This is a genomic window from Monashia sp. HAY1-2A (genome assembly GCF_056755315.1).
On record NZ_JBNDHY010000018.1, the window covers coordinates 1 to 43717 of the forward strand.

Here is a 43717-nt window from a genome sequence, read left to right on the forward strand (position 1 = left end):
GACTACGACGGCACGGACACCTTCCCGCTCGGGCTCGAGGACGTCAGCGGCTACCCGACGCTCGTCGCCGAGCTGCTGCAGCGGCGGTGGTCCGAGGACGAGGTGGCCCGGCTGGTGCGTGGCAACGCGCTGCGGGTGCTCCGGGACGCCGAGGCGGTCGCCCGCGACCTGCAGGCGGCTCGCCCGCCCGCCATCACCACCATCGAGGAGCTCGACGGGCCGCCGGCATCCTGACCCGGCGCGCCGGGTCAGGACGGGCGAGCGTCAGCGGCGGAAGCGGGCGATGGTGAGCCCGACCAGGCGGGCGACGACGAGCGCGACGTAGAGCATCCCGGTGATCTGCTGGAGCAGGACGAACGCGCGCGCGTGCGGCTCCACGGCGTAGATGTCCGACAGGCCCGTCGAGGTCATCGTCGTGATGGACAGGTAGAGCAGCTCGAACCACGTGCGGGTCCCGGGCACGCCGGTCTCGCCGTAGATCGTGAAGGAGTGCGGCCAGACGATCTGGATCGCCAGGTAGAGGTACGCGAAGCCCCACGCGACGACGGTGAAGGTCGCCCCGGTGGCGTAGAGCTCGTCGCGGGTCACCCAGTTGTCGGCGAACATGTACCGCAGCAGGCCGTAGCCGGTGTACATGTAGAAGAGCGCATGCAGCATGCTGCTCCAGAGGGCGACGGCCTGGTTGTCGGGCCAGATCGCCTCGCCGACCGTCAGGAAGACGACCGGGCCACCGAGGAGCAGGGCCACCCACGTCAGCGCCGGCGTCGCCCGCACCGCGCGCACGGCGAGGAAGAGCACGACGAGGCCGATGAGACCGAAGACCGCGCGCGCCGCCTCCTGGACGTCGCCCGACCGCGTCTCGATGAAGGGATAGGCGAGCAGCGCGGCCAGCTGCGCGAAGAGCAGGAGAGCGCACGGCAGGTCGGACAGCTTGCGGCGGAAGCGGTCCCACCGGTTCGGTGGACCGACGCGACGCGGGGTCGACGGCCAGAGCTCGAGCGAGGCACTCACCTCCCGGAGCCTAGTCGCGACGACGTCCCGACGGCGGCAGGCGGCAGTGGACAGGCGGCAGGCGCGGTCGGCGGGCTCCAGACGCGTCTCGACGCGTTCCGACGCACCCCGACGCGCCCCGACGTGCCCCGCCGCGTCGGCGGTCAGTAGCGCTCGCGGCCGCCGCGGTCGGTCAGCTGCCAGGCGTCCTCCGACTCCTCGTCGTCCTCGTCGACGGTCGGCGTCAGGTCACCGGGCGTCCATGCCGCCGTCGGCACGGCCGTCGTCTCCTCCTCCGCCTGACGCCGCTCGCCGCGCTCGGCGACGATCGCGGCCGTGCGCTGTGGGGCGACGTCGTCCGGAAGGCCGGCCGTCAGGTCCGACGTGTCGAGCTCGACCGGCGGCGGGGCGTAGGGCTGGTCGTCCTCCGGGACGAGGTCCTCGTCGTCGACCGCGACGGCAGCGGGCACGTCCTCGCCGCGCAGCAGCGCGAGCGTCTGCGGCAGGTCGTCGGGACGCACGAGCACGTCGCGCGCCTTGGACCCCTCGCTCGGGCCGACGATGCCGCGGGACTCGAGCAGGTCCATGAGCCGGCCGGCCTTGGCGAAGCCAACGCGCAGCTTGCGCTGCAGCATCGAGGTGGACCCGAACTGCGTCGTGATGACGAGCTCGGCAGCCTGGAGCAGGACGTCGAGGTCGTCGCCGATGTCGTCGTCGATCTGCTTCTTGGGCGCCGCGACGGTGACGTCCTCGACGTAGTTCGGCTTGAGCTGGGTCGTGACGAACTTGACGACCTCGTGGATCTCCGACTCGTTGACCCACGCACCCTGCACCCGCATCGGCTTGCTGGCGCCCATCGGCAGGAAGAGGGCGTCGCCCTGGCCGATGAGCTTCTCGGCGCCCGGCTGGTCGAGCACGACGCGCGAGTCCGCGAGCGAGGACGTGGCGAAGGCCATGCGGCTCGGCACGTTGGCCTTGATGAGGCCGGTGACGACGTCGACCGACGGGCGCTGCGTGGCGAGGACGAGGTGGATGCCGGCGGCCCGCGCCAGCTGCGTGATGCGCACGACCGACTCCTCGACGTCGCGCGGGGCGACCATCATGAGGTCGGCGAGCTCGTCGACGACGACGAGCAGGTACGGGTAGGTGGTGATCTGCCGCTCGGAGCCGGGCAGCGGCTTGACCTTGCCGGCCCGGACCGCCTTGTTGAAGTCGTCGACGTGCTTGAACCCGAACGCCGCGAGGTCGTCGTAGCGCTGGTCCATCTCCTTGACGACCCACTGGAGGGCCTCCGCGGCCTTCTTCGGGTTGGTGATGATCGGCGTGATGAGGTGCGGGATGCCTTCGTACGCGGTCAGCTCCACGCGCTTGGGGTCGACGAGGATGAGGCGGACCTCCTCCGGCGTCGAGCGCATGAGGATCGAGGTGATCATCGAGTTGACGAAGCTCGACTTGCCCGAGCCGGTGGCGCCGGCCACGAGCAGGTGGGGCATCTTGGCCAGGTTGGCGATGACGTAGGCGCCCTCGACGTCCTTGCCGACGCCCATGACCATGGGGTGCTCGTTGCTGCGCGCGGTCTGGCTGCGCAGGACGTCGCCGAGCGCGACGTTCTCGCGGTCGGTGTTGGGGATCTCGATGCCGATGGCCGACTTGCCGGGGATCGGGCTGAGGATCCGCACGTCGGCCGAGGCGACGGCGTACGCGATGTTCTTGCTCAGCGCGGTGACGCGCTCGACCTTGGTGCCCGAGCCGAGCTCGACCTCGTAGCGGGTCACCGTCGGACCGCGGGTGAAGCCGGTGACCGCGGCGTCGATGTCGAACTGCTCGAAGACGTTCGTCAGGGACTCGACGACGGCGTCGTTCGTCTCGCTGCGCGTCTTGTGCGGCGACCCCGGCTTGAGCATCGCCTGGTCGGGCAGGCGGTAGGTGATGTCCCCACCGAGGCTCAGCTGCTCGACGCGCGACGGCATCTCGGACATCGGCGGCGGCACGAGCTCGGCCTTGGGTCCGACCTTGCTCGTGTCGGGGGCCCCGTGGGTCTTCGGGTCCGTGGCGTCGATCACCTTCTCGCCGCTCGGTCGCGGTGCGAGGACGCCGGGCGCGGTCGGACGTTTCTCGCCCGGGCGCAGCCGCTTGGTGGGGGCGTCGTCGGCCTCCTTCTGCGCCGCCTGGCGGAAGGCCTCGTCGCCGTCGCGCTCGGACAGGTCGACGGGCTTGCGGCGGGCCCGCTTGAGCGCGGCCGCCGGGGCGTCGGCCTCCGCCCCGTCCCCGGCGTCGGCCCCGTGGGGATGCGTGCCGCGGTCGATGACGAGCGCCTTGAGCTGGCGCAGGCGGGTCGGGACCATGTTGACCGGCGTCGCCGTGATGACGAGCAGGCCGAAGACGCCGAGGAGCACGAGCAGGACCGTCGCCCCGTAGGTGGAGACGGCCGCGGCGAGCGGGCTCGAGGCGAGGAAGCCGATGATGCCCCCGGCGGCGCGCATGCCGTCGGCCCCGTCGGGCGGGTTGGGGATGCCGTCGGCGAGGTGCGACAGGCCGCACGCGGCGAACGTCAGGGTGATCGTGCCGACGACGATGCGGTTGGTCGCGGCCTCGTCCTGGGGGGCGCGCAGCATCCGCAGGCCGAGGGCCAGCAGCACGAGCGGGACGGCGTACGCGACCCGGCCGAAGGTGCCGGCGAAGACGGCGTGGACGACCTGGCCGAACGTGCCCGAGACGCCCCACCACTCGCGTGCCGCGACGACGACGGCGAGGGCGATGAGGGCGAAGCCGATGCCGTCGCGCTTGTGCTCGGGCTCGAGGTCGGCCGCGCTGTGCCCGACCCGGCGCACCGCGCCACCGGCCAGGTGCGAGACGCCCATCCACGTGTTGCGCACCGCGTTGAGGGGGAACGGCAGGCCGCCGCCCCGCGTCTTCGTCGGCCCCTTGGACTGGCCCCTGCGGGCAGCGGCCGGCTTGCGCTGTGCGGGACGGGTCGAGCGGGCCGCCGGCGGGCGCGACGACGAGCCCTTCGCGCGCGCGGCCGCGGCAGGGCTCGTTCGCTGGCTGGTGGACGGACGTGTCGCCATGGTCGCACCGTACGCCAGCGTCCCTCTCAACTCACGCGTCACACGCGCACCACGACCGATTCGCCGGACCGTTGCCGTGGGCGCGAGTCGGTGCAGTCTCAGATTCCGACACCGTGGGCCCGCTGGGTGGACACCCGGACAGGCCGGCGCCTATGGTCTTCGCCAGGTCAAGAGTGTCAGCGACAAGCCCCGGCTCGCTGGCCAGCAACCCTCCTCCGCGGTGGGGTGCTCCGGGTGACGACCAGGCCGTCCTCGGCTGGTTTCTCCTCGAGGTCGGCAAGCGCGGACCTGCACCGGGTGGGTCCCTGGACTCGCGAGGAGCACTGCCATGTCGGCCCTTCCCACCACGACGACCCTCTGCGGCGGCGGCCCCGCCCCGGTCGTCCGCACCCGAGCCCTCCGCGTCGTCGCCGAGGGCGAGGCCCTGCCGCGTGTCGTCGGCGCGGACCTGCGCGTGCCCACGACCCGGGGCGAGGTGGCCTACGCCAACCTCGACCACGCGGCGTCGACCCCCGCCCTCCAGACCGTGAAGGACGCCGTCGACCGTGCCCTCGAGACGTACTCGTCGGTGCACCGCGGTGCCGGGTTCGCCTCGCGGCTGACGAGCGCCTGGTACGAGCAGGCGCGTGAGGAGGTGGCCCGGTTCGTCGGCGCCCGCGAGGACGACCAGGTCGTCTTCACCCGCACGACCACCGACTCGTGGTCGGTGCTCGCCCACGCCCTGCCGAGCCGCGCCGTGGTCTTCGTCTTCGGCAGCGAGCACCACTCGACGCTGTTGCCCTGGGGCCGTTCGCGCACGGTGCGCCTGCCGATCCCCCAGAGCACCGACGACGCGCTCGACCTGCTCGACGAGGCCCTCGCCGAGCACCCGGGCCGGCACCGCCTCGTGGTGCTGACGGCGGCGTCCAACGTCACCGGCGAGGTGTGGCCGGTGGAGCGCTTCGCCCGTCTCGCCCACGAGCACGGCGCCCGGATCGCCGTCGACGCCGCGCAGCTGTCCGCGCACCGCCGCATCGACCTCGCGGCGTGGGACGCCGACTGGGTGGCCTTCTCCGGCCACAAGACCTACGCCCCCTTCGGTGCCGGCGTGCTCGCCGGGCGTCGTGACTGGCTCGACGCCGGCGCACCCTACCTGCCCGGCGGCGGCGCGACCCGGACGGTCACCGAGACGGCCACGGAGTGGGCCACGGGCCCGGCGCGCCACGAGGGCGGCAGCCCCAACGTCATCGGGGCCATCGCCCTCGCGGCGGCCTGTTCGACGATCGAACGCCACCGCGCCGCCATCGAGGCCCACGAAGAGGCGCTGCTCGAGCGGCTGCGCACCGGCCTCGAGGCGGTCCCGGGCGTCGAGGTGCTCTCGATCTTCGGCGACGACCACGACCGGGTCGGTGTCGTCGCCTTCACGGTGTCCGGCTTCGACCCCTCGCTCGTGTCGCAGGTGCTCTCGGTCGAGCACGGCATCGGTGTGCGCGACGGCAAGTTCTGTGCGCACCTGCTCGTCGACGAGCTGCTCGAGGACCCGTGGGGCGAGCGTCCCCAGACCGCGGTGCGCGCCAGCGTCGGGCTCGGCAGCACGGCCGAGGGCGTGGAGCGTCTCGTCTCGGCCGTGGCCGCGCTCGTGGGCGAAGGGCCGTCGCGGACGTGGACCCGGACGGCCGCCGGGTGGACGGTCGAGGGCACGGACCCCCGCGACGTCGAGGTCGAGCGCCCCTGGTGAACCGGGCCGGGTCTCTCGCCCCCTGACCCCCGTCACCCCGTAACACACCGAACAGCTGCCAGGTGGGTCCGGGAATACCAGGGACCACCTGGCAGCTGCTCGGTGTGTTTGCGATCCCGCGGCGAGACGGGCGGTCGGGCGGGGTCGGGCGGTCGGTCGGGCGGTCCGTCGGGGGGTCAGCGCTCGGTGCGCAGGGCGTAGGACGCCCAGACGGCGGCGTGGTCGGTCCGGTTGACCGCGACCTGACCCGCGTCCACGACGGCCAGTCCGCGGCTCAGCTGATGGTCCAGGTCGACGTACGGCGGGATGCGCCGCCCCTCGAACGGCCAGGTGCGCACCCAGCCTCGGCCCGCAGCCGCCTGGGCGTCGGTCAGCCCGGTCGCGAGCCGCCGGAACACCGGGTGGCCCGACGAGGCGTTGAAGTCGCCGGCGAGGACGAGCGGTCGGTCGGTCGGCTGCGCGTGCACCCACGTCGCGAGCGAGACCAGGGCCGCGTGCCAGTCGTCGGTGCGGTCGGGCAACGGCGGCGGCGGGTGCACGGCCCGAAGCCGCACGGTGCCGGCCGGCGTCGTGACGTCGACGTCCGGCTGGAGGCTGTCACCGGCCGGGCTGACGCCGTCGGCACGCTCGCTCAGGGGGTACCTCGAGAGCACGAGCGTCCCGACGACACCATCGCGCGCCCGACCGACGCGTTGCGGGAAGAATGCGCGCGCACCGGCGTCGTCGAGGTCGGTCTCGGACTCCGGCGTCGCCTCGACCAGGACGAGCACGTCGACCGAGTGCAGCCGCACGGCGTCCATCAGCTGACGCGAGTTGGCTTGTCCCTCATGGAGGTTCGCCGACATGACGGTCAGGTCGGTGTCGACCGTGGCGTGCACGCTCGAGGACCACGCCGGGGCCGCGACGACGAGCCCCACGACCGCGACCGCGACGATCGGCACCGACACGGACCAGCGACGCAGGAGGAGCGCGGCCGCCGCGAGCAGCAGGAGAGCGACGACGGCGAGGGGACCCGCCGTCTGGAGCACGACGACCGGGTAGAGCGTCGAGTCCAGCCCGCGCAGGGCCACGACGGCGAGCAGGAGCACCAGGACCGCCAGCAGCGCCCGGTCCGCGACACGCTCCCACCGCCGGCGGGACCCAGCGTCCTGCGGCGGGTCGGCGCTCTCCTCCGAGGGATCGGAGGCGGCCGTCACCGGGTCGGCGGCGACCTCCGCCGGGTCGGCGGCGACCTCCGCCGGGTCGCGGGCGACCTCCGCCGGGTCCTCGACGTGTTCGGTCACGCGGCGTCAGGCCTGCAGGACGACGGGGATGATCATCGGGCGACGGCGGATCTTGCCGCCGACCCACGAACCCACCGCACGCCGGACGATCTGCTGCAGCTGCTGGTCGTCGCGCACCCCGTTGGCGACGGCCTCCTCGATCGCGCGCTCGACCTTCGGGATGACCTGCTGGAAGATCTCGTCGTCCTCGACGAAGCCGCGCGCCGTGATCTGGGGGCCGCTCGCGATCTTGCCGGTGGCCGAGTCGATGACGACGATGCAGGAGATGAAGCCCTCGTCGCGCAGGATCCGGCGGTCCTTGAGCAGCGCCTCGTCGGCCCCACCGACGCTGCTGCCGTCGACGTAGACGTACCCGCAGTCGACGACGCCGACGACGGACGCCTTGCCCTCCACGAGGTCGACGACGACGCCGTCCTCGGCGAGGACGACGTGGTCCTCGGGGACTCCGGTCTGCATCGCGAGCCGCGAGTTGGCCCACATGTGTCGCCACTCGCCGTGGACCGGCATGACGTTGCGCGGCTTGACGATGTTGTAGCAGTAGAGGAGCTCGCCGGCGCTGGCGTGGCCCGAGACGTGCACCTTGGCGTTGCCCTTGTGCACGACGTGGGCGCCGAGACGCATGAGGCCGTTGATGATGCGGTAGACGGCGTTCTCGTTGCCGGGGATGAGGCTGCTGGCGAGCAGCACGGTGTCGCCAGGGCCCACGTCGATGCGGTGCTCGCGGTTGGCCATCCGGGACAGGGCCGCCATCGGCTCGCCCTGCGAGCCGGTGCAGATGAGGACGACCTCGTCGTCGGGCAGGTTGTCGAGCTTCTTGAGGTCGACGAGGATGCCGTCGGGCACCTTGAGGTAGCCGAGCTCGGCCGCGATGCCCATGTTGCGGATCATCGACCGCCCCACCATGGCGACCTTGCGGCCGGCCTTCTCCGCGGCGTCGAGCACCTGCTGGACGCGGTGCACGTGGCTGCTGAAGCAGGCGACGATGATGCGCCGCTCGGCGTGACGGAACACCTTGTCGATGGCGGGGGCGATCTCCAGCTCGGGCGTGGTGAACCCCGGCACGTCGGCGTTGGTCGAGTCGGTGAGGAAGAGGTCGACGCCCTCCTCGCCGAGCCGGGCGAAGGCGCGCAGGTCCGTGAGCCGGCCGTCCAGCGGCAGCTGGTCCATCTTGAAGTCACCGGTGTGCAGGAGCGTGCCAGCCTCGGTCCGCACGAAGACGGCGAGCGCGTCGGGGATCGAGTGGTTGACGGCGACGAACTCGAGGTCGAAGACGCCGATCTGCTCGCGCTGCCCCTCCCGGACCGCCATCGTGAACGGCTTGATGCGGTGCTCCCTCAGCTTGGCCTCGACGAGCGCGAGGGTGAGCGTGGAGCCGATGAGCGGGATGTCGCCCTTGAGCTTCAGAAGGTAGGGGACGGCGCCGATGTGGTCCTCGTGGCCGTGCGTGAGGACGATGGCCTCGATGTCGTCGAGCCGGTCCTCGATGTAGGTGAAGTCCGGGAGGATGAGGTCGACGCCCGGGTGGTGGTCCTCGGGGAAGAGGACGCCGCAGTCGATGACGAGCAGGCGGCCCTTCGTCTCCAGGACGGCCATGTTGCGGCCGACCTCGCCGAGACCACCGAGCGCGACGACCCGCAGGCCGTTGTCGGGGAGGGCGGGGGGTGCGGTCAGCTCGGGGTGAGGGTGGCTCACAGGTGTCCTGTCGGGTCGTGGGTGCTGCCGAGGCAGCCGGTACCCCGCCGCAGCCGGCGTGACCGGTGCAGCGGGCAGGGGCTTCAGGGGGTCGTCATCGGGCGACCGCCGCGAGCGCCTCGCGCAGCAGCGTGGTCTGCTCCTCGTCGGCCGCGACGAGCGGCAGGCGGACGGTGGGTGTCTCGATGACGCCCTGCAGGGCCAGGGCGGCCTTGGCCATGATGGCGCCCTGCGTGACGTTCATGACGGCGTCGACGAGGGGGGTCAGGCGCCGGTGAACGCGGCGGGCGTCGTCCCAGCGCCCGTCCACGACGGCGTCGGCCAGCTCCCGGTAGGCCGCGGGCGCCACCTGCGAGGTGACGCCGACGAAGCCGACGGCACCGTTGAGGAAGTGGAACAGGTCCATCCCGTCGTCGCCGGAGTACCAGGCCAGCCCGGTGCGCTCGATGAGGTCGCCGGCGAACCACAGGTCGGCGCGGGCGTCCTTGACCGCGACGATGCGCTCGTGCTCGGCGATGCGCAGGTAGGTGTCGCGGGCGATCGAGACGATGGACCGGCCCGGGATGTCGTAGAGCATGACCGGCAGGTCGCTCGCGTCGGCGAGGGCCGTGAAGTGTGCGACGAGCCCGGCCTGCGGCGGCTTGTTGTAGTACGGGGTCACGGCGAGCACTGCGTCGGCGCCCGCCTTCGCCGCCGCCTGCACCGACTCGATGCTCTTGGCCGTGTCGTTGCTGCCCGCCCCGGCGATGACGACGGCGCGGTCACCGACCGCGTCGATGACCGCGCGCAGGAGCTCGTCCTTCTCGGCGGCGGAGGTGGTGGGCGACTCGCCGGTGGTGCCCGAGATGACGAGGCCGTCGTGTCCGGCGTCGACCAGGTGGGTGGCGAGACGCTGCGCCGCGTCGAGGTCGACGGAACCGTCGGCCCGCATGGGCGTGACCATCGCCGAGAGAACACGTCCGAGTGGGGGTGCGGCAGCCATGGGCCAAGGTTAGCGCCCGCTCCCGCGGGCGACCGACCGGCGCCCACCCGGGAGCCCCGGGCACGAGGCGAGGCGCTACTCGCTCGGGGGTCCGAGTAGCGCCTCGCACCCGGTACATCGCAGCCGCTCCCCCGCCGTTACAGCGGGCCGGCCGGGATCCGGGCGGAACACCGTGGCGGTGAGGAGCGCCTGGTGTCAGGACGTGGCAGCGGCGCCGCGCCCGGAGCCGCGACGCTCGTAGGTCACCCACGCGAACCCGTCGTGGGGCTCGCGCGTGGTCTCGGCCCAGTCGGTGCGGTCGACATCGGGGAAGGTGACCGCTCCCTCGGGCGCCTGGTCGACCTCGGTGACGAGCAGCCGCTGCGCGAACGGCATCGCGAGCCGGTAGACCTCTCCCCCGCCGACGACGAACACCTCGTCGGCCGGCCCGGCGAGCGCGAGCGCCTCCTCGAGCGAGTGCGCCACCTCGACGCCGGGATGGCTCCAGTCCTCCTGCCGGGTGACGACGATGCTGCGACGGCCCGGTAGGACGCCCATGGACTCGAAGGTGCGCCGTCCCATGACCATGGGGTGGCCCATCGTCATGCGCTTGAAGTACTTGAGGTCCTCGCCGATGTGCCAGGGCATCGTGCGGCCGTCACCGATGACCCCGTTGCGCCCCACGGCGACGATCATCGTCACGTTCGTCATGGCTCCAGCGTCGCAGACGCCGCCCCACGGAGGCTGCTGCGGCACGCACGCCGTTCAGACGGCGATGGGGGCCCTGATGCCCGGCTCGGCCACGTAGTCGACGAGCTCGAAGTCGTCGAGGTCGAACTCGTCGATCGAGGTCTTGCCGGGCGTGATGCGCATCGTCGGCAGCGCGTGCGGTGTGCGGGTCAGCTGCAGCCGCGCCTGCTCGAGGTGGTTGAGGTAGAGGTGGGCATCGCCGAGCGTGTGGACGAACTCGCCGGGCTCGAGGTCGGTCAGCTGCGCGACCATCTGGGTCAGGAGGGCGTAGGACGCGATGTTGAACGGCACGCCGAGGAAGATGTCGGCGCTGCGCTGGTAGAGCTGGCAGGAGAGGCGGCGCCGGCCGTCCGGGCCGGGAGGCGCGACGTAGAACTGGAACATCGTGTGGCACGGCGGCAGGGCCATGTCGTCGACGTCGGCGACGTTCCACGCGGACACGAGGAGGCGGCGGCTGTCGGGGTTGGTGCGGATCTGCTCGATGACCTTGGCGACCTGGTCGACGCGTCGGCCGTCGGGCGTGGGCCACGAGCGCCACTGGTAGCCGTAGATCGGGCCGAGGTCGCCGTTCTGGTCGGCCCACTCGTCCCAGATGCTGATGCCTCGCTCCTGCAGCCAGCGCACGTTGGTGTCGCCGCGCAGGAACCAGAGCAGCTCACCGATGATGGAGCGCAGGTGCAGCCTCTTGGTCGTCATCGCCGGGAAGCCATCGGCGAGGTCGAACCGCATCTGGTACCCGAACGTGCTGAGGGTGCCCGTCCCGGTCCGGTCGGCCTTCTCCTGGCCGTGGGTGAGGACGTGGTCGAGGAGGTCGAGGTACTGCCGCACGCCCGCAGCCTAACCCCGGCGTGCGACAGGGCCGCGTGGACACGCAGCGGCCTGGCGCGGGGCCGGACCGACCCGTGCATCTCGTCCGCTGGTCCGTGCGGACGAGTCCGGTCCGGCGGCCCTAGTCTCGGTCGCATGTCGACCGTGCCCGACGAGGCTGGCAGCGAGGCTGCCGGCGCGGCAGGCGATGCCGGCGCGGCAGGCGATGCCGGCGCGGCAGGCGATGCCGGCGCCGCAGGGGCTGCAGGGACTGCGGGGGCTCCGGGGACCTCCGGGGCGGAGCACCTGCGTGAGGTCCTTCGCGCCCCGGTCTACGAAGCCGCCGTGGTGACGCCGCTGGAGGTCATGGAGTCGCTGTCGAGGCGTCTGGACAACACGGTCGAGGTCAAGCGCGAGGACCGCCAGCCGGTCCACTCGTTCAAGGTGCGCGGCGCCTACACCTTCATGCGGCAGCTGGACGAGGCGCAGCGCGCCCGTGGCGTCGTGGCCGCCTCGGCCGGCAACCACGCCCAGGGCGTCGCGCTCTCGGCCGCGATCCTCCACATCGAGGCCGACGTGGTCATGCCGAAGACGACCGCTCCGATCAAGGTCGACGCGGTCCGTGCCCACGGGGCCCGGGTGGTCCTCCACGGCGACACGTTCGACGACGCCAAGGCCGAGGCGATGCGGCTCGCCGCCGAGCGCGGACGCGTCTACGTCGCCCCCTTCGACGACCCGCTCGTCATCGCCGGCCAGGGCACGCTCGGGCTCGAGCTGCTCCAGCAGGACGCCCACCTCGACCGCATCTTCGTCCCCGTGGGCGGCGGCGGCCTCGCCGCGGGCGTGGCCACGCTCGTCAAGTACCTCATGCCGGCCGTGCAGGTCATCGGGGTCGAGCCCGACGACGCCGCCTGCCTCACGGCGGCCCTCGCCGCCGGGCGACCGGTCGAGCTGCCGGAGGTGAGCAGGTTCGCGGAGGGCGTCGCGGTCAAGCGCATCGGCGACCGCACGTTCGAGCTGTGCCGCGAGCACCTCGACGACGTCGTCACGGTCAGCTCGGACGAGATCTGCGCGGCGATCAAGGACATCTTCGAGGACGTCCGAGCCGTCGCCGAACCCGCCGGAGCCGTCGCCCTCGCCGGGCTCAAGAAGTACGTCGAGGAGCACCGCCTTCGGGGCGAGCGCCTCGCGCACGTGCTCTCCGGCGCGAACGTCAACTTCCACACGCTGCGCTACATCTCCGAACGCGCCGAGGTCGGTGAGCACCGTGAGGCCCTGCTCGGGGTGACGATCCCCGAGCGGCAGGGGTCCTTCCTCACCTTCGTCGAGGCCCTGGCGGGGCGGGCCGTGACGGAGTTCAACTACCGTCTCGACGACACCTTCGAGGCACGGATCTTCGTCGGCGTGCGGCTGGCCCGTGGGCTGGCCGAGCGCGCGGAGATCATCGCCGCGATCGCCCTGGCCGGCTACGAGGTCGTCGACCTGTCCGACGACGACACGGCCAAGACCCACGTGCGCTACATGATCGGCGGGCACCCGCCGCAGTGCCGCGAGCGCGTCTACTCGTTCGAGTTCCCCGAGCACCCGGGCGCCCTCCTGCGCTTCCTCACCGAGCTCGGCACCCGCTGGAACATCACGATGTTCCACTACCGCAGCCACGGCGCCGACTCGGGCCGCGTGCTCTGCGCCTTCGAGGGGGTGGACGACCCCGCCGACGCGGAGGACTTCCAGCGGCACGTCGAGGACCTCGGCTACCCGTGCAAGGACGTCACCGCGAGCCCGGCGCTCTCCTACTTCCTGCTGTCGCGCCCGCGCCGGCCGTCGGCCTAGGCGACGGACTCCCGGTTCCGCGTCAGCTGCTGCCGCACGGCACGCGCGGCGGCACGTCCGGCCCGGTTGGCGCCGATGGTCGATGCCGACGGTCCGTACCCGACGAAGTGCACGCGCGGGTCGGCGGTCGACGTCGTGAACGTGTGCTCGTCGAACGGGGCGACGAGGCGGATGCCGCCGTGCTCGCTCCGGAGCCGGAGGGGTCCCAGGTGCCGCACCGTCGGCCGGAAACCGGTGGCCCACAGGATGACGTCGGCAGGCTCGAACGACCCGTCCGCCCACCGCACGCCGTCCGGCTCGATGCCCTCGAACATCGGCCGGCGTGCGTACGCGCCGAGCTCGGCAGCCCGCTGCTCCTGCGGACGCAGCAGCAGGCCGGTGACGCTGACGACGCTGCTTGGGGGCAGGCCCCGAGCCACCCGCTCCTCGACGAGAGACACGGCCCGACGCCCTGCGTCCTCGGTGAACGGCCCGGTGCGCCAGACCGGTTCACGTCGGGTCACCCAGATGGTGTGTGCGAGGGGGGCGAGCTCCCCGAGCAGCTGCACCGCCGATGCGCCCCCACCCACGACGACGACGCGCTGACCCGCGAGCTCGTCGGGGCCTCGGTAGTCGACGGTGTGCAGCTGCCGTCCGCGGAAGGTCTCGATGCCCGGGTAGTGCGGCAGGAACGGGGTCTGCCAGGTGCCGGTCGCGTTGACGACCGAGCGCGTGAGCCAGCGCCCCCGCGTCGTCTCGACCCGCAGGAGGCCGTCCGGGTCGCCGTCGAGGGGTGCGACGGACGTGACGCGCACGGGCCGCAGGACGGGACGCTCGAGGTGCTCCTCGTACTCGCCGAAGTACCGGGGGACGACGACGTTGGCCGGGTCGGCCGCATCGTGCTCGGGCACGGGCATGCCGGGCAGCTCGGCGATGCCGTGGACGTCCGACATGGTGAGGCTGTCCCAACGATGCTGCCACGCGCCGCCCGGGCGGTCGTTGGCGTCGAGCACGACGAACGGCCCGACACCGAGGCGTCCGAGGTGGTGGGCCGCCGACAGGCCGGCCTGACCGGCCCCGATGACGACGACCTCCACGCGTTCCACGTCGGTTGAACGCGCCAAGGGCCGGTGCTCTTCCCCCCGCCACGCACCGGGCCGGCGCCGCCGGGCCGGAGGTCAGGCGTCGTAGTCGAGCGACACCTCGTCGGTGACGGGGTGGCTCTGACAGGCGAGGACGATGCCAGCCTCGACCTCCTCCGGCTCGAGCGCGTAGTTGCGGTCCATCCGCACCTGCCCTGAGACGAGGCGCGCCCGGCAGGTGCCGCACACACCGTTGGTGCACGAGAAGGGCGCGTCCGGCCGTGCCCGCAGGGTCGCGTCGAGGATGGACTCCTCCCTGCTCGGCATGGGGATGACGGTGGTGCGGCCGTCGAGGTTGACGGTCACCGTGGCCTCGGGCGGCGCGCCCTCCTCGACGACGACCCTGCGCCTCGGCTCGGTGCCGTCGTCGACGTGGAAGATCTCGTGGTGCACGTGGTGGACGTCGACGCCGCGCTCGCGCAGCAGCGCCTCCGCACCGGTGACCATGCCGAACGGCCCGCACAGGTACCACTCGTCGACGGTCTCGACGGGCACGAGCCGCTCGAAGATCGCCGCGAGGCGCTCGGCGTCGAGCCGACCGTGGAACAGCTCGACGTCCTGGGCCTCGCGCGACAGGACGTTGACGAGGTGGAACCGGCCGGGGAAGCGGTTCTTGAGGTCCTCGAGCTCCTCGAGGAACATGATCGAGCTGGTGCGGCGGTTGCCGAACAGGAGCGTCGCCCGCGACAGCGGCTCCTCCTCGAGCGCCGTCGTCAGGAGCGACAGAACCGGGGTGATGCCCGACCCCGCCGCGATGGCGACGTGGTGGCGGGCGAGGTCGGGACGCGTCGGGCACGTGAACGAGCCCAGCGGCGTCATGACGTCGAGGACGTCCCCGGGAGCGACGACCTCGTTCATCCACGTCGACATCCGGCCCTCGGGCACGCGCGCGACCGCGACGCGGCGCAGGTGCTCCATGCCGGCAGCCCCGCGCGACTGGCAGATCGAGTACGACTGGCGCACCTCCTCGCCGTTGATGGTCGCGCGCACGGTGAGGTGCTGGCCGGCCTCGAACGCGAACTCGTCCGCAAGGTGCGGGGGCACCTCGAAAGCGACCGCGACGGCGTCGTCGGTGAGCCGCTCGACCGACGCGACACGCAGCGGGTGGAAGCGGGCCCGGTGGCGGCTGCCGGCGGGCACGGTCGAGGGCGAGGTGGTCAGGTCGGTCATTCAGAGGGCCTTGAACTCGTCGAACGGCTCGAGGCACGCGTTGCAGCGGCGCAGGGCCTTGCACGCGGTCGAGCCGAAGTGGGCGATCTCGGTCGTGTCGTCGGAGCCGCACCGCGGGCAGGCCACGACGTGTCGGCCGAGGCTCACGGGGACCGGGCCCGAGACGGCGGTACCGGAGGCCGGGCCCGGCGGCGCGATGCCGAAGCGGTGCAGGGCCTCGCGTCCCTCCTCGGTGATCCAGTCGGTGGTCCACGGGGGCGACAGTTGCGTCCGCACCGTCGCGGCGTACCCGTGTGCGTGCGCGGCGAAGACGATGCGGTCGGCGATCGCCTCCATGGCCGGGCACCCGCTGTAGGTCGGGGTCACGGTGACGACGACTGCACGGGCCGACTCGTCGACCTGCACCCCGCGCAGGATGCCGAGGTCGAAGATCGTGACGACCGGCACCTCGGGGTCCGGGATCCGTGAGATCGCCTGCGCCACAGCGCTTTCCGGGAGCGGCGCGGCGCCTCCGCCAGCCGCGCAGTCCGTCGCCCGGTCGGTGGCCACGGCCGTCACCACGTGGCCCCGGGATGGGACCGGGCGATGTGCTGGAGCTCGGCGAGCAGGTAGCCCATCGGCCGCGAGTGGACGCCGCTGCGCCCACCGCGCGCGCGCCAGCCCGGAGCGGCCGGCACCGTCAGCGTCGCCGCGGCGAGGACCTCGTGCACGCGACGCGTCACCGGCTCCTCCAGGCCCGACGGCAGCACGCCGAAACCGGACTCCGCGACGAGGACGGCGGCGTCGTCGTCGGCGAACAGCTCAGGTACGTACGGGGCACTGCGCTCGAGGGCGGCCTGCATCCGTTCGTGCGACTCGTCCGTGCCGTCGCCGAGGCGGCAGACCCACAGCGTGGCGTGGTCGAGGTGGTAGCGGACCTCCTTGACCGCCTTGGCCGCGACGCCGGCGACGACGTCGTCCGTGGATCCGGCCAGCCGCGTGTGCAGCTCGACCTGGCGGGCGGAGAACCACAGGAGGCGGGCCATCTCGTCGGCGAAGTCGCCGCGCTCCTGCTCGACGAGGTGGACGTTGCGCCACTGCCGCTCGTCGCGGGACATCGCGAAGTCGTCCTCGAGGCGACCGGTGCCGTCGAGGGAGCCCGCGTAGGGGTAGAGCGCGCGGGCCTGGCCGAGGAGGTCGAGCGAGATGTTGCCGAGCGCCATGTCCTCCTCGATCTGCGGCGCGTTGGTCATCCACTCGGCGAGGCGCTGGGCGTAGACGAGGGCGTCGTCGGCGAGGCCGACGAGGTAGGTGGCCCGCGGGTCGTCGGACCCGAGGGCGCGCGGGGCCGCCATGGCGTCGGTGCGGGTCACGTCGCTCACAGGTACTCGACGTCCTCGGGCACGTCGTAGAACGTCGGGTGCCGATAGATCTTGTCGGCGGCGGGGTCGAAGAACGAGTCCTTCTCCGTCGGGCTGCTCGCCGTGATGTCCTCGGCACGCACGACCCAGATCGACACGCCCTCCTGGCGGCGCGTGTAGAGGTCGCGTCCGTTGCGCAGAGCCAGCTCGGCGTCCGGCGCGTGCAGCGACCCGACGTGCACGTGGGACAGGCCACGCTTGCCCCGCACGAAGACCTCCCAGAGCGGCCAGCTCCTCTCCGTCGAGGGTGCGACGGCGTCCGACCCTCCGCTCACGCGGCACTCTCCTTCGTCCTCGCGGCCTGCTTGGCGGCGTACGCGTTGGCGGCCTCACGGACCCAGGCGCCGTCCTCGTGCGCGCGACGGCGGTGCGCGATGCGCTCGGCGTTGCACGGGCCGTCGCCGCGCAGCACCTGCCAGAACTCGTCCCAGTCGACCTGGCCGAAGTCCCAGTGACCGCGCTCCTCGTTCCAGCGCAGCTCGGGGTCGGGCAGCGTCAGGCCGAGCTTCTGGGCCTGGGGCACCGTCATGTCGACGAACTTCTGGCGCAGGTCGTCGTTGCTGAAGCGCTTGATGCCCCACGCCATCGACTGCTCGGTGTGGCCACCCTTGACGCTCTCACCGGTGTCGGGCGGTCCGAACATCGCCAGCGCCGGCCACCACCAGCGGTTCGCGGCGTCCTGGGCCATCTCGCGCTGCGCGTCGGTGCCACGCATGAGGGTCCACAGGATCTCGAAACCCTGCCGCTGGTGGAAGCTCTCCTCCTTGCAGACCCGGATCATGGCCCGCGCGTACGGCCCGTACGAGCAGCGGCACAGCGGCACCTGGTTCATGATCGCCGCGCCGTCCACGAGCCAGCCGATGGCGCCGCAGTCGGCCCACGTCAGCGTCGGGTAGTTGAAGATCGAGGAGTACTTCTGGGTGCCGTTGTGGAGCCGGTCGAGCAGCTCCTGGCGGTCGACGCCGAGGGTCTCGGCGGCGCTGTAGAGGTAGAGCCCGTGGCCGGCCTCGTCCTGGACCTTGGCGATGAGGATCGCCTTGCGCCGGAGGCTCGGCGCGCGGGTGATCCAGTTGCCTTCCGGCTGCATGCCGATGATCTCCGAGTGGGCGTGCTGGGCGATCTGGCGGATGAGCGTCTGGCGGTACTTGTCCGGCATCGCGTCCCGCGGCTCGATGCGCTGGTCCGCCGCGATGAGGGCCTCGAAGTCGCCGCCGTCCCCCGGACGCTGCTCGGCCTGCCGGCCCTGCTCGACCGTCGCATCGTAGTCGGCGGTCTCGGCCGCGTTGAGCGGCTCGTTCGGGTCGATGACGTCGTTGCCATACATGTGTCCAGTATGCGAGAAGGGCGCCACCGGCGACAAAGTGGCCCCTCCGGGCGTTGCCGGCCGGCTGAGAGGATGCCGGGGTGACGCACCCGCACGACGCCGACCTTCCCGAGACGACGCCGGACCCGACGCGGCACGGGCACGGACACGGACACGGGCACGGGCACGACCACGACGCCGCGCGTGGCCCGGTGGCGGACGCGAGCGTCCGCGTGGCGCGCAGCTCGGACGCGCCCGCCGTCGGGTTCGTGCAGGCCGTCGTCTTCCGCGAGGCGTACGCCGCTGTCCTGGCGCCCGAGGTGCTCGAGCAGCTCGAGCCGAAGGTCTTCGCCGGCGCCTGGCGCGACAGCCTCGAGGGCGAGGCCGCCGGCGACGGCGTCCTGCTCGTGGCCTGCGCCGGCGACCAGGTCGTCGGCTTCGCGGCGGTCGGCGCCTCGAGCGACCCCGACGCGGGCGAGGCGACCGCCGAGCTGCTCGTGCTCGCGGTCCACCCGGACGCCCGTCGGCAGGGCCACGGGTCCCGGCTGCTCCACGCGGTCGTCGACACCGCCCGGGCCCGAGGCCGCGACCGCCTCACCGCGTGGTTGCTCGCCTCGGACGACACCGTGCGGACCTTCCTCACGGCGTCGGGGCTCGAGCCCGACGGGGCGCACCGCGAGCGCGTCGTCGACGCCGACGGGCGCACCGTCCGCGAGCTGCGTCTCGCCGCGTCCGTCGCGCCGGAGCCGTCGTGACCGGTCCCGCCGCGGGGGACCGTCGGCGTCCCGCCGCGAACAGCGCCGACGCCTCTGCGGCGGAGCGGGCCGCACCGGGGGCCCTCGGCGCGCCGTCGGCCGGTCCACTGCCACGCGCGGAGCGACGGGTCGTCGTCCGTGAGGCGCTGTCGGTCGGGCTCGCGACCGGCGCGTACGGCATCAGCTTCGGCGCGCTCGCCGTCGCCGCGGGGCTCGACGTCTGGCAGGCGATGGCGCTGTCGCTGCTCATGTTCACCGGCGGGTCGCAGTTCGCGTTCGTCGGCATCGTCGCCAACGGACTGCACGCGGCACCGGCCGCCATCGCGGCGTCGTCGCTGCTCGGCGTCCGCAACGGGCTCTACGCCCTCGAGCTGACCCAGCTGCTCACGCCCCGCGGGGTGCGACGCCTCGCGGCCGCCCACCTGACCATCGACGAGTCGACCGCCGTGGCGGTGTCCCAGGAGGACGTCCGCGCGTCGCGCGTCGGCTTCTGGCTGACCGGCGCGGCCGTCTTCTCGCTGTGGAACCTCACGACGCTCGTCGGCGCGCTCCTCGGCGACGCCCTCGGCGACCCGCGCCGGTACGGGCTCGATGCCGCGGCCTGTGCCGCGTTCACGGCGCTGCTGTGGCCGCGCCTGCGCAACCGGGACGCCGTCGCGACAGCGGGTGTGGCGGCGGTCGGGGCCGTCGTCCTCGCTCCGAGCCTGCCGGCCGGGGTGCCGGTGCTCGTGGCCGCGCTGGCCGCCCTGCTCGCCTGGCGGGCGCCCCGCAGCGGCGCGGGGTCCGACCCGGGGCCGGAGGACGCAGCGGCGGACGTGGGCCGGAGCACCGACCTGCGCGAGGGCCGCGTCGCGCGGGACGGGGGCCGGCGATGAGCCTGTGGGTGGCGATCCTCGTGGCAGCCGGGTTGGCGTTCGGGCTGAAGCTCGCCGGCTACCTCGTGCCCTCGAGCGTCCTCGCCGAACCGCGCGTCAAGCGTGTGACGGGCGCGCTGCCCATCGCCCTGCTCGCCGCGCTCATCGCGACGCAGACGTTCACCCTGGCCGGCGGCGCCCTGACGGTCGACGCCCGGCTCGCGGCGGTCGGCGTCGCGGTCGTGGCGCTCCTGCTGCGGGCGCCGTTCATCGTCGTCGTCGTGCTGGGGGCCTGCACGGCAGCCCTGCTGCGCGCCCTCGGCTGGGGCTGACGGCCCGGCGCCCGGGACCGCAACCGGGACCGCGACCCCGACGACGACGCCATCGGCGGCACGGTTCGGGCCCGGCGGCCGTGGGTCGGTCTGCTCAGTCCAGGCCGAGGTAGTGCTCGAGGCCGACGGTGAGGCCGGGGTGGTCGGCGACGGCGCGCACGGCCGCGACGACGCCCGGCATGAAGGAGGCGCGGTCGAACGAGTCGTGGCGGAGCGTCAGCTGCTCCCCCGCGTTGCCGAGCAGCACCTCCTGGTGCGCGGTGAGCCCCCGCAGGCGGACCGAGTGCACGGGGACGCCGTCGACGCGGGCGCCGCGGGCTCCGTCGGGGTCGTGGGTCGTCGCGTCGGGACCGGGCGCCACACCCGCCCCCGCACGTGCTGCGGCGATCATCGCCGCCGTCCGGGCGGCCGTGCCGGAGGGCGCGTCGACCTTGGCGGGGTGGTGCAGCTCGATGACCTCGACCGACTCGAAGAACGGGGCCGCCTTGGCGGCGAACGCCATCATGAGCAGGGCACCGATGGCGAAGTTCGGCGCGACGAGGACGCCGACGCCGGCACCGGTCCGCGAGGGTGGCGCCTGCGCGAGCCGGCCTCGCAGCGTCTCGAGCCGGTCGTCGTCCCACCCCGTCGTGCCGACCACGACGTGGACGCCGCGCTCGACGCAGTGGGCCACGTTGCCGGGGGACGCCGCCGGCACCGTCAGCTCGACGGCGACGTCCGCGCCACCGAGGTCACCGAGATCGTCGGAGCTGCCGTACGCGCCGACGAGCCGCAGCCCCTCGGCCGCCTCGACCGCCCGGACCGCCTCGGACCCCATCCGCCCGTTCGCACCGATGACCGCCACCGCGATGGCACCGGTGGCCGCGGTGGGATCGTCACGCATCGGGCCCTCGTCGTTCGTCGTCACCACGCCTCGAGGGTAGTGGCGCCGCCGCCTGCGAGGACGGCCGGTCCCACCGCGCTCCCCGGCCCGTGCCCCGAGCAAGGACCGCGGGACCGCTGGGGATGGTGGCGCGGCGGCCGGCGGAGCACACTGTCACCAGGAAGTGATCGCCATGCCGAACCGCGCCCGCCCCGCCTCCTCCACCACCCTCCGACGCACCTCCGTGCTCGTCCGGACGCGCACTCCCGGCACCGCTCTCCACCGGGTCGCTGCCATGGTGGCGGCGCTCGCCCTGGCCTTCTCCTTCGGGGTGGTCACCGCGCCGACGGTCCACGCCACCGTGCTGTTCGGCAACGACATCTCCTGGCCGCAGTGCCCGACCACCCAGGGTGGTTACGGGCAGCCGATGCCGCCCGCCTCGACCCAGTTCGTCGTCGTCGGGCTCACCCACGGCCTGCCGTTCACCGAGAACCCCTGCGTGGCCTCGCAGCTGCAGTGGGTCAGGGACCACGCCACCCCCGCGCACGCCTACACGATGGCGGGCTTCCCGACCGCGGCGCAGCTGTCGACGTACGCCACGCGAGGCCCGTGGTCGAGCACGACCCGGGCCGGACGCCTGTCGAACGTCGGCTACGCCGAGGCGAGCTATGCCGCAGCGACCCTGGACCGCATCGGCTGGCGGCCGCCGGTGGTGTGGATCGACGTCGAGCCCCGGCCCGCCCAGCCGTGGCCGTCGACGACGCGGTCCCAGCGCATCGAGAACCGGTACGTGGTGGAGGGGCTCATGCGCGGCCTGCGTGACCAGGGCTACGCCTACGGCCTCTACTCCAACGCGTCCGGCTGGCAGGCGATCACCGGGTCGTGGCTGTTGCCGGGCGTGCCGGTGTGGGCGACGGCCGGCACCCTCGACTACCCGAACGAGGCGCTCGACCGGTGTACGCAGCCGAGCTTCTCGGGCGGCAGGGTCTACCTGTCGCAGTGGTGGAACACGACCACCGACTTCGACCGCACCTGCGAGCCGTACGCCTTCACGGCGCTGCCCATCCCGGCGTCGACGCTGACCGCGTCCACGGGTGACGTCGACGGCGACTGGCGCACCGACGTCGTGGCCCGGTGGGCGAGCACGGGGACGCTGCGCCTCTACTCGGGCACCGGGACGGGCAGCCTGTCGCTCGGCCGGCAGGTCGGTACGGGGTGGAGCGGCTTCGACCTCCTCGACACCGCGGGCGACCTCGACGGGACCGGAACCCTCGACGTCGTGGCCCGCCAGCGGACGACCGGCGACCTCTGGCTCTACCGCGGCGACGGCCACGGTGGCTGGACCCTGCCGGCCCTGCGCATCGGCACCGGATGGGGCGGCATGAGCGCCGTGCTCGGCCCGGGTGACCTCACCGGCGACGGACGCCCCGACCTGCTGGCCCGCCGTGCCTCCGACGGGACGGTCTGGGTGTACCCCGGCACCGGGCGAGCCTCGTTCCAGCCGCGCCTGCAGGTCGCCTCGGGATGGAACCGGTACGACCGCGTCGTGCCCGTCGGCGACGTCACCGGAGACGGCCGTCCGGACGTCATGACGCGCGAGCCCTCGACCGGGCGCCTCTGGCTGCATGCCGGCACCGGCACCGGGGGGTTCGCGGCACCGGTCGTCGTCGGGACGGGCTGGAACGGCATGACGGCGCTCGCCTCCCCCGGCGACTTCGACAGCGACCGCGTCGGCGACGTCCTCGCCCGCGACCGCGCGGGTGTCCTCTGGCTCTACCCGCGGACGGCGTCCGGCGGGTGGTCGCCGCGGCGCCAGGCCAGCACCGGGTGGAACGTCACGGACGCCATCTTCTGAGCCGCCCTTCGACGACGCGGTCAGGTGGCTCTCAGCCAAAACCCAGCGCCGGGAGCGAGCATCCGCCCGTGACGACCGACCCGGCCGCCCCGCACCGTCCTGACACCGTCGACGCCGCGCCCGTCGGCACCGTCCGCGCCGCCGTCCCCGCCGCCGTCGGGCTCGCGGACGACCCGGTCTCTGCCGCCACCCGGCGAGCCCGCCTGGGCGCGGTGGCGCTCGCGGTCGTGCTGCTCGGCTCGGCCTGCTCGGCGGTGGGCGCCGCGCCGGGCGCCGAGGCACCCAGCTCGGGGCCCACGTCAGCACCCACGTCGGGACCCACGTCGGTCCCCTCCGCCACCCCCACGACGGCGTCCACCGCGACGATGCCGGCCGGGTCGTCGCCCCACCCGTCGGGCTCGCCCTCGTCGGGGGCCACGGCCGGCGCCACGGCACCCGGCGTGGGACTCACCCCGCCGTACGCGCGCACGGGCGCCGGTGACCTCGCGCCCGCGGCCCGCGCGGCGCGGCCTCTCGTGTACGTGCCGGACCAGGTGGCGGGGCTCGTGCAGGTCATCGACCCGCGCACCTACCGGGTCGTGTCGACGCGGCGTGTCCCCGCCTCGCCGGAGCACGTCGTGCCGTCGTGGGACCTCACCCGACTGTGGGTCAACTCCGACCGGGGCAACGCCCTGACGCCGATCGACCCGCGGACGGGTGTCGTGGGCCACCCGGTCGGGGTGCGCGACCCGTACAACCTCTACTTCACCCCGGACGGCCGGTACGCGCTCGTCCTCGCCTCGCGGTTCCACGCCGTCGACGTGCGCGACGCCCGCACGATGCGCCTCGTCCGGTCGCTCCCGGTGCCGGCGTGCGCCGGGGTCAACCACGCGGACTTCACGGCCGACCTGCGGGCGTTCGTGGCCAGCTGCGAGTTCAGCGGCCGCCTGCTCGTCGTCGACGCCGCGGCCACCCGGGTGCTGAAGGTCATCGACCTCAACCACGTGCGCACCCCGGGCGCCACCCCCGCGACGGGCCCGGGGAGCATGGCGGGGCCCCGGGCGGGACTGCTCAGGGGCGCGACGGCGATGCCGCAGGACGTCCGGCTCACGCCGGACGGCCGGTGGTTCATGGTCGCCGACATGCTCCGCAACGGCGTGTGGTTCGTCGACGCGCGCACCTTCCGGCTCGACCACTTCGTCCACACGGGGCTCGGCGCGCACGGCATCTACCCCTCGCGCGACGCATTTCGGGTCTTCGTCTCCAACCGGGACGCCGGGACGGTGACGGTCTTCGACGCGACGACGGACCGGCCCGCCACGACGTGGCGGCTGCCGGCGCACGCCACGCCCGACATGGGCGGCGTCAGCGCCGACGGCTCGCAGCTGTGGCTGAGCGGCCGGTACCGCTCCGAGGTCTACGTCATCGACACCGCGACGGGGCGCCTGCTGCACAGGATCCCCGTCGGCGCGGGGCCGCACGGCCTGCTCGTCTGGCCGCAGCCCGGCCGGTTCTCGCTGGGCCACACCGGGAACATGCGATGAGCACCTTCTCCCCCGCCGACCTCCTGACGGCCTGGACGCCCGACGCCGAGGGCCTCGTCCTCGTCGCGGTGGCGCTCGTGCCGTACGCGCTGCTCGTGCGGCGCGCGGCCCGAGCCGGGCTGCGTCCGTCCGGGTGGCGCGTCGCCCTCTACGTCGGCCTCGGCGTCGGCACGCTCGCGTACGCCACGTGCGGGCCGCCCGCAGTGCTCCGGGCCGACGTCTTCTGGTTGGGTGCCCTCCGGATCGGCGTGCTCGCGACCGTGACACCGGTGGGCCTGGCCCTCGGGGACCCCGTCGGCCTGCTGCGGCGGCTGCACCCCGACGGCGACCACGTGGCCCTGCGGCTGCTGCACGGACGCCTCGCGCGGGCGCTGACCTTCCCGGCCGTCAGCACCGTGCTCGCCACCGGGACCCTGCTCGTCGTCTTCGTGACACCGGTGTTCCTCCGGTCGGTGACGTCACGGCCGGTCGGGGTCGTCCTCGACCTCGTCCTGCTCGGGACGGGGCTGCTGTTCGTCGTACCCCTGCTGGCCGAGGACCTCCTGCCGGCCTGGGCGACGGCTCCGGTGCGGACCTTCCTCGCGTTCGTCGACGGCCTCCTCGACGCCGTCCCGGGCATCGTCGTCATGACCGCCCCGACGCTGCTCGCCCCGGGGTACCCCGGCTTCTCGCGCGCCGTGAGCGGGCTGGACCCGCTCCTCGACCAGCACCTCGGCGGCGGCGCGCTCCTCGCGGTGGCAGAGTCGGTGGGGCTGCCCGTCATCGCCGCGGTCTTCCTGGAGTGGGTCCGGACCGACGAGCGCGAGGCCCGCGAGGCGGACCGGCTCGCCGACGAGGCAGCCGGCGCGGGGGCGGCCCGGCTCGTCGGTGACCGGCCGGGCCTGTCCCCCGACACCTCGGCCGGACCCGCCACACGCTCCGCGCCCGCATCCGTCGCGACCCCCGCGACCGCTGCCACTCCGGCGGCGCCCGATGCCGGCGCCTCCGGCCTGTGGTGGGAGCAGGACGCCCGCTTCGCCGGGCGCTACCGCCGCGCCGAGCCCGCGGCGGGTCCCGACGACGTGGAGGGCTGACGGCGGGGCCGGCGCACCCGGCACTCCCCGCACACCCGGCAGACCCCGCACACGCGAGCGGCCCGCCACCCCGGTCGGGGTGACGGGCCGCTCGCGATCCGTGCGGGACCGGGGCCTGGTGAGGTCAGACCTCGGCCGTCTCGGCGTCGGCCGGGGCCACGTCCGCGGCCTCCTTGGCCTCGTCGGCCCCGCCCTTGGCCTCGTCCTCGGGGAGGACGGCGCCGAGCGAGAGCTTGCCGCGGGGGTCGATCTCCTTGAGCTCGACCTGGACCTTCTGGCCGACCTTGACGACGTCGTCGACGCTGTCGATCCGCTTGCCGCCGACGAGCTTGCGCACCTCGGAGATGTGCAGCAGGCCGTCCTTGCCGGGCAGCAGCGAGACGAACGCGCCGAAGGTCGTCGTCTTGACGACGGTGCCGAGGAAGCGCTCGCCGACCTCGGGCATCTGCGGGTTCGCGATGGCGTTGATCGCCGCGCGAGCCGCCTCCGCCGACGGGCCGTCGACCGCACCGATGAACACCGTGCCGTCGTCCTCGATCGAGATGTCGGCGCCCGTGTCGTCCTGGATCTGGTTGATCATCTTGCCCTTCGGGCCGATGACCTCACCGATCTTGTCGACGGGGACCTTCACCGTGATGATGCGCGGCGCGTAGGGGCTCATCTCGTCGGGCACGTCGATGGCCTCGGCCATGACGTCGAGGATGTGCAGTCGCGCGTCGCGGGCCTGGGTCAGCGCGCCGGCCAGGACCGACGCCGGGATGCCGTCGAGCTTCGTGTCGAGCTGGATCGCCGTCACGAACTCCTTGGTGCCCGCGACCTTGAAGTCCATGTCGCCGAAGGCGTCCTCGGCGCCGAGGATGTCGGTGAGCGCGGCGTACCGCGTCTCGCCGTCGACCTCGTCGGAGACGAGACCCATCGCGATGCCGGCGACCGGCGCGCGCAGCGGCACACCGGCGTTGAGCAGCGACAGCGTCGAGGCGCAGACCGAGCCCATCGACGTCGAGCCGTTCGAGCCGAGGGCCTCGGACACCTGGCGGATCGCGTACGGGAACTCCTCGCGCGTCGGCAGGACGGGCATGAGCGCCCGCTCGGCCAGCGCGCCGTGACCGATCTCGCGACGCTTCGGCGACCCGACACGACCGGTCTCACCGGTGCTGTAGGGCGGGAAGTTGTAGTTGTGCATGTAGCGCTTGCGCGTCACCGGCGAGAGCGTGTCGAGCTGCTGCTCCATCTTGAGCATGTTCAGCGTCGTCACCCCCATGATCTGGGTCTCGCCACGCTCGAAGATCGCCGAGCCGTGCACGCGCGGCAGGACCTCGACCTCGGCGCCGAGGGCGCGGATGTCCTTCAGGCCCCGGCCGTCGATGCGGACCTCGTCGCGCAGGATGCGCTGACGCACCAGCTGCTTCTGCAGCGAGCGGAACGCGGCGGAGATCTCCTTCTCGCGGCCCTCGAACTGGGCGGCGAGCTGCTCCTTGACGGAGGCCTTGATCTCGTCGAGGCGCTCCTCGCGCTCCTGCTTGCCGGCGATGGTCAGCGCCTGGGCGGTGTCGGCCGACACGGCGGCCTCGACGGCGGCGTAGGCGTCGTCCTCGTAGTCGAGGAAGACGGGGAACTCCTCGACCGGCTTGGCGGCCTTGGAGGCGAGCTCGGCCTGGGCCTCGCACAGCTGCTTGATGAACTTCTTGGAGGCCTCGAGGCCCTCGGCCACGACCTCCTCGGTCGGAGCCTGCTTGCCCTCGTTGCGGACGAGGTCCCACGTCGACTCGGTGGCCTCGGCCTCGACCATCATGATCGCGACGTCGTCACCATTCGAACCCGGCACCACGCGACCGGCGACGACCATGTCGAAGGTCGAGCGCTCGATGTCGGAGAAGTTCGGGAAGGCGACCCACTGGCCGTCGATGAGCGAGACCCGCACGCCACCGATGGGGCCGGAGAACGGCAGGCCGGAGATCTGCGTCGAGGCGCTCGCGGCGTTGATGGCGAGCACGTCGTACTGGTGGTCGGGGTTCAGCGAGAACACCGAGATGATGACCTGGACCTCGTTGCGCAGCCCCTTCTTGAAGGTCGGGCGCAGCGGCCGGTCGATGAGGCGGCAGGTGAGGATCGCCTCGGTCGAGGGGCGACCCTCGCGGCGGAAGAAGCTGCCGGGGATCTTGCCGATGGCGTACATCCGCTCTTCGACGTCGACCGTCAGCGGGAAGAAGTCGAACTGGTCCTTCGGCTGCTTGCCGGCCGAGGTCGTCGACAGGAGCATCGTGTCGTCGTCCAGGTAGGCGACGACGGCTCCACCGGCCTGCTTGGCCAGGCGCCCGGTCTCGAACCGGACGGTGCGGGTGCCGAAGCTGCCGTTGTCGATGACGGCCTCGGCGAAGGTGATGTCTGGACCCTCCATGTGGGCCCTCGCTTTCTTTTTCTCATGTAGCCGGTGCACATCGTCGTTGTGTGCCCGGTTTGTCTTCTGTGTACTGCCACGAGCCGGGTGGCCCGCGGGTGCGCTCGGCGTCGGAGCCCGACCCGGCCGCACCTACGACGAAAGGCGGTCACCGCGCACGCGCGGGGACCGCCTTTCGTCACATCGTCATCGACGCAGGCCGAGTCGCTTGATCAGCGAACGGTAGCGCTCGATGTCGGTGGTCTCGAGGTAGCGCAGCATCCGCTTGCGCTGGCCCACGAGCAGGAGCAGACCACGACGGCTGTGGTGGTCGTGCTTGTGCGCGCGGGCGTGCTCGGTGAGGTCCTTGATGCGCTGGGTGAGCAGCGCGACCTGCACCTCGGGGGAGCCGGTGTCGCCCTCCTTGGTGGCGTACTCGGCCATGATCTTCTTCTTGACGTCAGCGTCCAGGGGCATGGATGACCGACTCCTTCTTCACTCGTTGCGCGGTGCGCCAGGGCATGTCCACCTGGGCTCTCTCGTTCCGCGGCCGGAACACGGCGTCTCAAAGACTAACAGCGCAGGCCACCGCGCACTAATCGGCGCCGGCGGGGGCCCGCTTGACCGATTCGTGACCAGTGCCTGCGTTCCTCCTGTGACCGTGCCGGGTACGACATGGTCGTCTCGGGGAAACCTCTCGTAAGGAGCGAAGCGACACCATGATCATTCTCGGACTGATCCTGCTGATCGTCGGGCTGCTCGCCAAGATCAGCATCCTCACGACGATCGGCATCATCCTGCTCGTCGTCGGCGCGGTCCTGTTCGTGCTCGGCGCCACCGGACGCGCTATCGGCGGACGCAAGCACTGGTACTGATCGGTCGCAGCAGACGTCGAAGGGCGCCCCATGGCTCACGCCGTGGGGCGCCCTTCGCGCGTCGGACGCGTCCCGTGACGGGACGCCTCGGAGGTCGAGGCCTCAGAGGTTGATCATGTGCCCCGCGATGCCCTCGATGGCCTCCTTCATGGCCTCGCTCAGGGTCGGGTGGGCGAAGACGTTGCGGGCCACCTCGTCGGCCGTGAGGTCCCACTGCTGGGCCAGCGTCAGGGCCGGGAGCAGCTCCGTGACCTCGGGGCCGATCATGTGGGCACCGAGCAGCTCGTTGTGCTCGGCGTCGGCGACGATCTTGACGAAGCCGACGCCCTCGGCCATGCCGCGTGCCTTGCCGTTGGCCGAGAAGGGGAAGCTGGCCGTCTTGACGTCGTAGCCCTTCTCCTTGGCCTGGGCCTCGGTGTATCCGAAGGAGGCGATCTGCGGCTGGCAGAAGGTCGCCCGCGGGATCATGTCGAAGTTCAGCTCCATCGTCTCGGCGTCCGCGATGGTCTCGGCGGCGACGACGCCCATGGCCTCGGCGGTGTGCGCCAGCATGAGCTTGGCGGTGACGTCACCGATGGCGAAGACGTTGGGCACGCTGGTGCGCCCGCGGCCGTCGATCGCGACGGCGCCGCGCTCGGTCATCTGCAGACCGAGGGACTCCAGGCCGTAGCCCTCGGTGCGCGGGGCGAAGCCGAAGGCGGCGAGGAACTTGTCGGCCTCGAGGACGGTCTCGTCTCCCCCGGCGGCCGGGGCCACCGTGACGCGCACGCCCGAGCCGGTGTCCTCGACGTTCTTGACGGCGGTCGAGAGCAGCACCGTGACGCCGAGCTTCTTGTACTGGCGCAGCAGCTCCTTGGACACGTCGGGGTCCTCGGTCGGCACCATGCGGTCGAGGAACTCGACGATGGTGACGTCGACGCCGAAGTTCTTCATGACGTAGGCGAACTCGACGCCGATGGCGCCCGAGCCGCCGATGACGATCGAGCCCGGCAGGTCCGCGTCGAGGATCTGCTCCTCGTAGGTGACGACGTTGTCGCTGACCTGCATGCCGGGCAGCATCCGGACCTGGGCGCCGGTGGCGATGATGAGGTTGTCGAAGGTGACCGAGCGCGACGAGCCGTCGTTGAGCGCGACGTCCATCGAGGTCGCCGACGTGATCGTGCCCCAGCCGTCGATCTCCTCGATCTTGTTCTTCTTCATGAGATAGTGCACGCCCTTGGCGCTGGCGTCGGCCACCGAGCGGCTGCGCGAGTGCGTGGGCCCGTAGGACATCGTGGCCTCGCCCTCGATGCCGAAGGTCTTCTTCTCGTGCGTGATGATGTGCGCGATCTCCGCGTTGCGCAGCAGCGCCTTGCTCGGGATGCAGCCGACGTTGAGGCACACCCCACCCCAGTACTGCTTCTCCACGACGGCGACCTTCTTGCCCAGCTGCGCCGCGCGGATCGCCGCGACGTAGCCACCGGGACCGGCACCGAGCACAACGACATCGAAATCAGCCATGGGGGTCACCCTATCCGGGAGGCACCTTGGCCCCGACCGCGGTTCCGCCGACGCCGACCGCGAGGTCACGAACCGGGTGTCGTTCGCCAACAGTTCGGCATTCAACGGTGTCAGGGACCCCATTCCGGGGCACGCTGGGAGTACGTTCCTGACGCACGGCCGGACCGGTCCGGCCCCGACCAACGGAGGTCACCGTCGTGAGTTCCACTCCGCACCGCCACTCGGCTCCGCCGGCGAACAAGGGCCTGCTGGCCGTCGCCGGAGTTCTGCTCGCGATCCCGCTCGTCGCGCTGACGCTCGTCGGCACGTACGCCAAGGACGAGCCGCGCGTCGCCGGCTTCCCGTTCTTCATCTGGTACCAGTTCGTCTGGGTGGTCATCACCTCGGCGCTGACGTACACCGCCCACCGCCTCGTCCTCAAGGCCCGGCCGCACCGGCCGATGAACCCCGAGGGTGACGAGTACCTCGACGACGACACGACGACGGGTGGTGGGCTCCGATGAACCAGGGAGTCAACGGCATCGCCCTCGCCGTCCTCGTCTTCTTCTTCGTCGTCGTCGCGGCGGCCGGCTTCTGGGCGGCGCGCTGGCGGCGTCCGGCGAGCATGGAGAGCCTCGAGGAGTGGGGCCTCGGCGGCCGGACCTTCGGCACGTGGATCACGTGGTTCCTGCTCGGAGGCGACCTCTACACGGCGTACACGTTCGTCGCGGTTCCCGCGGCCATGTGGGCCTTCGGCGCCGTCAACGGCTTCTTCGCCGTGCCCTACACGATCGTGCTGTACCCGATCATCTTCGTCTTCATGTCCCGCCTCTGGTCCGTGTCGCACCGGCACGGCTACGTCACGCCGGCCGACTTCGTCCAGGGCCGTTCGGGTTCGCGCGTCCTGTCGCTCGCCGTGGCGGTCACCGGCTTCCTCGCGACGATGCCGTACATCGCCCTGCAGCTCGTCGGCATCCAGGCCGTCCTCGAGGTGGCGGGCGTCGGTGGCGGCGGCAACATCCTCGCCAAGGACGCGCCGATCTTCATCGCGTTCCTCGTGCTCGCGCTGTACACGTACACCTCGGGCCTGCGCGCGCCGGCGATCATCGCGTTCGTCAAGGACATCCTCATCTACCTCGTCATCATCGTCGCGGTCATCTACCTGCCCTCGAAGGTGGGCGGCTGGGGCCACATCTTCGACGCGGCCAAGCAGAAGATGACGACGACGACGAACGCCGCCACCGGCAGCCCGAACGTCTTCATCCCCGGGCCGAAGGCCTACTGGGCCTACGCGACGCTCGCCCTCGGGTCGGCGCTCGCGCTGTTCATGTACCCGCACTCGGTGACGGCCAGCCTGTCGGCCAAGAGCCGCACCACCATTCGCAAGAACGCCTCGATCCTGCCGGCGTACTCGTTCCTGCTCGGCCTCCTCGCGCTCCTCGGCTGGGTCGCGATCGCCGCCGGCACCAAGCCGGTCGGGCTCGACGGGAAGGTCAACGGACAGCTGGTGATCCCCCAGCTGTTCGAGGACATGTTCCCGTCGTGGTTCGCCGGCGTCGCTTTCGCCGCCATCGCGATCGGTGCGCTCGTTCCTGCCGCGATCATGTCGATCGCCGCCGCGAACACCTTCACGCGCAACGTCTACCGGGCCTGGCTGCGGCCGAACGCGACGATCGAGCAGGAGGCCAAGGTCAGCAAGATCACCTCGCTCGTCGTCAAGGCGTTCGCCCTGCTGTTCGTCCTCTTCCTCGACAAGAGCAACGCGATCAACTTCCAGCTCCTCGGCGGCATCTGGATCCTGCAGACCTTCCCGGCGCTCGTCTTCTACCTCTACACGCGCTGGTTCCACCGGTGGGCGCTGCTCGTCGGCTGGGCGGTGGGCATGGTGTACGGCACGCTCGCGGCGTACAACGTGACGAACAAGGCGACCGGTGCGCCCTTCGCCGGCTCGGTCGCGCAGATCCCGGTCATCGGCCAGCTGGGGTACATCGCGCTGACGGCGTTCGTCCTCAACGTCATCGTCGCCGCCGTGCTCACCCTGGTGTTCCGAGCCGCGAAGGCGCCCGAGGGGATCGACCAGACGATCCCGGCGGACTACTTCGCCGACGCCGGCGACCCGCGCGTCGAGAAGCTGCCGGCGACGCCGGAGCAGGCCGCGCAGTCCCGCTGACGGCCTCGACGCGTCGAGCAGGGGAGGGCCGGGTCCGGGCGACCCGGCCCTCCCGCTGGGTTCCCGCTCTTGCCGCCGACCCGCCGAGCTCGTGGCGGCGTGGTCGAGTCGGGTGTCGCCGGGCTCAGTCGCGGTCGCGCTCGGGAGGGATCGCGGCATGGGCGTCCTCCTCGCCGAGCCCGGCCACCTGGAGCAGGTCCACGACGAGCGAGCGCAGCTGGGCCAGGACGGTCTCGGACGCGAGGCTCGACGTTCGCGGCAGCTCCCCCGTGGCCGCGGCGACCTCGAGCAGGCCGCGCAGACCGACGGATGCGGCCGCGTTCTCGGACAGCGCCCGGGCCATGACGTCGTTGGCGTCGGCGAGGCGGCCGAGCAGCGCGCGGTAGCTGTCGGGCAGGTTCTCGCCCCGTGCCACCGAGATCGTCACCCGACGAACGAGCACGCGGGTGCTGCGCATGGCGATGTCGAGGGGCTCGACGAGCTCGGCCATGGACCGGACGCGCGGGGCGTGCCGGCGCCGCGACAGCGGTGAGCTCGTGATGACGGCAAGGCCCTCGTCGGCGGCCTGGCGCAGCTCGCGCAGCAGCGACTCGGTGCCGCGCGCCGACGCGAGCACCGAGGCCGCCGCGTCGACGTCACCCCCGGCGGCCAGGGTGGCCGCCTGCCGCAACAGCTCGCTGATCTTGGCGACGGCCTCGGAGGCCGCCACGCGGGGCCGGCGCAACGGCGCCTGCGGCACGACGACCGCGGCGACGAGAGCCACCGCACCACCGATGAGCGCGTCGGTCCAGCGTGACAGCGCCTGGCCCGGGCTCGCGGCGAGGGCGACGATGACGACGCTCTGCACCGCTGCCTGCGTCACGAGCAGCGGACCGCCGTCGAGCAGGACGGCGAAGGCCATCGAGAACAGCACGACGACGGTGATCTGCCACGGACCGCTGCCGGCGACGTGCACGAACACGTCGGCCGTGAAGACACCGACCGCCACCCCCACTGCGACCTCGAGCACGCGTCGGACCCGCTGCCCGTACGACATCCCGAGGCAGACGATGGCCACGATCGGGGCGAAGAACGGCGTCGCGTGCCCGACCAGGTCGTGCGCGACGAGCCACGCGACGCCTGCGGCCACCGAGCTCTGCAGGAGGAGGAACGCCCGGGACCGCAAGCGGGACAAGCGGGTCCGCACCGTGAGCCGGCTGCGACGCCAGGCCCGGTCGAGGGCCTCGACGACGGGCGCGTCGGTCCGCAGGTAGTCGTCCACGTCGGCCTCTCGGGTCCGGGTCGGTCACATCCTCAGGGCAAGGATGGCATCGAAGATCTCACGCACGGCGGGGGCCGCGACCCGCGACCCCGAACCGCCCTGGCTCACGACGACGGCGACGACGTACCTGGGCCGGGTCGTGGGGCCGTACCCGACGAACCACGCTGTGGCCTTCTTGCCGAACACCTCGCCGGTGCCGGTCTTGCCCGCGACGGGGTACCGGTCCTGCGGGAAGCCGGCGAACGCGGTCCCGGCCGACCCGCCCGGGCGCGTCACGTCGCCGAGGGCGGCCCGGACGTACGCCCCGACGTCGCGGCGCAGCGGCACGGTGCCGACCCGTCGGGGCGCGATGGGCGTCGTGGTCCCGTCGGCCGCTCGGTAGCCGGCCGCGACCTGGGGCTGCCACAGTGTGCCGCCGTTGGCGAGCGCGGCGTAGACGGTCGCCATCTGGAGCGGGGTCACGGCCGTGTCCCCTTGTCCGATGGAGAAGTTGACGGCGTCGCCGGCTCGGTACTCGTAGCCGCTCGCGCAGTTCTCCCGCGCCAGGCGGGTCAGGTAAGCAGCCCGGGCCCGGTCGGTGCGGGCGACCTCGGGGTAGCCGGTGCCGGCCCGACGACAGGTGGTCTCGCGCGTGGCGGCCCACGTCGCCTCCTTCCACTGCCGGTCGGCGACGCGTCCGGCGGACTCCCCCGGCAGGTCGACGCCGGTGCGCCGGCCGAGGCCGAACGCCCGGGCCATGGACACGAACGGGTCAGGCGCGGTGACCGGCGCGGTGAGACCGCCCTGCGCGCGCCACGCCTCGTACGCCAGGCGGTAGAAGACCGTGTCGCAGGAGACGACGAGCGTCCGGTGCAGGTCGATGGGCCCGTAGCCCCGGGACTCGAAGTTGTGGAACACGTGGCCGTCGACGTCGAGGGCCGGGGAGCAGTCGTAGGTGCCGTCGAGCCGGGCACCGGACTGGACGGCGGCCGCGACCGAGATGACCTTGAAGGTCGACGCGGGCGGGAACGTCTGCGCCGTGAGCCGCGACGACAGCGGGACGCCGGCGGCCTCGCTCGTCAGCCCCGCCAGCTCGCGCGCGGTGATGCCACCGGTGAAGAGCCCGGGATCGTAGGTCGGGTGGCTCGCGGCCGCCACCACGGCACCGTTCGTGGCGTCGAGGACGACGGCGGCGCCGGCGTCGGCCGGCAGCCTCTGCGCCCGGGCCCGCCCGACGACCCGCGCGAGCGCGGCCTCGACCCGCGCCTGGAGGCGGGCGTCGACGTGGGTGACGACGTCACGCCCCGGCACCGGCGGGGTCCGCGAGACGATGCCCGTGACGATCCCGCGCGGGTCGACGGCGACGACCGTCGAGCCGTTCGCGCCGCGCAGCACGGCGTCGTACTGCTGCTCGAGTCCCGAGCGGCCGACGACGTCCTCGGCGTCGACCGTGCCGCCGCTGGAGGCGACCTCGGACGCGTCGGCCCTGGCGACCCAGCCGAGCAGGTGCGGCGCGAGTGCGCCATCCGGGTGCGGGTAGCCTCGAGCCGGCTCGGCACGCACACCGACACCCGGGTACCGCTCGGGCTGCTCGAGCAGGGTGAGCGCGCGGCGCTCGTCGACGCCGCCGGCCACCGGGACGGGCACGTACGGGGAGCCGTTGAAGCAGGCCGGCGCGCGCGGCGCACCCGCCGTGCCGCAGAGCATCGTCTTGCCCCAGAGGCGGTCGAAGGGCAGGCCGAGCCCGGCGGCCACGGACGCCACGAGCCTCCTGCCGCCGTCCCCGGCGCGGGCGAGGCTGGCCCGCTCGATCGTCACCGTGGTCGTGAAGGTGGTGGACGCCAGGGGCGCGCCGGTGCGGTCGAGGATGCGGCCGCGCAGGGCGTGCTCGGTGACGGTCCGGGTGTGGGCCGTGGTGGCCGCCCGCGCCAGCTGGGGCCCCTCGACGAGCTGCAGCTCGCCGAGGCGCCCGACGAGCAGGCCGAAGAGGACGACGACGAGCACGACGACGACACCGACGACCCCGGTCCGCGGGCGGGCCCGGAGGCGCCGCGCACGGTGCGGCCGCCCCCTCACCCGAGTCTCCGGCGCACCAGTGCGCGGTCGAGGGCGATGAGGACGGGCACGGCGACGAGCCCGACGGCCACGGTCGAGGCCAGGCGGGCAGCGCTGCCCGGGACGTCGACGCCGCGCTCGGCCACGAGCGCCATGACCGCGCGGACCAGGCCGACGACGGCTGCCGACGCCGCGAGTGCCGCGAGCGGCCGCAGGCCCGAGCGGGAGGCCGGGCTGGAGAAGAGGCCTGCGACGAGGCCCCCGACCGCGGTGACGAGCGGCACCAGGCCGAGCGGCGTGCTGACCGGCGGGACGAGCTGCACCGCCCACCCGGCCGCGAGGCCGACGAGGGCGCCGTGCACCGGACCCCGCAGGACGGCCGTCGTGGCGACCCCGATGAGGACGAGGTCGGGCACCCAGGCCCCGGGCACCCCCAGGCCGGGCAGCACGGTCGCCGCGACGAGGGCCGCGACGGCCACGTACCCCGCCCGGAGCACCCCGAGCAGCGTCGGCCTCACGGCGCCGCTGCCGTCGCGGACGGCTGCGTTCGTGCCGCCGACGCCACCCCGACGAGCCCCGGCCTCGCGCCCGGTTGCTGCGTGGCGCGCGGAGCGGTGCGCGGTCCGGGGACGAGCACGGCGACGATGTCGACGGCGTCGAGGTCGACGGCGGGCCGGACCGTCGCCGTCACGCTCAGGCCCCCGCTCGATGGGTCGACGTCGGTGACCGTACCGACGAGCACGCCTGCGGCATAAGGGCGTTGGTCGATGCTGCCCATTGTTCGCACGACGTCGCCGACGACGGCGGTCCCCGGCCGGACCAGCGACAGGGTCAGTGACCCACGGGGGCGTGCCTCGCGGTCGGCGGTCCCCGGCGCCGCCACCGTCGCGAGCATGCCGGCCGGACCGACTCGCACGCCGACGACCGATCCCGTGGACCCGAGCACCTGCACGTCGCTGGTCCAGGGCGACACCGACACCACACGCCCGACGAGGCCTTCGGCGGCCACGACCGTGGAGTCGGTCTCGACGCCGTCACGCGACCCGACGTCGATGGTGACGCGCCGGCCGCCGAGCGGGCCGAGAGCCGTGCCGACCACGCGCGCGGGCACGAAGGCGTGACCTGCAAGCGTCTCCGTCCCGAGGAGCGAACGGAGCCGGCCGAGCTCGTCGAGGGAGTGCTGCTGGTCGGCGACGACGGCGCGCAGCCGGGTGTTCTCCTCCTCGAGGCGGTCTCGGTCACTCCGCGACGGGCCCGCGAGGAGGCGCTGCACCGGCCCGAGCACGGCACCGGAGGCCCGGCGCACCGCGGCGGTCGCCGCGGAGCCGGCCAGGTCGGCGACGAGCAGCACGAGCGTCAGGGTCACGAGAGCCGCGAGGAGCCGGCGGCGAGCCGTGCCGGTCATGCTCGGGTGCTCGTCGTCACGGCCGGGCACGCGGGTCGCCGACGAGGACGCGCTCGAGGCTGGGGAAGTCGTCGACGCACCGGCCGGCGCCCCTCGCCACCGCTCGCAGGGGGTCGTCCGCGACGTGCACCGGCACGCCGAGCTCGTGCCGCATCCGCTCGTCGAGCCCGCGCAGCAGGGCTCCGCCGCCGGTCAGCGTGATGCCGCGGTCGACGATGTCGCCGGCGAGCTCGGGCGGGCAGACGTCGAGCGTGGCCCGCACCACCTCGATGATCTGCAGCACCGGTCCCTCGATGGCGCGGCGCACCTCGGCCGAGCCGACCTGGACGGTCCTGGGCAGGCCGGTGACGAGGTCGCGCCCGCGCAGGCGGGTGGTCAGCTCCTCGCGCAGCGGGAACACCGACCCGACGGCGACCTTGAGGTCCTCCGCGCTGCGCTCACCGAGCAGGAGGGAGTACTCGCTCTTGACGTGGCTGACGAGCGCCTCGTCGACCTCGTCGCCGGCGACACGCAGCGACGTCGACGTGACGATGCCGCCGAGGCTGATGACCGCGACGTCCGTCGTGCCGCCGCCGATGTCGACCACCATGCTGGCCGCCGTCTCGTGGACCGGGAGCCCGGCACCGATGGCGGCGGCCATCGGCTCCTCGACCATGTAGACCCGGCGGGCACCGCAGCGCGTCGCGGCGTCCTCGAGGGCCCGCCGCTCGACGCCGGTCACCTCGCTCGGCACGCAGAGGACCATCCGCGGCCGGACGAGACGGGACGTGCGCACCCGGTCGATGAACCAGCGCAGCATGCGCTCGGTCTCGTCGGCGTCGGACACGACGCCGTCGCGCAGGGGGCGGACGGCGCGGATGCTGCCCGGGGCGCGACCCAGCATCTCCTTGGCGCGGGCGCCGGCCGCGACCAGGCGTCCGGTGCCGGTCTCGACCGCCACGACGGACGGCTCCTCGAGGACGACGCCCCGTCCGCGGACGTGGATCAGCGTGTTCGCCGTCCCGAGGTCGACCGCGAGGTCGCGTCCCAGGGGCGGCCAGGTGCTCATGGCCGGGATTGTGTCTCGCCCCGGCGGCAGGACCGAGCCCATCCGGCGAGTGTCGCCGGATGCGTGACCTGCGGGGCCAGAGGGACCTGTGGGGCTCCGGGGAGCCCGCCGAGGGTCAGAGCCCGGGGAACCAGATGGCGACCTCGCGCGCGGCCGACTCCGGAGAGTCGGAGCCGTGCACGATGTTCTGCTGGACCTTCGTGCCCCAGTCGCGGCCGAGGTCGCCACGGATGGTGCCGGGGAGCGCCTCGGTGGGGTTGGTGGCACCGGCGAGGGCACGGAAGCCCTTGATGCAGTCCTGGCCCTCGATGACGACGGCGGCGACCGGTCCGGAGCTCATGAACTCGACGAGCGGCTCGTAGAACGGCTTGCCCTCGTGCTCGGCGTAGTGGGCGGCCAGCTGCTCGCGCGTTGGGGTGAGTACGGCGAGCCCGGCGAGGCAGTACCCCTTGGCCTCGATGCGGCGCAGCACCTCACCGGTGAGGCCACGGCGGAAGCCGTCGGGCTTGACGAGGACGAGAGAACGTTCCGAGGTCACCCGTCCACCCTATCGGCCGGGTCGGCCGCGCCCGTCGCGGCCTCCCGCTCGCGGCGGGCCATCTCCGCGTCGATCGAGGCGCCCTTGACGAGGCAGGTGACCCACAGGGCGAGGAAGAAGAGCCCGACGACGAGCATCATCGGCACGACGACCGCGCTGGCCAGGGTCAGCACCTGAACCGCCCAGCCGAGCGTCAGGCCGTACGGTCGACGCATCGAGCCGGCAGCCAGCACGCACAGCGCCGCGAGGCCGAACCCGACGACGAGGTAGGCCGTGCCTCGTCCCGGCTCGTCCGCGGCCGACGTCACGCCGCGGGCCACGAGCGCGCCGAGCAGGATGCACAGCGACTGGCCGCCCAGGACGGTGGCGAGCATGCGCCACGTGAACTTTCGGGTGGTGCCGTGCAGGCGGAGGGCGTTCATGGGTGTCGTCCTGTGTCGGTGATCGTCGGTGTCGTGGTCGGTGTCGTGGTCGGTCTCGTGGTCGGTGTCGTGGTCGGTGTCGTGGTCGGTGTCGTCGTCGAAGTCGGGCGCTGAGGGAGCGGACGGAGCGGCTCAGTAGTCCTGGGCGGTGTCCCACGTGCGGATGACGGCGCGGGCCTCGGCGCCGCTCGCGCCGGTGGCCTCCGCGTAGAGGCTCATGGCGTCCTCCCGGCGGCCGGAGCGGACGAGCTCGCTGATGCGGGCGCGCGCCTCGTCGGTCAGACGGCCGTCGGTGAAGGAGGCCGCGGCATCGCGCACCCCCGGGCCCCGTCCGGGGACGAACCACTGGTCGATGGCTCGCCTGGCGTCCGTGAGCGGTGCCCCCGTCGCCTCCCGGTAGACCTTGATGGCGTTGACCCGGTGTCCCGCGCTGATCTGGCGGCTGACGGTGGCCCGCACCTCGTCGGTGAGGCCGACCACCTGGCGGTCCGGGTCGCGGCGTCCGACGACACGCCCCCACAGCACGACGACGACCACGACGAGGGCGACGACGACCACGAGCTTGAAGAGGGGGTGCATGCGCCCAGCCTAGGTGGAGGGTCGCACCGTCAGACGTCGGTGTGACCGAGCAGCATCCTCACCTCGCCGGCCGTGATGACCGAGCCGGTGGCAACGACTCCGCCGCCCATGCCCTCCTGCTCCGCGAGGGTCACGGCCTGCTCGAGGGCGTCGGGCAGCGACGGGACCACCGTGACCCGCGAGTCGCCGAAGAGCTCGCGCGCCAGCTCGCCGAGCCGCTCGGGGTCGAGGGCGCGCGGTGACGTGCTGCGCGACACGACGACATGGTCGAGCGCCGGCTCCAGCACCTCCAGCAGGCCGACGGCGTCCTTGTCGGCGACGATGCCGACGAGCCCGACGAGACGGGTGAAGGTGAAGGACTCCTGCAGCGCTGCGACCAGGGAGCGCGCGCCGTGCGGGTTGTGCGCGGCGTCGACGAGGACGGTCGGCGAGCGACGGACCACCTCGAGACGACCGGGCGAGGTCATCGACGCGCAGGCGGTTCGCAGCACGTCGGTGTCGAGGGGCTGCGTCCCGCCGCCGAGGAACGCCTCGACCGCCGCGACGGCGGTGGCGAGGTTGCTCGCCTGGTGCGCGCCGTACAGCGGCAGGAACAGGTCGGGGTGGTCACCGGCGAGGCCGCGCAGCGACACCTGCTGCCCGCCGACGGCGACCTCACGTTCGAGCACGCCGAAGTCGTTGCCCTCGAACACGATCCCTGAACCACCGACCTCCTCGACGCGGTCGAGGAGGACGCGCGCCACGTCCTCGTCCTGGACCCCGGACACCGTGAACGAGTCGGCCTTGATGATGCCGCTCTTCTCCTCCGCGATGGCGACGACGTCATCGCCGAGGATGTGGGTGTGGTCGAGGTCGACCGGTGTCACCACGGCGACCTGGCCGTCGACGACGTTCGTGGCGTCCCAGGACCCGCCCAGCCCCACCTCGATGACGGCGACGTCGACCGGCGCGTCGGCGAACGCGGCGTACGCGACGGCGACCAGCACCTCGAAGAAGTTCATCCGGCGCCCGCCGTCGGCGAGGGAGCGCGCGTCGACGATCTCGACGAGAGGCGCTACGTCGTCGTAGGCCGCGATGAACTTGTCGCGCGGGATCGGTTTGCCGGACAGCGTGATCCGCTCCCGGATGTCGTGCAGGTGCGGCGAGGTGAACCGCCCGGTCGACAGACCGGTCTCGCGCAGGATGGCGTCGATCATCCGGCTCGTCGACGTCTTGCCGTTGGTGCCGGTCAGGTGGATCGAGGGGTAGGCGCGCTGCGGGTCGCCGGCCAGCTCCATGACGGCACGGATCCGCTCGAGCGAGGGACCGATGTCGTTCTCGGGGGCACGGGCGAGGATCTCCTCCTCGATCTCGCGGACGCGCTTCATCTCCGCGAGGTTGCGCGCGGCCTCGATGGCCGCGCCGTCGGGCCGCCCGCCGCTCACGACGCGTCCTCCGTCCCGGACGGGTCCTCCACGGCGAGGTCGCGACCGTCGACCTCCGCGTCGGTGAGGTGGGCGACCTCGGCGCCGTCGGTGGTCGCTGCGGGTCTCGGCAGCGGGCGTGCCATCCAGACGCTCACCGGCATGTCCGACCCGCCGGCCTCCCGGTGCGTCTCGGTGAAGCCGTGACGCGCGTAGAAGCGCGCCGCGCCCTCGTTGCCCTCGATGTGCGACAGGACGATGCGATCGTGGCCACCCTCGACGGCCCGCTCGACGACGGCGTCGAGCAGCCGCGAGCCGATGCCGCGCCCGTGGTGGTCGGGGAGCACGTAGAGCTTCCACAGGACGAAGTCGTCGTCCTGTGGGCCGAAGGTGGCCACGCCGACGACGTCGTCGCCCTCCAAGGCGACGATGGTGCGGCCCTTGCGGATCGAGGCCGCGACGACGTCGGTCGTCCACCACTTGGCCAGGCCCATGGCGACGTACTCCGGGCCGACGAGCGGCTCGTAGGTCGCGAGCCACGTGCGGTGCCCGACCGACAGCACGCCGGACAGGTCGTCGCCGACCGCCGGGCGCACCACGATGCCCTCCACGTCCGGCATGCCCTCCACGTCCACGCGGCCCTGGCTACCCTGGCGGCCCTGGCCGAGGCCCTCGCCGCGACCACCGTGCGTGCCCGTGCCAGCCGCGATCATCGCTTCTCCACGACGATCGTCGCGGTGTGGTCGTCGCCGACCACGACCCGCGTGCCCACCCCGTCGGGCAGGGCGTGCTCCGGGCCCGCCGACGCGAACTGAACGGCGAGGGTCTCGCCGACGATGAGGTCACGGTGGTCGACGGTCGCCTCGAACACCTCGGGCGAGCCCTGGATCGTCAGGCTGATGCGGTCGCTGACGTGCAGCCCGGCGTCGCGCCGCGCCTGCTGCACGGCGCGGACGAGGTCGCGGGCCACGCCCTCGGTGGCGAGGGCCGGCGTCACCGCGGTGTCGAGCACGACGAACCCGCCGCCGGGCAGCATCGCCGTCGCCGCGCTGTCGGCGCCGTCACCGGACACCACGGTCTCGAGGGCGTACTCCCCCTCGACGAGCGCGAGGCCACCGGACGTCACGACGCCGTCGGGCGAGACCGACCAGTCACCGGACTTGCTGCCCCGGATGGCCGCCTGGACGTCCTTGCCGAGGCGCGGGCCGGCGGCACGCGCGTTGACCGTGAGCCGCTGGGTCACGCCGAAGTCGGCCTCGCTCGCGGTGGCCAGGTCCACGAGCACCAGCTCCTTGACGTTGAGCTCGTCCTGCACGATGGAGCGGAACGGTTCGAGCGCCCCCGGCTCGGGCACGACGACGGTGAGGCCGCCGAGCGGCAGGCGTGCCCGCAGCTGGCGTGCCTTGCGCAGGCTCGACCCGACCGAGCAGACCTCCCGGGCCCGGTCCATGGCGAGGACGAGGTCGTGGTCGGCCGGCAGGTCGTCGACGAGCGGGTAGTCGGTCAGGTGCACCGACCGGCCGCCCGTGAGGCCACGCCAGATCTCCTCGGTGACCAGGGGCAGCAGCGGCGCGATGGCGCGCGTCACCGTCTCCAGGGCCGTGTAGAGCGTGTCGAAGGCCGCGAGGGACTCCTCGGTCTCGCCGCCCCAGAACCGGTCGCGCGAGCGCCGGATGTACCAGTTGGTCAGGACGTCGAGGAAGCCGCGCATGGTGTCGCAGGCCGCCGCGATCTCGTACGCGTCCAGCTGCTCGGTCATGTCGCCGACGAACTCGCGCAGCTTGGCGAGCAGGTAGCGGTCGAGCGCGTCGGTCGAGCCCGTCGACCACCTCGCCTCGTATCCCTCGCCGCCGCGTGCCGTGTTGGCGTAGAGCGCGAAGAACGACCAGGCGTTCCACAGCGGGATCATCACCTGCCGGACGCCGTCGCGGATCCCCTGCTCGGTGACGACGAGGTTGCCGCCGCGCAGGATCGGGCTGCTCATGAGGAACCAGCGCATCGCGTCGGCACCGTCGCGGTCGAAGACCTCCGTGACGTCCGGGTAGTTGCGCAGCGACTTGCTCATCTTCTGCCCGTCGGAGCCGAGGACGATCCCGTGGCTGACGCACGACTTGAACGCGGGCCGGTCGAAGAGAGCCGTCGCGAGGATGTGCAGCGTGTAGAACCAGCCGCGCGTCTGCCCGATGTACTCGACGATGAAGTCGCCGGGGAAGTGGTGCTCGAACCACTCCGCGTTCTCGAACGGGTAGTGCACCTGCGCGAAGCTCATCGACCCGGAGTCGAACCAGACGTCGAAGACCTCCTCGACGCGGCGCATCGTCGACGTCCCGGTCGGGTCGTCGGGGTTGGGACGCGTCAGCGAGTCGATGAACGGGCGGTGCAGGTCGGTGACCGTGACGCCGAAGTCGCGCTCGAGCTCCTCGAAGGACCCGTAGACGTCGACGCGGGGGTACTCCGGGTTGTCCGACTTCCACACCGGGATCGGGCTGCCCCAGAAACGGTTTCGTGAGATCGACCAGTCGCGGGCGTTGGCCAGCCACTTGCCGAACTGGCCGTCCTTGATGTGTGCGGGCGTCCACTCGATCTGCTGGTTGAGCTCGAGCATGCGCTCCTTGATCTTCGTGACCTCGACGAACCACGAGGACACCGCCATGTAGATGAGCGGCTGGCGGCAGCGCCAGCAGTGCGGGTAGCTGTGGTCGTAGGTCTCGCGACGCAGCAGCACCGTGCCGGGTGTGACCGAACCGGTGTCGCCCTCGCCGCGGGTGGCGGCCTTGAGG

Annotated in this window: 40 protein-coding genes and 1 riboswitch; of the genes, 12 read left to right on the forward strand and 28 right to left on the reverse strand. The window is 72.8% G+C overall.

The features are described 5' to 3' along the window. Positions 1–234 (forward strand): membrane dipeptidase (locus ACPYOM_RS04395; RefSeq protein WP_481345032.1); only part of this gene is annotated, 234 nt, incomplete at its 5' end. 30 nt (positions 235–264) lie between these two features. Here the strand turns inward: ACPYOM_RS04395 and ACPYOM_RS04400 are convergent. Together ACPYOM_RS04400 and ACPYOM_RS04405 are read right to left on the reverse strand one after the other, a co-directional pair. Then, complete coding sequence (locus ACPYOM_RS04400; protein WP_481341985.1) at positions 265–1011, reverse strand: ion channel; 747 nt, start codon at positions 1009–1011, stop codon at positions 265–267. Positions 1012–1154: 143 nt separating this feature from the next. Beyond that, the gene (locus ACPYOM_RS04405; RefSeq protein WP_481345033.1) at positions 1155–4058 is read right to left on the reverse strand and encodes an FtsK/SpoIIIE family DNA translocase; all 2904 of its coding nucleotides are present in this window, start codon (positions 4056–4058) and stop codon (positions 1155–1157) included. Positions 4059–4223: 165 nt separating this feature from the next. Beyond that, a riboswitch (SAM riboswitch) is annotated at positions 4224–4347 on the forward strand. 39 nt (positions 4348–4386) lie between these two features. Between ACPYOM_RS04405 and ACPYOM_RS04410 the strand changes: the two genes are divergently transcribed. Continuing rightward, complete coding sequence (locus tag ACPYOM_RS04410; RefSeq protein ID WP_481345034.1) at positions 4387–5775, forward strand: aminotransferase class V-fold PLP-dependent enzyme; 1389 nt, start codon at positions 4387–4389, stop codon at positions 5773–5775. A 176-nt stretch (positions 5776–5951) separates the two neighbouring features. Here the strand turns inward: ACPYOM_RS04410 and ACPYOM_RS04415 are convergent, their stop codons facing one another. From ACPYOM_RS04415 to ACPYOM_RS04435, 5 genes are all read right to left on the reverse strand, one after another. After that, positions 5952–7058: an endonuclease/exonuclease/phosphatase family protein gene (locus ACPYOM_RS04415; RefSeq protein ID WP_481345035.1), complete on the reverse strand. Its 1107-nt coding sequence runs from the start codon at positions 7056–7058 to the stop codon at positions 5952–5954. A gap of 6 nt (positions 7059–7064) precedes the next feature. Beyond that, positions 7065–8750 carry a ribonuclease J gene (locus tag ACPYOM_RS04420; protein ID WP_481345036.1) on the reverse strand — a complete coding sequence of 562 codons (1686 nt, stop codon included), beginning with the start codon at positions 8748–8750 and terminating at the stop codon, positions 7065–7067. 94 nt (positions 8751–8844) lie between these two features. Continuing rightward, entirely contained in the window at positions 8845–9732 is an 888-nt protein-coding gene (gene dapA, locus ACPYOM_RS04425; RefSeq protein ID WP_481340512.1) for a 4-hydroxy-tetrahydrodipicolinate synthase, read from the reverse strand. Between the two features lie 195 nt (positions 9733–9927). Beyond that, positions 9928–10422 (reverse strand): dihydrofolate reductase, encoded by a 495-nt coding sequence (locus ACPYOM_RS04430; protein WP_481345037.1) that lies wholly within the window; start codon positions 10420–10422, stop codon positions 9928–9930. A gap of 54 nt (positions 10423–10476) precedes the next feature. Beyond that, a complete protein-coding gene (locus tag ACPYOM_RS04435) occupies positions 10477–11289 on the reverse strand; it encodes a thymidylate synthase (protein WP_481345038.1) in 813 nt (270 codons plus the stop codon). 135 nt (positions 11290–11424) lie between these two features. Between ACPYOM_RS04435 and ilvA the strand changes: the two genes are divergently transcribed. Next, complete coding sequence (gene ilvA, locus ACPYOM_RS04440; protein WP_481345039.1) at positions 11425–13098, forward strand: threonine ammonia-lyase, biosynthetic; 1674 nt, start codon at positions 11425–11427, stop codon at positions 13096–13098. Here ilvA and ACPYOM_RS04445 read toward each other — a convergent pair. The 6 genes from ACPYOM_RS04445 to paaA all read right to left on the reverse strand — a co-directional run bounded on the left by ACPYOM_RS04445 (position 13095) and on the right by paaA (position 18113). Beyond that, positions 13095–14183, reverse strand: coding sequence for an NAD(P)-binding domain-containing protein (locus ACPYOM_RS04445; RefSeq protein WP_481345058.1), 1089 nt, complete (start codon positions 14181–14183; stop codon positions 13095–13097). The genes ilvA and ACPYOM_RS04445 overlap by 4 nt on opposite strands. Positions 14184–14255: 72 nt before the next feature. Beyond that, positions 14256–15389: a 1,2-phenylacetyl-CoA epoxidase subunit PaaE gene (gene paaE, locus ACPYOM_RS04450; RefSeq protein ID WP_481345040.1), complete on the reverse strand. Its 1134-nt coding sequence runs from the start codon at positions 15387–15389 to the stop codon at positions 14256–14258. After that, positions 15390–15872 (reverse strand): 1,2-phenylacetyl-CoA epoxidase subunit PaaD, encoded by a 483-nt coding sequence (paaD, locus tag ACPYOM_RS04455; RefSeq protein WP_481345041.1) that lies wholly within the window; start codon positions 15870–15872, stop codon positions 15390–15392. Positions 15873–15943: 71 nt separating this feature from the next. After that, on the reverse strand, positions 15944–16750 hold the full coding sequence (gene paaC / locus ACPYOM_RS04460) for a 1,2-phenylacetyl-CoA epoxidase subunit PaaC (protein WP_481345042.1): 807 nt from the start codon (positions 16748–16750) through the stop codon (positions 15944–15946). Further along, entirely contained in the window at positions 16747–17064 is a 318-nt protein-coding gene (gene paaB / locus ACPYOM_RS04465) for a 1,2-phenylacetyl-CoA epoxidase subunit PaaB (protein WP_481340526.1), read from the reverse strand. Before paaB ends, paaC begins: the two co-directional genes overlap by 4 nt. Beyond that, positions 17061–18113 carry a 1,2-phenylacetyl-CoA epoxidase subunit PaaA gene (gene paaA / locus ACPYOM_RS04470; protein WP_481345043.1) on the reverse strand — a complete coding sequence of 351 codons (1053 nt, stop codon included), beginning with the start codon at positions 18111–18113 and terminating at the stop codon, positions 17061–17063. Before paaA ends, paaB begins: the two co-directional genes overlap by 4 nt. Positions 18114–18193: 80 nt before the next feature. On the opposite strand from paaA, the gene ACPYOM_RS04475 reads away from it, so the two are divergent. From ACPYOM_RS04475 to ACPYOM_RS04485, 3 genes are all read left to right on the forward strand, one after another. Next, positions 18194–18847, forward strand: a complete 654-nt coding sequence (locus ACPYOM_RS04475) for an N-acetyltransferase family protein (protein WP_481345044.1) — start codon at positions 18194–18196, stop codon at positions 18845–18847. Positions 18848–18954: 107 nt separating this feature from the next. After that, the gene (locus ACPYOM_RS04480) at positions 18955–19722 is read left to right on the forward strand and encodes an AzlC family ABC transporter permease (protein ID WP_481345059.1); all 768 of its coding nucleotides are present in this window, start codon (positions 18955–18957) and stop codon (positions 19720–19722) included. Further along, entirely contained in the window at positions 19719–20033 is a 315-nt protein-coding gene (locus tag ACPYOM_RS04485; protein ID WP_481345045.1) for an AzlD domain-containing protein, read from the forward strand. Before ACPYOM_RS04480 ends, ACPYOM_RS04485 begins: the two co-directional genes overlap by 4 nt. A 94-nt stretch (positions 20034–20127) precedes the next feature. Here the strand turns inward: ACPYOM_RS04485 and dapB are convergent, their stop codons facing one another. Further along, positions 20128–20916, reverse strand: a complete 789-nt coding sequence (gene dapB, locus ACPYOM_RS04490) for a 4-hydroxy-tetrahydrodipicolinate reductase (protein WP_481340590.1) — start codon at positions 20914–20916, stop codon at positions 20128–20130. Between the two features lie 172 nt (positions 20917–21088). Here dapB and ACPYOM_RS04495 point away from each other — a divergent pair, with 172 nt between their 5' ends. The 3 genes from ACPYOM_RS04495 (at position 21089) to ACPYOM_RS04505 (ending at position 25346) form a co-directional block, all read left to right on the forward strand. Then, positions 21089–22750, forward strand: coding sequence for an FG-GAP-like repeat-containing protein (locus tag ACPYOM_RS04495; protein WP_481345046.1), 1662 nt, complete (start codon positions 21089–21091; stop codon positions 22748–22750). Positions 22751–22818: 68 nt separating this feature from the next. Next, positions 22819–24273, forward strand: a complete 1455-nt coding sequence (locus ACPYOM_RS04500; protein ID WP_481345047.1) for a YncE family protein — start codon at positions 22819–22821, stop codon at positions 24271–24273. Continuing rightward, the gene (locus ACPYOM_RS04505; protein WP_481345048.1) at positions 24270–25346 is read left to right on the forward strand and encodes a cytochrome c oxidase assembly protein; all 1077 of its coding nucleotides are present in this window, start codon (positions 24270–24272) and stop codon (positions 25344–25346) included. The genes ACPYOM_RS04500 and ACPYOM_RS04505 overlap by 4 nt, the downstream gene beginning before the upstream one ends. Before the next feature lie 124 nt (positions 25347–25470). Here ACPYOM_RS04505 and ACPYOM_RS04510 read toward each other — a convergent pair whose 3' ends face one another. Further along, positions 25471–27744: a polyribonucleotide nucleotidyltransferase gene (locus ACPYOM_RS04510; protein ID WP_481345049.1), complete on the reverse strand. Its 2274-nt coding sequence runs from the start codon at positions 27742–27744 to the stop codon at positions 25471–25473. Between the two features lie 186 nt (positions 27745–27930). Next, positions 27931–28200, reverse strand: coding sequence for a 30S ribosomal protein S15 (rpsO, locus tag ACPYOM_RS04515; RefSeq protein WP_076261108.1), 270 nt, complete (start codon positions 28198–28200; stop codon positions 27931–27933). 242 nt (positions 28201–28442) lie between these two features. Between rpsO and ACPYOM_RS04520 the strand changes: the two genes are divergently transcribed. Then, positions 28443–28598 carry a DUF6131 family protein gene (locus ACPYOM_RS04520; RefSeq protein ID WP_481340542.1) on the forward strand — a complete coding sequence of 52 codons (156 nt, stop codon included), beginning with the start codon at positions 28443–28445 and terminating at the stop codon, positions 28596–28598. Positions 28599–28700: 102 nt separating this feature from the next. On the opposite strand, the gene lpdA is transcribed toward ACPYOM_RS04520, so the two are convergent. After that, positions 28701–30098: a dihydrolipoyl dehydrogenase gene (gene lpdA, locus ACPYOM_RS04525; RefSeq protein WP_481340544.1), complete on the reverse strand. Its 1398-nt coding sequence runs from the start codon at positions 30096–30098 to the stop codon at positions 28701–28703. A 197-nt stretch (positions 30099–30295) separates the two neighbouring features. On the opposite strand from lpdA, the gene ACPYOM_RS04530 reads away from it, so the two are divergent. Both ACPYOM_RS04530 and mctP read left to right on the forward strand, forming a co-directional pair. Continuing rightward, a complete protein-coding gene (locus ACPYOM_RS04530) occupies positions 30296–30601 on the forward strand; it encodes a DUF3311 domain-containing protein (RefSeq protein ID WP_481340546.1) in 306 nt (101 codons plus the stop codon). After that, positions 30598–32247 carry a monocarboxylate uptake permease MctP gene (gene mctP, locus ACPYOM_RS04535; RefSeq protein ID WP_481340548.1) on the forward strand — a complete coding sequence of 550 codons (1650 nt, stop codon included), beginning with the start codon at positions 30598–30600 and terminating at the stop codon, positions 32245–32247. Before ACPYOM_RS04530 ends, mctP begins: the two co-directional genes overlap by 4 nt. 124 nt (positions 32248–32371) lie before the next feature. Here mctP and ACPYOM_RS04540 read toward each other — a convergent pair whose 3' ends face one another. From ACPYOM_RS04540 to ACPYOM_RS04590, 11 genes are all read right to left on the reverse strand, one after another. Further along, positions 32372–33508 (reverse strand): FUSC family protein, encoded by a 1137-nt coding sequence (locus ACPYOM_RS04540; protein WP_481345050.1) that lies wholly within the window; start codon positions 33506–33508, stop codon positions 32372–32374. A 24-nt stretch (positions 33509–33532) separates the two neighbouring features. Next, positions 33533–35563 carry a peptidoglycan D,D-transpeptidase FtsI family protein gene (locus ACPYOM_RS04545; RefSeq protein ID WP_481345051.1) on the reverse strand — a complete coding sequence of 677 codons (2031 nt, stop codon included), beginning with the start codon at positions 35561–35563 and terminating at the stop codon, positions 33533–33535. Further along, positions 35560–36060, reverse strand: a complete 501-nt coding sequence (locus ACPYOM_RS04550) for a rod shape-determining protein MreD (protein ID WP_481345052.1) — start codon at positions 36058–36060, stop codon at positions 35560–35562. Before ACPYOM_RS04550 ends, ACPYOM_RS04545 begins: the two co-directional genes overlap by 4 nt. After that, positions 36057–36947: a rod shape-determining protein MreC gene (gene mreC, locus ACPYOM_RS04555; RefSeq protein ID WP_481345053.1), complete on the reverse strand. Its 891-nt coding sequence runs from the start codon at positions 36945–36947 to the stop codon at positions 36057–36059. The genes ACPYOM_RS04550 and mreC overlap by 4 nt, the downstream gene beginning before the upstream one ends. A 16-nt stretch (positions 36948–36963) precedes the next feature. Next, positions 36964–37995 (reverse strand): rod shape-determining protein MreB, encoded by a 1032-nt coding sequence (mreB, locus tag ACPYOM_RS04560; RefSeq protein WP_481345054.1) that lies wholly within the window; start codon positions 37993–37995, stop codon positions 36964–36966. 115 nt (positions 37996–38110) lie between these two features. Next, on the reverse strand, positions 38111–38533 hold the full coding sequence (ndk, locus tag ACPYOM_RS04565) for a nucleoside-diphosphate kinase (protein WP_481340560.1): 423 nt from the start codon (positions 38531–38533) through the stop codon (positions 38111–38113). After that, complete coding sequence (locus tag ACPYOM_RS04570) at positions 38530–38955, reverse strand: DUF4233 domain-containing protein (protein ID WP_481345055.1); 426 nt, start codon at positions 38953–38955, stop codon at positions 38530–38532. The genes ndk and ACPYOM_RS04570 overlap by 4 nt, the downstream gene beginning before the upstream one ends. Positions 38956–39087: 132 nt before the next feature. Next, the gene (locus ACPYOM_RS04575) at positions 39088–39534 is read right to left on the reverse strand and encodes a hypothetical protein (protein WP_481340564.1); all 447 of its coding nucleotides are present in this window, start codon (positions 39532–39534) and stop codon (positions 39088–39090) included. A gap of 29 nt (positions 39535–39563) precedes the next feature. Beyond that, complete coding sequence (locus ACPYOM_RS04580; RefSeq protein ID WP_481340592.1) at positions 39564–40901, reverse strand: bifunctional folylpolyglutamate synthase/dihydrofolate synthase; 1338 nt, start codon at positions 40899–40901, stop codon at positions 39564–39566. A 53-nt stretch (positions 40902–40954) separates the two neighbouring features. Beyond that, the gene (locus tag ACPYOM_RS04585; RefSeq protein ID WP_481345056.1) at positions 40955–41572 is read right to left on the reverse strand and encodes an N-acetyltransferase family protein; all 618 of its coding nucleotides are present in this window, start codon (positions 41570–41572) and stop codon (positions 40955–40957) included. Positions 41573–41646: 74 nt separating this feature from the next. Next, a partial coding sequence (locus ACPYOM_RS04590) for a class I tRNA ligase family protein (RefSeq protein ID WP_481345057.1) occupies positions 41647–43717 on the reverse strand: 2071 nt, incomplete at its 5' end.

What these genes read in the sequence shown, in the direction of transcription:
- lpdA (WP_481340544.1), bottom strand. Translation starts at nt 30,098, where the DNA reads ATGGCTGATTTCGATGTCGTTGTGCTCGGTGCCGGTCCCGGTGGCTAC.
- mreC (WP_481345053.1), bottom strand. Translation starts at nt 36,947, where the DNA reads ATGACCGGCACGGCTCGCCGCCGGCTCCTCGCGGCTCTCGTGACCCTG.
- ACPYOM_RS04405 (WP_481345033.1), bottom strand. Translation starts at nt 4,058, where the DNA reads ATGGCGACACGTCCGTCCACCAGCCAGCGAACGAGCCCTGCCGCGGCC.
- ilvA (WP_481345039.1), top strand. Translation starts at nt 11,425, where the DNA reads ATGTCGACCGTGCCCGACGAGGCTGGCAGCGAGGCTGCCGGCGCGGCA.
- ACPYOM_RS04580 (WP_481340592.1), bottom strand. Translation starts at nt 40,901, where the DNA reads ATGAAGCGCGTCCGCGAGATCGAGGAGGAGATCCTCGCCCGTGCCCCC.
- ACPYOM_RS04495 (WP_481345046.1), top strand. Translation starts at nt 21,089, where the DNA reads ATGCCGAACCGCGCCCGCCCCGCCTCCTCCACCACCCTCCGACGCACC.
- paaE (WP_481345040.1), bottom strand. Translation starts at nt 15,389, where the DNA reads ATGACCGACCTGACCACCTCGCCCTCGACCGTGCCCGCCGGCAGCCGC.
- ACPYOM_RS04430 (WP_481345037.1), bottom strand. Translation starts at nt 10,422, where the DNA reads ATGACGAACGTGACGATGATCGTCGCCGTGGGGCGCAACGGGGTCATC.
- mctP (WP_481340548.1), top strand. Translation starts at nt 30,598, where the DNA reads ATGAACCAGGGAGTCAACGGCATCGCCCTCGCCGTCCTCGTCTTCTTC.
- dapB (WP_481340590.1), bottom strand. Translation starts at nt 20,916, where the DNA reads ATGCGTGACGATCCCACCGCGGCCACCGGTGCCATCGCGGTGGCGGTC.
- ACPYOM_RS04575 (WP_481340564.1), bottom strand. Translation starts at nt 39,534, where the DNA reads ATGCACCCCCTCTTCAAGCTCGTGGTCGTCGTCGCCCTCGTCGTGGTC.
- ACPYOM_RS04520 (WP_481340542.1), top strand. Translation starts at nt 28,443, where the DNA reads ATGATCATTCTCGGACTGATCCTGCTGATCGTCGGGCTGCTCGCCAAG.
- ACPYOM_RS04510 (WP_481345049.1), bottom strand. Translation starts at nt 27,744, where the DNA reads ATGGAGGGTCCAGACATCACCTTCGCCGAGGCCGTCATCGACAACGGC.
- mreB (WP_481345054.1), bottom strand. Translation starts at nt 37,995, where the DNA reads ATGAGCACCTGGCCGCCCCTGGGACGCGACCTCGCGGTCGACCTCGGG.
- rpsO (WP_076261108.1), bottom strand. Translation starts at nt 28,200, where the DNA reads ATGCCCCTGGACGCTGACGTCAAGAAGAAGATCATGGCCGAGTACGCC.
- ACPYOM_RS04410 (WP_481345034.1), top strand. Translation starts at nt 4,387, where the DNA reads ATGTCGGCCCTTCCCACCACGACGACCCTCTGCGGCGGCGGCCCCGCC.
- ACPYOM_RS04485 (WP_481345045.1), top strand. Translation starts at nt 19,719, where the DNA reads ATGAGCCTGTGGGTGGCGATCCTCGTGGCAGCCGGGTTGGCGTTCGGG.
- paaA (WP_481345043.1), bottom strand. Translation starts at nt 18,113, where the DNA reads ATGTATGGCAACGACGTCATCGACCCGAACGAGCCGCTCAACGCGGCC.
- dapA (WP_481340512.1), bottom strand. Translation starts at nt 9,732, where the DNA reads ATGGCTGCCGCACCCCCACTCGGACGTGTTCTCTCGGCGATGGTCACG.
- ACPYOM_RS04505 (WP_481345048.1), top strand. Translation starts at nt 24,270, where the DNA reads ATGAGCACCTTCTCCCCCGCCGACCTCCTGACGGCCTGGACGCCCGAC.
- ACPYOM_RS04570 (WP_481345055.1), bottom strand. Translation starts at nt 38,955, where the DNA reads ATGAACGCCCTCCGCCTGCACGGCACCACCCGAAAGTTCACGTGGCGC.